Source organism: Undibacterium sp. SXout20W, assembly GCF_049340285.1.
In the GTDB taxonomy this organism is placed as follows: domain Bacteria; phylum Pseudomonadota; class Gammaproteobacteria; order Burkholderiales; family Burkholderiaceae_D; genus Undibacterium.
Genome location: NZ_JBMPPH010000027.1, coordinates 1 through 54,208, shown reverse-complemented (window position 1 = coordinate 54,208; position 54,208 = coordinate 1). Strand labels below are relative to the sequence as shown.

The 54,208-nt window shown below is 46.2% G+C and carries 39 protein-coding genes, 1 tRNA gene and 4 pseudogenes; 26 read left to right on the top strand and 18 right to left on the bottom strand.

The window, feature by feature from the left end; all coding sequences use genetic code 11:
• Positions 1–118, top strand: a pseudogene (locus ACO0K1_RS13860) (IS30 family transposase); the annotation flags it as partial.
• 18 nt (positions 119–136) lie between these two features.
• Positions 137–1,135, top strand: a pseudogene (locus tag ACO0K1_RS13855) (TonB-dependent receptor domain-containing protein); the annotation flags it as partial.
• A 211-nt stretch (positions 1,136–1,346) separates the two neighbouring features.
• Here ACO0K1_RS13855 and ACO0K1_RS13850 read toward each other — a convergent pair.
• From ACO0K1_RS13850 to ACO0K1_RS13835, 4 genes are all read right to left on the bottom strand, one after another.
• Entirely contained in the window at positions 1,347–2,147 is an 801-nt protein-coding gene (locus ACO0K1_RS13850) for a substrate-binding periplasmic protein (RefSeq protein WP_423026682.1), read from the bottom strand.
• 33 nt (positions 2,148–2,180) lie between these two features.
• The gene (locus ACO0K1_RS13845) at positions 2,181–3,068 is read right to left on the bottom strand and encodes a substrate-binding periplasmic protein (protein WP_423026680.1); all 888 of its coding nucleotides are present in this window, start codon (positions 3,066–3,068) and stop codon (positions 2,181–2,183) included.
• Between the two features lie 287 nt (positions 3,069–3,355).
• Positions 3,356–6,130, bottom strand: a complete 2,775-nt coding sequence (locus ACO0K1_RS13840; protein WP_423026678.1) for a M16 family metallopeptidase — start codon at positions 6,128–6,130, stop codon at positions 3,356–3,358.
• A 238-nt stretch (positions 6,131–6,368) separates the two neighbouring features.
• A tRNA-Arg gene (locus ACO0K1_RS13835) sits at positions 6,369–6,443 on the bottom strand.
• 314 nt (positions 6,444–6,757) lie between these two features.
• Here ACO0K1_RS13835 and ACO0K1_RS13830 point away from each other — a divergent pair.
• The 4 genes from ACO0K1_RS13830 to ACO0K1_RS13815 all read left to right on the top strand — a co-directional run bounded on the left by ACO0K1_RS13830 (position 6,758) and on the right by ACO0K1_RS13815 (position 16,083).
• Positions 6,758–7,297, top strand: a complete 540-nt coding sequence (locus ACO0K1_RS13830; protein ID WP_423026676.1) for a c-type cytochrome — start codon at positions 6,758–6,760, stop codon at positions 7,295–7,297.
• Between the two features lie 766 nt (positions 7,298–8,063).
• Positions 8,064–10,916, top strand: coding sequence for a TonB-dependent receptor (locus ACO0K1_RS13825; protein WP_423026674.1), 2,853 nt, complete (start codon positions 8,064–8,066; stop codon positions 10,914–10,916).
• A 710-nt stretch (positions 10,917–11,626) separates the two neighbouring features.
• Positions 11,627–14,527, top strand: a complete 2,901-nt coding sequence (locus tag ACO0K1_RS13820; protein ID WP_423026672.1) for a TonB-dependent receptor domain-containing protein — start codon at positions 11,627–11,629, stop codon at positions 14,525–14,527.
• Positions 14,528–14,802: 275 nt separating this feature from the next.
• Entirely contained in the window at positions 14,803–16,083 is a 1,281-nt protein-coding gene (locus ACO0K1_RS13815; protein WP_423026670.1) for an aspartyl/asparaginyl beta-hydroxylase domain-containing protein, read from the top strand.
• Between the two features lie 168 nt (positions 16,084–16,251).
• Here the strand turns inward: ACO0K1_RS13815 and guaD are convergent, their stop codons facing one another.
• From guaD to xdhA, 3 genes are read right to left on the bottom strand one after another with little or no spacing between them, the layout of a single operon-like run.
• Complete coding sequence (gene guaD / locus ACO0K1_RS13810) at positions 16,252–17,547, bottom strand: guanine deaminase (RefSeq protein ID WP_423026668.1); 1,296 nt, start codon at positions 17,545–17,547, stop codon at positions 16,252–16,254.
• A gap of 4 nt (positions 17,548–17,551) precedes the next feature.
• The gene (gene xdhB, locus ACO0K1_RS13805; RefSeq protein WP_423026666.1) at positions 17,552–19,891 is read right to left on the bottom strand and encodes a xanthine dehydrogenase molybdopterin binding subunit; all 2,340 of its coding nucleotides are present in this window, start codon (positions 19,889–19,891) and stop codon (positions 17,552–17,554) included.
• Positions 19,888–21,378 carry a xanthine dehydrogenase small subunit gene (gene xdhA, locus ACO0K1_RS13800; RefSeq protein WP_423026664.1) on the bottom strand — a complete coding sequence of 497 codons (1,491 nt, stop codon included), beginning with the start codon at positions 21,376–21,378 and terminating at the stop codon, positions 19,888–19,890. The genes xdhB and xdhA overlap by 4 nt, the downstream gene beginning before the upstream one ends.
• Before the next feature lie 622 nt (positions 21,379–22,000).
• Here xdhA and ACO0K1_RS13795 point away from each other — a divergent pair.
• Both ACO0K1_RS13795 and ACO0K1_RS13790 read left to right on the top strand, forming a co-directional pair.
• The gene (locus tag ACO0K1_RS13795; RefSeq protein ID WP_423026662.1) at positions 22,001–23,767 is read left to right on the top strand and encodes a methyl-accepting chemotaxis protein; all 1,767 of its coding nucleotides are present in this window, start codon (positions 22,001–22,003) and stop codon (positions 23,765–23,767) included.
• 56 nt (positions 23,768–23,823) lie between these two features.
• Positions 23,824–24,171, top strand: a complete 348-nt coding sequence (locus tag ACO0K1_RS13790; RefSeq protein ID WP_423026660.1) for an energy transducer TonB — start codon at positions 23,824–23,826, stop codon at positions 24,169–24,171.
• 189 nt (positions 24,172–24,360) lie between these two features.
• On the opposite strand, the gene ACO0K1_RS13785 is transcribed toward ACO0K1_RS13790, so the two are convergent.
• Complete coding sequence (locus ACO0K1_RS13785) at positions 24,361–26,523, bottom strand: M3 family metallopeptidase (RefSeq protein WP_423026658.1); 2,163 nt, start codon at positions 26,521–26,523, stop codon at positions 24,361–24,363.
• Between the two features lie 284 nt (positions 26,524–26,807).
• Here ACO0K1_RS13785 and ACO0K1_RS13780 point away from each other — a divergent pair, with 284 nt between their 5' ends.
• From ACO0K1_RS13780 to ACO0K1_RS13765, 4 genes are all read left to right on the top strand, one after another.
• The gene (locus tag ACO0K1_RS13780; RefSeq protein WP_423026656.1) at positions 26,808–28,262 is read left to right on the top strand and encodes a DNA-3-methyladenine glycosylase 2 family protein; all 1,455 of its coding nucleotides are present in this window, start codon (positions 26,808–26,810) and stop codon (positions 28,260–28,262) included.
• Positions 28,263–28,299: 37 nt separating this feature from the next.
• Positions 28,300–28,806: a methylated-DNA--[protein]-cysteine S-methyltransferase gene (locus tag ACO0K1_RS13775; protein ID WP_423026654.1), complete on the top strand. Its 507-nt coding sequence runs from the start codon at positions 28,300–28,302 to the stop codon at positions 28,804–28,806.
• Positions 28,807–29,017: 211 nt separating this feature from the next.
• Positions 29,018–29,578, top strand: a complete 561-nt coding sequence (locus tag ACO0K1_RS13770) for a phasin family protein (RefSeq protein WP_423026652.1) — start codon at positions 29,018–29,020, stop codon at positions 29,576–29,578.
• Between the two features lie 188 nt (positions 29,579–29,766).
• On the top strand, positions 29,767–30,945 hold the full coding sequence (locus ACO0K1_RS13765) for an acetyl-CoA C-acetyltransferase (protein WP_423026650.1): 1,179 nt from the start codon (positions 29,767–29,769) through the stop codon (positions 30,943–30,945).
• Positions 30,946–31,093: 148 nt separating this feature from the next.
• Here the strand turns inward: ACO0K1_RS13765 and ACO0K1_RS13760 are convergent, their stop codons facing one another.
• Positions 31,094–32,623, bottom strand: a complete 1,530-nt coding sequence (locus ACO0K1_RS13760; protein WP_423026648.1) for a peptide MFS transporter — start codon at positions 32,621–32,623, stop codon at positions 31,094–31,096.
• A 480-nt stretch (positions 32,624–33,103) separates the two neighbouring features.
• Positions 33,104–33,970 carry a helix-turn-helix domain-containing protein gene (locus ACO0K1_RS13755; protein ID WP_423026646.1) on the bottom strand — a complete coding sequence of 289 codons (867 nt, stop codon included), beginning with the start codon at positions 33,968–33,970 and terminating at the stop codon, positions 33,104–33,106.
• A 174-nt stretch (positions 33,971–34,144) separates the two neighbouring features.
• Here ACO0K1_RS13755 and ACO0K1_RS13750 point away from each other — a divergent pair, with 174 nt between their 5' ends.
• The 6 genes from ACO0K1_RS13750 to ACO0K1_RS13725 all read left to right on the top strand — a co-directional run bounded on the left by ACO0K1_RS13750 (position 34,145) and on the right by ACO0K1_RS13725 (position 38,530).
• The gene (locus tag ACO0K1_RS13750) at positions 34,145–35,329 is read left to right on the top strand and encodes an alkane 1-monooxygenase (protein WP_423026644.1); all 1,185 of its coding nucleotides are present in this window, start codon (positions 34,145–34,147) and stop codon (positions 35,327–35,329) included.
• A gap of 31 nt (positions 35,330–35,360) precedes the next feature.
• Positions 35,361–35,552 (top strand): rubredoxin, encoded by a 192-nt coding sequence (locus ACO0K1_RS13745; protein WP_423026642.1) that lies wholly within the window; start codon positions 35,361–35,363, stop codon positions 35,550–35,552.
• A gap of 13 nt (positions 35,553–35,565) precedes the next feature.
• Positions 35,566–35,751: a rubredoxin gene (locus ACO0K1_RS13740; RefSeq protein WP_423026686.1), complete on the top strand. Its 186-nt coding sequence runs from the start codon at positions 35,566–35,568 to the stop codon at positions 35,749–35,751.
• Between the two features lie 233 nt (positions 35,752–35,984).
• Positions 35,985–36,710, top strand: coding sequence for a tRNA-uridine aminocarboxypropyltransferase (locus tag ACO0K1_RS13735; RefSeq protein WP_423026684.1), 726 nt, complete (start codon positions 35,985–35,987; stop codon positions 36,708–36,710).
• Between the two features lie 184 nt (positions 36,711–36,894).
• The gene (locus tag ACO0K1_RS13730; protein WP_423026640.1) at positions 36,895–37,506 is read left to right on the top strand and encodes a hypothetical protein; all 612 of its coding nucleotides are present in this window, start codon (positions 36,895–36,897) and stop codon (positions 37,504–37,506) included.
• Between the two features lies 1 nt (position 37,507).
• Entirely contained in the window at positions 37,508–38,530 is a 1,023-nt protein-coding gene (locus tag ACO0K1_RS13725; protein ID WP_423026638.1) for a M23 family metallopeptidase, read from the top strand.
• Between the two features lie 77 nt (positions 38,531–38,607).
• On the opposite strand, the gene ACO0K1_RS13720 is transcribed toward ACO0K1_RS13725, so the two are convergent.
• The 4 genes from ACO0K1_RS13720 to ACO0K1_RS13705 form a co-directional block, all read right to left on the bottom strand.
• Positions 38,608–39,015 (bottom strand): hypothetical protein, encoded by a 408-nt coding sequence (locus ACO0K1_RS13720; RefSeq protein ID WP_423026636.1) that lies wholly within the window; start codon positions 39,013–39,015, stop codon positions 38,608–38,610.
• Between the two features lie 56 nt (positions 39,016–39,071).
• Positions 39,072–39,383 (bottom strand): hypothetical protein, encoded by a 312-nt coding sequence (locus ACO0K1_RS13715; RefSeq protein WP_423026634.1) that lies wholly within the window; start codon positions 39,381–39,383, stop codon positions 39,072–39,074.
• Between the two features lie 92 nt (positions 39,384–39,475).
• Positions 39,476–39,793, bottom strand: a complete 318-nt coding sequence (locus tag ACO0K1_RS13710; RefSeq protein WP_423026632.1) for a hypothetical protein — start codon at positions 39,791–39,793, stop codon at positions 39,476–39,478.
• Between the two features lie 327 nt (positions 39,794–40,120).
• A complete protein-coding gene (locus ACO0K1_RS13705; protein WP_423026630.1) occupies positions 40,121–40,504 on the bottom strand; it encodes a hypothetical protein in 384 nt (127 codons plus the stop codon).
• Positions 40,505–40,739: 235 nt separating this feature from the next.
• Here ACO0K1_RS13705 and ACO0K1_RS13700 point away from each other — a divergent pair, with 235 nt between their 5' ends.
• Positions 40,740–41,132, top strand: a complete 393-nt coding sequence (locus tag ACO0K1_RS13700) for an MAPEG family protein (RefSeq protein ID WP_423026628.1) — start codon at positions 40,740–40,742, stop codon at positions 41,130–41,132.
• Between the two features lie 37 nt (positions 41,133–41,169).
• Positions 41,170–41,421, top strand: coding sequence for a hypothetical protein (locus ACO0K1_RS13695; protein WP_423026626.1), 252 nt, complete (start codon positions 41,170–41,172; stop codon positions 41,419–41,421).
• Positions 41,422–41,502: 81 nt separating this feature from the next.
• Here ACO0K1_RS13695 and ACO0K1_RS13690 read toward each other — a convergent pair whose 3' ends face one another.
• Entirely contained in the window at positions 41,503–42,096 is a 594-nt protein-coding gene (locus ACO0K1_RS13690; protein ID WP_423026624.1) for a GNAT family N-acetyltransferase, read from the bottom strand.
• Positions 42,097–42,331: 235 nt separating this feature from the next.
• Between ACO0K1_RS13690 and ACO0K1_RS13685 the strand changes: the two genes are divergently transcribed.
• From ACO0K1_RS13685 to ACO0K1_RS13675, 3 genes are all read left to right on the top strand, one after another.
• Entirely contained in the window at positions 42,332–42,808 is a 477-nt protein-coding gene (locus ACO0K1_RS13685; RefSeq protein ID WP_423026622.1) for a low molecular weight protein-tyrosine-phosphatase, read from the top strand.
• A 278-nt stretch (positions 42,809–43,086) separates the two neighbouring features.
• Positions 43,087–44,274 carry an efflux RND transporter periplasmic adaptor subunit gene (locus ACO0K1_RS13680; RefSeq protein WP_423026620.1) on the top strand — a complete coding sequence of 396 codons (1,188 nt, stop codon included), beginning with the start codon at positions 43,087–43,089 and terminating at the stop codon, positions 44,272–44,274.
• A gap of 2 nt (positions 44,275–44,276) precedes the next feature.
• Entirely contained in the window at positions 44,277–47,531 is a 3,255-nt protein-coding gene (locus tag ACO0K1_RS13675; RefSeq protein WP_423026618.1) for an efflux RND transporter permease subunit, read from the top strand.
• 94 nt (positions 47,532–47,625) lie between these two features.
• Here the strand turns inward: ACO0K1_RS13675 and ACO0K1_RS13670 are convergent, their stop codons facing one another.
• A complete protein-coding gene (locus ACO0K1_RS13670) occupies positions 47,626–48,651 on the bottom strand; it encodes an LLM class flavin-dependent oxidoreductase (protein WP_423026616.1) in 1,026 nt (341 codons plus the stop codon).
• Between the two features lie 541 nt (positions 48,652–49,192).
• Between ACO0K1_RS13670 and ACO0K1_RS13665 the strand changes: the two are divergent.
• From ACO0K1_RS13665 to ACO0K1_RS13655, 3 genes and pseudogenes are all read left to right on the top strand, one after another.
• Positions 49,193–50,818: pseudogene (locus ACO0K1_RS13665) on the top strand (methyl-accepting chemotaxis protein).
• Positions 50,819–51,459: 641 nt separating this feature from the next.
• A complete protein-coding gene (locus ACO0K1_RS13660; RefSeq protein WP_423026614.1) occupies positions 51,460–51,867 on the top strand; it encodes a hypothetical protein in 408 nt (135 codons plus the stop codon).
• 45 nt (positions 51,868–51,912) lie between these two features.
• Entirely contained in the window at positions 51,913–52,413 is a 501-nt protein-coding gene (locus ACO0K1_RS13655; RefSeq protein ID WP_423026612.1) for an AidA/PixA family protein, read from the top strand.
• Positions 52,414–53,443: 1,030 nt separating this feature from the next.
• Here ACO0K1_RS13655 and ACO0K1_RS13650 read toward each other — a convergent pair.
• The gene (locus tag ACO0K1_RS13650; protein ID WP_423026610.1) at positions 53,444–53,818 is read right to left on the bottom strand and encodes a hypothetical protein; all 375 of its coding nucleotides are present in this window, start codon (positions 53,816–53,818) and stop codon (positions 53,444–53,446) included.
• Between the two features lie 271 nt (positions 53,819–54,089).
• Positions 54,090–54,208: pseudogene (locus ACO0K1_RS13645) on the bottom strand (IS30 family transposase); the annotation flags it as partial.

The following is a 54,208-nucleotide window of genomic DNA, read 5'->3' as shown; positions in this document are numbered from 1 at the left end:
TACACAACAGGAGATTGATCACGCCATGAATAGACTGAATAATCGACCAAGAAAAAGGTTAGGATACCTTACACCCAATCAGGTATTCTTCAAAAATACGCTTGCACTTCAAAATTGAACTCGCGATTATCAAAATCAAAAAACGTGGATCAATAATATTATTGCCGGCTTTTTTAATGTGACTGACACACTTCCAGCGGATTTATATACTTTTCCTAATATCGTAGAATATGTAGAGTCTGACCCCGTTGAGGTGAGGCTATTGACAAAAAGGCTCGAACTACGAGGTGAGTTTGATACGGGACCAGTCCACCATACGCTATTGGTCGCATACGATCATATTGACCGAATTCAGAACGTTACTATTAACAGTGGTAAATTGTATAGCGCTAATTTGCAAACGAATGCGCATCTGGATATATCAACATATTTAGGTGGGGCTTACACGTTTGTAGCTGCTCCTTACGAAACCATTGAATCTGGTAAGCTGGTGATGGATCGGTTGAAGTGGGGTGCGTGGAATGCTTTCGTTGGAATACGGGAGATCAACTTCAGTGATGGGGGTGTTAGTTTTCGGCATTGGCTACCCGCACTAGGCGTTCTATATCAGGCGACCCCAAATTTATCTCTATATAGTAGTTACTCAGAGGCATTTATTCCAAGTTATCTTCCAGACGACTATGGTATACAAACACAAATTCCATCAGGAAAAATTGTGCAGGGAGAACTCGGATTCAAGGCTTTGTTTTTGAATAAAGCAGTTGCTCTGACGGGATCACTATTCCATATAAATCAAAAGAGTGTTGCTGCGCAGAATTTTATTCATGGAGACAATATTGATCCCATCGTTGGTTCTGGTGGTCAAGTTAGTCAAGGTATGGAACTTGAGCTTTCAGGCAACCTGACGCAGCACTTCAACATTCGGACTTCATATTCCTATACGGACGCTTGGTTGCCGGGTCAACAGACGGTTTCTCAGTTAGTAAATGTGTTGCCGCCAAAGCATAAGCTAAGCTTTTGGGGTACGTATGTACTGAATGGCAATGTAGGTCACGAAACATGGTTTGGTGGTGGAGTGCGAACGCAATCGCGCATTTTTTTAGGTGATTTTGGGCTGGGTTATGGGAACGAGTAACAGCCATCGAATACCAGGATAGATATCGCAGCAGGCTACCGGAATCAAACTTGGTCGGTCGTGGCGGGCATTAAAAATTTGATGAACCGAACCTTAATTCTCAATAATGGGAATGGCGGCGCAACCCTCGATCAAGCACGTACATTACATGTGACGTTCAAGCATCATTTTTAGCAAATTGGACAAACGGGTTTGAGATCCGAGTGAGGAATCAGTGCGCCACATTTCCAGGCACACTTCCAGGCACATTAACTGCTGGTAACTGCGCAAAATACTGGTTTTCAAACTGTTTGATTTTGACTGAATTGAGACCCGCATTGAACGCTTTTTGCAAACGCAAACCACGTGGATTTCGTTGAAAGCAAATATGCATCGTAAAGTTCGTTAATTCTTTTGGGTGAAAGATGATGTTCTGTTTTTCTTTTCCCAGGCTGCTATCGGTAATGAGTAACTGACGCAGTACGTTTTTATCGATGACAATCACGTCTACCCGGCCAGCCAATAATTTTCGCAGATTGCTGATGTCTGACGGCGCAGAATCGGTTCTTAGCACATGCTTTTTTACCAGCGCATCAAATGCCTCGCCATTCGCATAGTCATGTACCAGACCAATTTTATAGGCGTGTAGATCGAGCAGATTTTGCCAATCAAAGTGGGCGTCTTTTAATGACGCAAATCCCACGGTGCTATTACCTAAAGAGTTTGAAAAGTAACATGTTTTCTCGCGCTCTTTGAGGTAAAACGCAGGAAAGTAGCCAGCAAAATCTTCTTCATCTAAGCCAGCCTGCACAGCACGACTCCAGGGGAAATACGAAATAGTGACCGGTAACTGGCTTTCTTTGGCTGCGGCTTTGACGATTGCTGAGACCAATCCTTCATCCGGCATTAATTGACTTACATAAGGCGCCCATTCTAGCGAAGCGAGATGTAATCGATCATGCTCCTCCGACATTGCAGTTGCATGCGTGCCAAAAATCGATACAGCAATCAACAAATAACGAAATAAGCGCATTATTTTTCTGGGGAAATAAAATCACCAACGAGTTTAGCGCATGTATTTGTTCTTGAGTCTTTCAGGCAACCCTGATTGTTGTACTTTCTCAAAAGCATTACGTATTTTTTGTATCAATGCCGGATCACTTTGCTTATTCATTGCAAAATAATAACTATTTTTGGCGTCTAATAATAAAACCGCTTCCAATTCGTTGGGGTGCCGATTGAGAATTTTCATCTCGAAGGCGGCGCCCCAATCTTGCGATACGATGAGATCAGTCCGTCCTAATAGTAATTTCTTCGTATTTGATTCGGCTGTGGGCGCGTAATCAACGTTCTCTTCCCGGATCGCGCTATTTTTAAAAAACTCTTTGGCCGACGCCATCTCACGCACCAGACCAATTTTGTAGCGACTACAGTCTGCAATTGTCTTTACCTGTATATCGGTGCGGCTTTTGAGCTTATATAAGTAAATCTGACGAGAACTGATCGGACCTATCCATTCAAACAAGTCTTCCCGTTCTTGCGTTCTGGTCGTTGAAAACAGAAGCGTGTTGGGCTGGGTCAGCGTCATTTGATAGGCGCGCGCCCAAGGGAGTACGGAAACGTTTGTTTTGATATTTGCCGTTTGAAGGACTGCTTCTAGTAATTCGGTTGCATACCCGGTAGCGGCACCGTTAAGCTCATAATTAAGCGGTGGCAAATTCTCGGTCACGACGGTCAAATCTGCTGCCCAAGCCTGCGCCGTAACGCTACTTAAGCCGACACTCAGACCTATATTCAGGCTGAAATTAAGGCTGAAATTAAGGCTGATATTCAGGCAAAGTAAAGCAACAATTTTCCAATTGAAGAGGGGGCGAGTATAAAAACGCATCATCAGGGGTAGGGGGCGAGTGACGCAGAAAATTCGAGAACAAAGCGTATATACGATGCCACTCATTCTTGTTCAAATTACATGTAAGAAATTTCAGCGCAAAAACAGGTAACAAAAACAGGTGACAAAATCAGTGTCTGATCTTAAAGCATTTTGTTAAACAGAACGTTAGAACTTGCAAAATCTTTTGCTATTTGTCTCCTACAGCATAAAAAAATGCCCCTCAGAGTCATTTCCGAGGGGCATTTTTGTTCGGGCTAAGTTGACCATCCTGAATCGATGGTTAATCTTTTAATTATTAATAATTACTAATAATTGTTAATAAGTAAATAAATTGCTGATTAATCATTAACTTATTTGAAATCTCCAGCAAACACTCGTACCAACTTTTCGTATGCCAGATATTTTTGCAGCGCGGTTCTGAGATCGGCAGCAGACAGCGCTGCGACTTTCTTCTCTATCTCAGTGCTGTGCTGCATATTTAAGCCCAGGAACAGATTTTCAGCTAAATGTTGTGCCAAGAGGTTGTCCTGACTACGTTCAAGCTGACGTTCTTGCAAGTAGCTTTTTTTACCATCTTCTAGTTCTGCTGGCGTGAAACCATCTTTGGCTGCTTTGTTAATTTCTTCACGCATGCCAATTTCCAGTTTTTCACGATTTTGAGGCGCGTAAATGGCATAGGCAGCGAAACTACCGACTTCATCCAGATAGGAAGCAGAATAGGATGAACCACCGCCATAACTAATGCCGTCTTTTTGCCGAATTCGATTAAAGATACGGGAATTCACGTTGCCACCCAGCAGATAATTCGCCATCACCAGCGCAGGATAATCAGGATGTTGTGCTCCAGTTGGCAAATTCACACTGGCAAAGAAGAAAGCATTTGCCTTGTCTGGTGTTGCAATATGTAAGTCTTGAGCCGTGGTTGCTTGATAGACTTTGTTCAAACGTTGGAAATCATGCCCCGCCTTCCACGCACCAAACGCGGACTCCAATTGTGTTTTGAAGGTATTTGCATCGAACTCACCCACCACCGCAACTTGCGCCTGATTCGCTTGATTGATACCGTAAAAATCTTTCCAGAACGTTTGCACATCAGCTAATTTGACGGTTTTTAAGGCCGCAATCTTCTCTGCAAGACTTTGATAGTGACGTGGATCACCCGCTGGCCAGCTATTGTTTGCCTTGCGTACAGCATCAACGGCCAAAGCTTGTGGATCTTTGTTGGATTCTTCCAGTTGCGCTAATTGTGCATTTACTAATTGGGTAAATTCCGCTTCATTAAATGCAGGTTGACGCAAGGCGTCGTGAACCAATTCTAAGACGCGTGGCAGGTTGTCACGCACAGTTTCTACAGCGATATTGACGCCGCCCACCGTACCGGTGATTTGTAGCTTGGTTTTGAGTTTATCGAGTTCTTCGGTGAACGCTTGGTGGCTCAATTTTTCAGTGCCACGGTTAAGCATGGCAGCAGCCAGCTCTGGCGTTACCCCTTTGTCTTTGAGGCTCTGCGCATCACCCAGATAGAGGTTCATCGCCATTACTACCGTGTTGCCGCGAGTTGTCTTAGGCAATAATGCGTATTTCAAGCCATTAGCCAGCGTACCAGTTTGGGTCCGCTTATCAATATTCGCTGCGGAGCTATCGAACGTTTCAGCCTGTGCAATTGCCACGCCTGGTTTAAATGTCTTTAATTGTTCCGCCAAATTGACCTTGACCGGCGCAGGTACACGTTCTGGCTTGGCGTCCGGAATGAAGCTGCCGCTGGAACGGTTGCTAGACTTGAACCACGTGGTCGCAACGCGTTGAACGTCGGCAACGGTGAGAGCATTGACGCGATCACGGAATAGGAAAAATAAACGCCAATCGCCAGAAGCAATATTGTCGGACAGGGCTACCGCAAATTTTTCAGGATCGTTAAAAATTTGCGCCAGATCGGAATTCAATTTTGCTTTTGCACGCGCTAATTCTTCTTCCGTGACAGGACGTTGAGCAAAACCTTCAATCGTATTGACCATAATTTTCTTGGCTTCTACGGTGTCTTGATCTGAGCGCAAATTGGCACCGATCAACAAGAAGCCAGGTTCATCCAGATTCGCTGCATAGGGAAAAACGTCGACCGTTTTCTTTGCTTCGACTAAGGCTTTGTATAAGCGGCCATTTGGACTATCCGCAAGAATCAAAGCAAGTGCTTCTGTCGCTGGATAGTCTGGTTCGGCAGCAGGCATGGTGTGATACATCGCTACTACCGCAGGTGATTCACCGACACGGCGCACAGTTACATCGCGCTCACCATCCTGCGCGGCATCAAGGGTATAGGTCGGTTCCAGCACGCGTTTCGGGCGTGGGATCTTGCCAAAATGTTGAGCAACTAATTTCAACACTTGGTTGGCATCAAAAGCACCTGCCACGGTCAACGTTGCATTGTCAGGCTGATAGTATTTGCGCCAGAAAGCTTGTAAATGCGGAATATTGACGTTTTCAACGTCAGTACGAGCGCCTATCGTGTCTTTGCCATAATTGTGCCATTGATACGAGCTCGCAATGACACGTTGTATCAACATGCCGATGGCGGAGTTCTCGTTTTTCTCCATTTCATTTCTGACGACCGAGAATTCCGTCTTTAAGTCGTCACCGGAAATACGTGAATTGACCATGCGATCCGCTTCCATTGACAACGCCCAGGTCAAGGTTTCTGGTTTGGCGGCAAAGGTTTCGTAGTAGTTAGTCCGGTCATATGACGTTGTGCCATTGAATTGCACACCACGCTGCGACATTTCTTCCCATAAACGTGGATGCTCTTTGCTCCCTTTAAACATTAAGTGTTCCAGCAAATGCGCCATCCCGGTTTCGCCGTAGTTCTCATAGCGAGAGCCGACGCGGTAGGTAATATTGACAGTGGTGCTAGGCTTACTGGCATCAGGCACCAGCAATACCCGCAAACCGTTTGGCAATAGATATTCGTTGATACCTTCGACACTGCGAACAAACTGGATTCCAGCCGGTAATTTTGCGCCAGCGGCCGCTGGCGCAGATTCCGCAGCGATCACAGGGACGTGCAGTAAACCGCCGAAGGCGAAAGCCATCGACAAGCTGATTGCGGATAACGATAAACGGGATGACGTCATACAACACCTTTATAAAATAAAATGATGAAATACTAACAAGCAGATGAAGTGTAGCAGACAGAAAAACAGACAGGGTAGTTCCCTGGAGGATAGCTATGTTGCATTGCACATGACGCCGGTTTTACATCGGCACTAACATGGGAATCAATTTGACTGCTCATCAAAGCGACTACTGAACTGGGGACGGCGAGGTGAGGAGCGTGAGGCAACACGCTTAGACATCAGAAAATAGCTCAATTGGTGCGACCGACAGGAATCGAACCTGTATTGCGAGCTTCGGAAACTCGTATCCTATCCGTTGGAAGACGGTCGCGTTGTACTCAATTCTGAGGTTCGCAATTGTAGCCGTTTAAAAGTGATTTTGCATTGAGTGCGACGCAATATTTTTGTTAAATGACGAATAAATGCCTGTTTTCACTTTGTTCTGAGGGTTGATGGCGATAATTTTTCACATTGCAAGCCTTTTTACCGTATTGCACAACAAAATTTACTGATGCAAATCAGACAAATACCGCTTTTGGTAGCAAACCGAGATCTTTTGGTTCTATAATCAAAAACTTTGGTGTCAGTTGATTTGTATCACTGGCAAGCAACCGGGATGACCATTTCATTTGCAAAGAGGAAACCATGAGCGACGCGCACGACGAACACGAATCAGTGATTAAGACACCTAAACAACTCATCGCGGCGATCCTCGCAGGGTTTTTGGTTCCTATCATTGCCATTGTCTTGCTGGTGCAATACGTGTCTAACGACAAAAAAGTGGGCGCTGGTTCATCGGCGTTGACCCCAGAAGCAGTGGCTGCACGTATCCAGCCAGTGGCGGATCAAGGTTTCACATTTAAAGACGCAAGTGGTCCTAAGCAATTGCAAGCTGGTGAAGCTGTCTACAAAATGGTTTGTTCCGCATGCCACGGCACAGGCGCAGCGGGTGCACCAAAATTTGGTGACAATGGTGCGTGGGGGCCTCGTCTTGCTCAAGGTTACGACACGCTGTTGAAACATGCCGTAGCCGGTATTCGTGCGATGCCAGCAAAAGGCGGCAATCCTGATCTGGATGATGTCGAAGTGGCCCGTGCGGTTGTGCACATGGCAAATGCGAGTGGCGCTCAATTTAAAGAACCAGAAGTCAAAGCGGCTGCCGCTGCAGAAGCGCCAGCTAAATAATAAAAAAATAGAAATCCTTTTGAGGCCGCGTGTAATCATGTAGGTCTTCAACTAAAGAGTAAAAAAAGCCGCTGACTCGTTACAGAGCAGCGGCTTTTTTCATGGTAACCAAGCTTCATTATTGAAAAAAACCAAGGCAACCTGTGCTCTTTTTCGGTTGTCGTGAGCGATTCATCCTTCGATATCGATTGTTTGCACCGTCTCGCTGAGCCAAAAAGCAACAAAGTTGTAAGAAAATTGTAATAAATAGTAGTAGTCGAAATGCGCACTATTTTGGTGCGAAATTATCGCCAAGGCCAATTTGATTGTGGACCAGGCAATAGTCGCCAAGACAATAAAAATAGTGATTTCTTGCAATTTTTATTGTTTAACGCGGTTTGAGCAATGAGAATGCAAATTTTATTAAATTCAGCTTGCTTTATTGTGCTTTGCACCATAATTGCGCAGACAGTTGAGGGTGTTGACAATCAAAATGTATTTAGGTGCAAACATCTAAGAACGGTCTAAAAAGTGTCTCTTTTTTGCATATTCTTCCATGACAGTCAGGTTGACAGGTCACACGCCAAGATGGTTCTATGCATCATAAATATTTTTAAAAAAATGCCTCGTTTGAAATTAATGAAAAAAAATTTCAACTTCGTTTTATTGGGGTAGTTAATTTATTAGAAAGATATTTAAAGAATTGTTTGCCCTGAGCTGACACGTTAAAAAATGCAAAATAAATGCAAAACGACAATCAAAGTTAAAAATCTTTGGAGGAAATGTAATGGTTGAAAAAATATTGTCCCGATCAGTACGGCTGATGTTTATTGGCGGTATGGCTGTTGGTGCGGTAGCGCAGACCGCATCCGCGCAGCAAGCAGCAGCTGAGCCCCAACGCGTAGAAATTACCGGTTCGTCGATCAAACGCGTTGAGACCGAAGGTGTGCTCCCAGTTACTGTCCTCAAACGTGAGGATATCGAACGTACTGGAGCAACAACGGCGCAGGATCTGGTTAACATGATCCCAGGCAACTTTGGTGGTGGCGTGATAGCGAATAACGTTGGTGCAACAGGCGCGCCATCCACAGCGAATTTGCGCGGCATTGGCTCGCAATATACCTTGGTGCTGCTCAATGGACGTCGTTTAGCTAACTACGCGATTGGTAGCAGCCCAGTCGATCTGAACAGTATTCCATTGTCAGCGATTGAACGCATTGAAGTACTGCGTGACGGTGCATCCGCGGTGTATGGCGCTGACGCGATTGCAGGCGTTATCAACTTTATCCTCAAGAAAAACTACCAAGGTTTAGAAGCCTCTTTTTATGGCACTAAATCAGACCAAGGTCACGGCGATACACGTAGCTATAACATCCTTGGCGGTTACGGTGATCTGAATGTTCAGGGCTTCAACGTTCTGATCAGTGCAAACCATGAGGCCGACGCTGCGCTGAAAGCAACTGATCGCGCATTCGCTTCGACAGCAGTTCGCCCAGATCTTGGCATTAATAAAGCATCACCACGTAACGGTGTACCTAACTTTAACTTTACCGATACATTGGGTAACAGCTATACCGGCGTAAATCCTTACCGTTACAACGGCTGTAATAATCCTGCTTTCGGCCTGGTTGTTCGTGATGCAAAATCATGCGGTACAGATTATGTGAAATACATTGATCTGATCCCGAAACAAACGCACGATAACATCGTTGCACGTGGCGTGTTTAAGCTCAACGACGACCATGAATTATATGGCGAAGTGACGCAGACGAAAGACAACATGGTTGCGACGTATTCGCCAGCACCATACACGATCAACATGACGTATCCAGCGAACGGTCGTTTCTATCCGACATCGTTCACTGTTCCTGCTGGCTACACTGTTCCAGCCGGAACCACGTATACATTACCAAATGGTACCGTCTTGCCTGCAGGCTCTGTCTTGAGCAATAACGTCGTTGTGACACCAACTGGCCCAATGTCAGGGACATGGCGTACCGTTGCAGGTGGCGGACGTCAGGATATTACTGATACTAAGAGCGAGCGTGTTCTGTTGGGTTCCCGTGGCGTGATCGCTGGCTGGGATTACGATACAGCATTCTCGTATTCCAAAAACGAAGTGGCTATCAGTTTTGGTAACGGTCAGTTCTCTTATGCAAAATTGACACCGATCGTTAATAAGGGTGACATCAACGTCTTTGGTGCGCAAGACGCAGCCAGTCTGGCGGCCTTAAACAGTGCGCTCCTGACTGGTCAATTGGAAAACAACGGTACGTCGATTGCGAAAGAATTTGACGTCCGTATCTCGAAAGAAATTGCACAAACGAGCTATGGCGCGGTCGGCCTGGCACTCGGCGCAAATTACCGTAAAGAAGATCTGAACCAATTCTCCGCACCAGTACTGGCGAGTGGCGATCAGGTCGGTGGTAATGGCCCTGTACCAAGCGTTACTGGTAACCGTAACGTACTCGGTCTGTTCACTGAAGCGAATATTCCGGTTTATAAAGATGTCGAAGCTTCGCTCGCTGCACGCTATGACTCCTATAAAAATAGCTACGGTACATCGTTTAACAAGTTAAGTCCTAAGATCGGTCTGACATATAAACCATCTTCTACCTTGCTGGCGCGTGCTTCTTATGGCACAGGTTTCCGTGCACCAACTTTGTATCAGGCTTTGCGTCCGTTCACGACTGGCAACAACACCAACGGTAACTTCAGTGATCCAGTCCGTTGTCCAGGCGGGGTTCCTGTTACCAGTGTGAACCCAGTTGGTGCGTTACAAGATGAGTGTAATGTTCAATTGAATGTTGCCCAGTCCGGTAACGCTAACCTGGCACCAGAAAAGTCCAAACAATACTCTCTGGGTCTGGTATTCCAACCAACTGCACAGTTCAGTGGCTCGATCGACTATTGGAGCGTCACGATTAATGATGCCATCGTTCAATTGAACGAAAATTCAGCATTGGGCAATCCATCGTCCTACAAAAATCAATACTATCGTTACGACCCAGCTCAGTTCCCTGACGGATGGGTAGATGATGGTAAGCAAACTGGTGCAATCAAAGGAAGTACCAATCCTAACTTCCCATTGGCTTACATCTATTTGCCTAACGTGAATGCAGGTAGCTTCTTTGCTTCTGGTATCGATTTGAACCTGAACTATAAACAAAAGGTTTCGACGATTGGTCAGTTCAGTGTCAACTTTGACGGTACCTTGTTTACCAAGCATGGCTACCAGTACCAAGGTCAGGACTCTGTGAGCGATTTGGGTGCATACAAAGACTTCGGTCCTGCACCAAGATGGCGCCATATGATCACGGTGGCGTTTAACCGTGGCGTATGGAATGCATCGATCACTGATAACTACACGGCTGGCTATCATGATTTTACTAACCCATCAGCAGTTGGTTCAACGAACTATCCGGATGATAGAAAAGTTGCTGCATACAATACGTTTGACGCAACCTTGGGATGGAGTGGCGTGAAGAATTTAGATGTGGCAGTTGGTATCAAAAATATCTTCAATACAGATCCTCCAATATCTCGTACAGAAGCCAATTTCCAAACTGGTTATGACGCTACCTTTACTAATCCTTTAGGTCGTGTTTTCTACTTACGTGGTCGTTATAAGTTCTTCTGATAGCTTGCAGACACTGATCTGCGATTAAGCAACGATGAAATAAAAAAGCGGTTCAGACGAAAAGTCTGAACCGCTTTTTTTATCGCCGGATGATGAATTCGCTTGACTCAATAATGATCGATTGAAGAAGTCGTGGCGTCGGACGTCTGAGAGCACTTGGAAATGGCAATGACAAGCGTTGTAAACGACGTGTGAGGTTTGAAAACCGGTGACCTCAGATCTATCACTTGAAAATTAAGTTTCACAAAAATGCCTTGAATGTTGATCGCATCGGGAAAAATTTCTGAAATTTTTTTGCTGAAATTATCAGCAAAAAATATCTCACAAAAGATGCCGTTATTCGTGGATGCATCGAGACGTGAGGGACGGTTTATTCGGTGGCCGAGTATTTTAAAGCTGCAAACTGTGGTCAATGACGTTTTAAAAAAACTTTATTAACAACGCGTATTTTCGAAATAATTTAAATTGATTTTCAGATAATAAAATTTTGAAACATCAAAACTTCTTTGCTTATTTTTATCTCAAATTGAGGTGTTGTTTTTTTGTGGAAATAGCGCCGCGTAACATTGACATCAACAATGATGAAATGGTTTCATACATGATCAAAAAGATTTTGATAAATAAATTTACAAATGTAAAAAAGTGTTTTGAATCGATTACAGGTAAGTGTTTGTAGTTGCATTAGAAAACCAATCTCGGGAGCGTGACAAATGGTAAAAGAAAAAATATTGTCCCAGTCAGTGAGAATTATGTTCTCCGGCGGGATGATTGCAGGTCTGAGCTTGTTCGGTGCAGTTGCATCCGCACAAGAAGCAGCACCAGCAATTCAAAAAGTGGAAGTGACAGGTACTCGTATTCCAACGATTAACGTAGATGGTCCAAGTCCTGTGACACAAATGACAGCCAAAGACATCAAGATCGATGGCGCACGTGCGGTAGAAGATCTGCTGAACAACCTGCCGCAAGTATTTGCGGATCAAGGTGGTGCGATCTCTAACGGTGCCAGCGGTACCGCCACTGTTAGTTTGCGCGGCTTAGGCTCTGACCGTACATTGGTACTGGTTAACGGTCGTCGTATGCCATACGGCAGCACAAGCAGCTCTGCAGCTGACTTGAACGAAATACCAGCAGGTCTGATCAAACGCGTTGACGTTCTGACAGGCGGCGCAGGTGCGGTGTATGGCGCGGGCGCGGTAGCGGGTGTGGTCAACTTCATTCTCAAAGACAACTTTGAGGGTGTTGAAATGTCCGTTAACTCCAGTGGCTACAACCACAAACAACATAACGACAGCGTCACGTCTGCATCCGTTGCACACGGCTACCCTGTTCCAGGCAATATTAATTACGACGGTCAGATCAAAGATGCAAGCGTACTGGTTGGCGGCAATTTTGCTGACAACAAAGGTAACGCAACTTTGTATTTCTCTTACAAGAAAACTGAAGCGATCCTGCAATCTGCACGTGATTTCTCCTCTTGTACAGTTGCAGCGGTATCTGACACAGCGTTTGCGTGCTCCGGTTCTTCCACAAGTGCAACTGGTCGTATCACAGGCAAAACTGGTTCCTTTACTTTAGGTGCTGACGGTAACCCACGTAAATACGTTTCTGCACAAGATGCGTACAACTTTGGTCCGATCAACTATCTGCAACGTCCATCTGAAGTTTATGGCTTCAATGCGCAAGGTCACTTTGATATTAATGAGAATGTTCGTATCTACAACGAATTTAACTTCCATAACTATCACACAGCCGCGCAAGTTGCTGCTGGCGGTATCTTCTACGGTCCACAGACACTGACTTCAGACAATCCATTCCTGACACCAGCTTGGCAGACCGCATTGGGCTTCACAGGACCAGGCCAATCGAAGACGTTTAACGTAGGTAAGCGTAACGTTGAAGGTGGTCCACGTATCGATGACATCACTGATCAGTCATTCCGTGATGTATTGGGCGTAAAAGGTACCTTGGGTAACTGGACTTATGACGTATTCGGCCAAGTAGCACGTGTTAATCACTCTGAAACAAAGCTGAACTATTTCTCTGCAGCTAAAATCGGTAACGCACTCGATGCAATCACTGATCCTAAAACTGGTAAGGCAGTATGCCGCTCCACTGATCCTACTTGTGTACCGTATAACATGTTTGCCGTTGGTGGCATCACGCAAGCAGCGTTGAACTACCTGCAAGTTTCAGGCCTGTCACAAGGTCACACAGATCAAACGATCGTTGGTGGTAACATCGGTTCCGATCTCGCCGTGTACGGTATTAAAACACCATGGTCGACCCAAGGTGTTGGCGTTTCCTTCGGTGTTGAGCGTCGTACAGAGCGTTTGGTCTATGCACCAGACTATGAAACATCTTCCGGTGACCTCGCTGGTGCTGGTGCAGCTTCTCCAGCAATCAACGGTAGTTACTCTGTTCAGGAAGTATTTGGTGAAGTCCATGTGCCAATCGCTGAAAACCTGAAATTCATCAAATCTTTGGATCTGAGCGCTTCTTATCGTTATTCTGACTACAGCACAAACGCTACGACAAATACCTACGGTTTAGGCGTTGAATGGTCTCCAGTCAAAGAATTGCGTCTGCGTGGTAGCTATCAACAAGCTGTTCGTGCACCGACAATCTTTGATCTGTACAACCCATCAGTTGTTGGTTTGGGTGGTCCATCTAACGATCCATGCGGCGGCACGAAACCAACAGCAACAGCTGCACAGTGTGCTAACACAGGTGTCACTGCTGCTCAATACGGTAACGTTGAACTCAACAGCGCGAACCAGTATCAGTCTCTGACTGGTGGTAATGCGAATGTGAAGCCTGAAAAGGCGAAAACATACACAATGGGTTTTGTTGTTGAGCCAGTTAAAAACCTGAGTTTCACTGTTGATTGGTTTAGCATCAAGATCGAAGACACGATTTCCTCTGTCGATCCAACAACATCCTTGAGCCAATGTTTGACAACAGGAAACCCAATCTACTGTAACTTGATCCACCGTGACAGCCAAGGTAGCTTGTGGTTGACAACAAAAGGTTATATCGCCGCAAACACAACAAACATCGGTAAATTAGAAACTTCCGGCGTTGACGTGTCTGGAAGCTATTTCTACAAATTGAACGGTTGGGGTAGTTTGGCATTTAACTTGAACGGTACCTACCTGAGCAAGTTGAGTGTTGAAAACACACCAGGTTTGGGTTCTTATGACTGCGTTGGTTACTATGGTCCTTCCTGCGGTACGCCAACACCAAAATGGCGTTCTAAAGCACGTGTAACATGGGATACACCATGGAAACTGGAAGTTGCTGGTACATGGCGTCATATGGATAGTGTGACTTCTGAGTTGAACAGTACTAACCCACTGTTGAATTCAAACGGTCCTGCTGCTGTCATCGAATCACAAATGGGTTCACGTGATTACTTCGATCTGTATGCTGCATATCCATTAACAAAAAATGTAACAATCAGCGGCGGTATCAACAATCTGTTTGACAGAGATCCACCAGTTGTTTCTACTGGCGTAACTACTGCAGCAGGTTCTGCTAACGGTAATACTTACCCACAAGTGTATGACTCTTATGGTCGTAAGATCTTCGTGAACTTGACAGCAAAATTCTAATTTTGTCTGTGTAGTTCATCCTAAAAACGGCATGCGCGAGCATGCCGTTTTTTTTCGAACCGCTCTCATAGACACCTTGAATCAGCATCAAAAAATAACGACAGGATCATTGATCTGAATGAAGATTAATCGCCAGAAAACCGCTGAAATGGCGGTATATTGAAACCAGTTCCGACTTAAAATACAGCATGACATTCCATCGCTGCCAGCAGGAAAGCTCGCAGCGAGAACATCAACTTTCCATTTAAATTCAACATCGGCTGGGTGAGACAAAAATGCAGCAAGCACGAGACGTAGCAAGAGAAATTGAGATTCTGACTGGCGCCGCTAATAAAGCTATGCAAGAAGGAAAAGGCAGTCAGGCGATCACTTATTGGGGGCAAATTCTCTTATTGAACCCGAATCACATCCCAACTCTGGCAGCATTGGGAAAGTATTGCTTAGCCACTAACGATGACAACAGCGCCTGTAAAGCATTTGAACGCGTTTGCCAGATTGACGGCTCAGACCCGCAACAATGGATCAGCCTGGCGATTGCCTATCGAAAATTACAGAATATCGATGGTGAACAGTTAGCAGTCCAGCAGGCTTTAGTGGCCGATCCGATGGACATGCTCGCGCTGATCATGAAAGCCGATCTGCATAGCCGTCTTGGTGAGACGCATCAGGCGGCACTCGCTTACGGCAGTGTCGTAAAAGTAGCGCCGCCGATGGAGAGAATTCATCCAAATTTGCGCCCATCAGTAGAATTCGCCATGCAATACAAAGCGAACTATGATCAGGAACATGGTAAGTTTTTAGACGATTTTTTAGCGCCAGTGTACAAAGAACTGAGCGGTGAAAAGCTTGACCGTTTCCGTGATTCTGTTGACATCATGGTGGGACGCAAAAAGCGTTATGACTCTCAATCCCTGATTTATCACTACCCGAATCTTGCCCCTATCGAATTCTTTGATCGCAAAAGTTTTCCATGGCTGGCCGACATTGAAAACGGCACAGAGCAAATCCTCACAGAATTCATGCACGTCCTCGGCGAAGAAGAGGGTTTTACGCCTTACCTTGAGTATACCGCAGGCGTCCCGATGGGGCAGTTGGCTGAGTTGAATAACTCACCGGATTGGAGTGCCTATCATTTGATTAAAGATGGACTGGTGCAGGAATCGAATGCAGCAAAGTGCCCAAATACTATGCAACTGCTGTCGCTTGCGCCACAGCCTATTCAGTTGGGTAAAACGCCTTCAGCGCTATTTTCATTACTCAAGCCCCATACGCATATCCGTCCGCATACAGGCGCGTCAAACGTGCGCTTACTCACGCATATTCCATTGATTATTCCGAACGACTGTCGGTTCAGGGTAGGTAATCAAACCCGAGAATGGATACCAGGGGAAGGTATTGTGTTCGATGACACCATTGAGCATGAAGCCTGGAATCATAGTGACAAGCTGCGCGTGGTGATGATTTTTGATATCTGGCATCCGGACTTAAGCGAAGCCGAACGTCACATGATTACCGAAGTCTCTAAAGCCTTGTCAGCATTTAAGGATAGCAAATAAAGAGAGCAAACAAAGAAAGCAAACAAAGAAAGCAAACAAAGAAAGCAAACAAAGAAAGCAAACAAAGAAAGCAAATAAGAACTTTCTCCGAAGTTCATCGCGGAGGTGCTCTGATATAAACGCGGCGTCTTTGCTGTTGGGCCAGACGCCGGTTTCATTTTTGGTAACTTATTGTTGATGCACCAACTTGCCCGCCGCATACGTCGCAGCGATACAGCGATCGTCACCCAGCATCGCCAATACAAATAACTGCTCTTCTAAAGAATTGACATGACGGTTGCGACGTGCCAACAGTGGTGTTGCTTGTGGATCAACGAGAATAAAGTCCGCTTCATTTCCTACTTTTAAACTGCCAATCGTGTTCTCTAATTGCATTGCTCGGGCAGCACCGAGTGTCGCTGTATAAAACATGCTTGATGCTGGCATATAACGACCGCCCATTCGCGCAACTTTGTAGGTTTCGTTCATCGTTTGCAACATCGAAAATGACGTGCCGCCGCCGACGTCCGTTGCGATCGATAACGGCACCTTGGCTGCTTCGGCTTTATCAAAATCAAATAGCCCGCTACCTAAAAATAAATTCGAAGTAGGGCAGAGCGCGACGGCAGATTGCGTTTCAGCCATGCGTCGACGATCCATGTCATCAAGCCAGATACAATGCGCGTACATGGCGCGTGGGCGCATCAGACCAACCTGGTCGTAAATGTCCAGATAGCTACGTGCGGTGGGAAAAAGCGCTCTCGCCCACGCGCATTCATCTTTGTTTTCTGCAACATGAGTCTGGATAAAAGTATCCGGATATTGTTTCGCGAGTTCACCCGCTAAATGTAATTGCTGCGGTGTCGACGTCGGGGCAAAGCGCGGTGTAATCGCATACAACTGGCGGCCACGTTGATGCCACTTCTGTATCAGTGCTTCGCTATCACGGGCACTGCTTTCAGCGGTGTCTTGCAAAAATTCCGGGCAATGTCTGTCCATCATGACTTTACCGGCCACCATCCGTAAATTACGGCGTTCACTTTGGGTAAAAAATGCCTCAACGGATTGAGGATGGACAGTGCAGTAAACCATGGCGGTCGTGGTGCCGCAGCGGAGTAATTCATCCAGAAAAAATCCAGCTACTTCATTCGCATGTGCAGGATCTTGAAATTGTCGTTCAGTCGGAAACGTATATTGTTCCAGCCACGGAAGCAAACCCGGGGCAGGTGAGGCAATCATATCTGTTTGTGGATAGTGGATATGCGTGTCTATAAAGCCCGGCATGATGATTTCGCCTGGAAAATGTTGTACAGACAGGTGTTCGGGAACAAGATGCTTTAACGCCTCGTAATCGCCCGCAGCGGCGATTTTATCCTGGTTCAATAGAAGCAAACCATCGCTATGCCAATGGATGGCACTTTCATGTATTGCAGGATCATCCGTAAAATGTAGCAAGCTAGCGCGTAACGCAAGTGTAATAGTCATCTGATTACTGAGAAAAAGTTTGTTGTATCGCTGTGACTGCACGCAAAATTGCTTCGCCAGTGGCAGGGGCAGTCAATGGTGGGTTTTGCCTGCCATCACCAACGCTGGCAATTGCATCGCGAATGGCAAAGAAGACGGAAAATGGTAACAGCAAAGGCGGCTCACCGACCGCCTTTGAGCGGTGGATGCTATCGGCAACATTCGTGTTCTTAAACAAGCGTACTCTGAAATCGTCGGGGCAATCCGAAATGGCTGGAATTTTATAGGTCGATGGTGCATGCGTCGTCAATTTTCCGTTCGCATTCCAGACCAATTCTTCGGTCGTCAGCCAGCCCATGCCTTGAATAAACGCGCCTTCGACTTGACCGATATCCAGTGCCGGATTGAGAGCGTTACCGGCATCATATAAAGCATCAGCGCGGAGCAATTTCCATTCGCCAGTTAAGGTGTCGACGATGACCTCTGAGACGGCGGCACCATAGGCATAATACGAAAATGGGCTACCAGTCATGGTTTTGCTGTCCCATTTCAAATGCGGTGTCGCATAGAAGCCGTCAGACCATAATTGTACGCGGGCAAAATAGGCTTTGTTCACGAGGTCTTCAAATGCCACGCGGGTGTTGTTGCAACAAATATGGCCATCAGAAAAGCTGACTTCAGCGACATCACCGCCATAAATACTCACTGCAAACTCGGACAGTCTTGCACGAATTTGACGGGCGGCGTCTTGCGCTGCTTTGCCATTTAAATCAGCACCAGTTGACGCGGCGGTCGCTGAGGTATTCGCAATTTTGGTGGTGTCGGTGGCGGTGACGCGTACTTGAGAAAGTGATACACCTAATTCATGAGCGACAACTTGCGCGACCTTGGTATTAAGTCCTTGTCCCATTTCAGTACCACCATGGTTGACCAATACCGAGCCATCTAGGTAGACATGAACAAGGGCGCCCGCCTGGTTCAAATGCGTCACGTTAAATGCAATACCGAATTTATGCGGCGTCAACGCCAGCCCTCTTTTTAAGACTGGGCTGCTTGCATTAAATGCGGTGATCGCTTCGCGGCGTTCGCGATAACAACTACTCGTTTCTAATTCAGCGACTAATTCATGAATGACGTTATCCGCCACTTTTTGGCCATAATGCGTGATATTTCGGCCTTCCTCGTCGTTCCGTCCATAGAAATTGGTCTTACGCACATCGAGCGCATCTTTGCCAAGCAATCTCGCAATCTCATCGATCACGTACTCAATCAAAATGGCCCCTTGAGGTCCACCAAAACCACGAAACGCGGTGTTTGACTGCGTATTGGTTTTACCGCACATTGCACGAATATCGACATCCGACAGGAAATAGGTATTGTCGACGTGACAGACCGCACGGGTGGCAACCGGACCGGACAAATCAGCAGAAAATCCTGCGCGTGACACCATCTCAAATTTCGCGCCAAGGATCAAACCATCTGCATCGTAAGCCACTTCGTAATCGTAATGAAATTCATGCCGCTTTCCTGTCACCATCATGTCGTCATCGCGGTCGGCACGCAATTTGACGGGACGCTTTAATAGAAACGCGCACAACGCTGCGGTTGCAGCCCATAAGCCTGATTGTGATTCTTTGCCTCCAAAACCGCCACCCATGCGACGGCACTCAACTTGTACACTGTGCGAGGGAATATGTAATGCGTGTGCGATGATGTGCTGCATCTCGCTTGGATGCTGGGTAGAACACGCGACCAACATTCCTTGCGCTTCTTTTGGCATGGCGTAGGCAATTTGCCCTTCCAGGTAGAACTGTTCCTGACCACCGACTTGCCATTGGCCTTTGATTACATGGGATGCGTGAGCAATCGCCTGCGCGGCGTCACCACGAGATAAAGACATCGGTGGCAAGACGAATGAAGCACCTTCTTTAGCGGCGCGTGGATCTAAAATGGCTGGCAAAACTTCGTAGTCAATTTTTGCTAAACGGGCAGCACGACGTGCCTGATCATGCGTCTGCGCTACGACCACAAAGATAGGCTGACCGACATATTCGACAACGCCATCGGCAAGAATAGGATCATCTTTGATGATGGGGCCACATTGATTGGATCCTGGAAAATCTTTTGCGGTAAAAACAGCAACCACGCCAGCGGCCTGCCTTACTGCCTCCAGATTCAGATTGAGTACTTTCGCATGGGCTTGCGCCGATAAGCCCAGTGCTGCATGCAAGGTACCGTTTAGCTCTGGAATGTCGTCGGTGTAATTGGCGGTACCACTGACGTGTAAAGTCGCGGATTCATGCGGATGCGATTTACCGACTTCTGCCCGGGAAGAGGGCGTTTGCGATTGCTGAGACGCTCTCATTTGGCCTCCAATTGTATCGATGTCGATGCTACAAAGACATTGACGGCGGTTGTTGGCAGAGGTTTGTCTGGACGCGTTTCCAGCCAGAAGCGACGCAATAAGTTTTGTGCAGTCTGCAATCGATATCCTGCAGAGGCGCGCATGTCAGAGAGCGGCGCGTAATCGTCTGCTAATGCAGTCGTTGCTTTCTTTAGGGATTCTTCGTCCCACGCTTGTTGCTCCAGAACGTTCTCAGCGTGCGTCGCTCGTTTTGGCGTTGCTGCCATACCCCCAAAAGCAATGCGTACGTTACTAAGGCGACCAGCAATCAAGTCGGCAGAAAAGGCCGCGCAGACGGCGGATATATCCTGATCAAAACGCTTTGCCAGCTTATATGTTCTGAAAATTAAATGTGGACGAGGCAATGGAATTCGGACGGTAGTGACGATTTCATCGGCGCGTAGATCTTTCTTTTGATAACCCAGATAAAAATCCTCTAATGCCATCTCGCGTTGACCCGCGGCACCTTGCAGCACGATGCGGCTGCCAAGAGCAATCAGCCAAGGCATAGAATCACCAATGGGTGAACCGTTGGCAACGTTGCCACCCAGCGTCCCCGCATGCCGGATCGGCAAGGACGCGAAGCGTTGCCACAAATCGCTCAACTCGTTGGGATAATGTTGACAAATGCGGCGGTACGCTTCGTCCAGACTGACCGCAGCGCCGATTTCAAGCGTGTTATCGGTCTCATCAATGTGGTGTAATTCAGCGATCTTTCCGAGATAAATGATATGACCTAAATCGCGGAATTGTTTCGTAACCCAAATGCCAACATCTGTGCCGCCTGCAAGCAGGCACGCCTGCGGATGTTGTATGCGTAAAGTACTTAACTGCGCGATGGAACGCGGTGCATAGAAATGTTGACCTTCGTGGACGTAGTCCAATGTGTCTTCACGCTGTAAAGTCTTGAGAACCTCCAGCAGCGCCTTCTTATCGAACTCTTGCCGCGGTAGTTGCTCCATTTTGTGAGCGGCATCAATGATTGGTCGATAGCCAGTGCAGCGACACAAATTTCCTGACAAAGCGATGTCGATTTGCTTCCGTTCTAAGGCGGCGCACGGTGGCTGACGATCGAGATATAAATCCCATAGTGACATGACAAAACCCGGTGTGCAAAAGCCGCACTGAGAGCCATGACAATCGACTAAGGCCTGTTGTACGGGGTGTAATTGCTGATCGTTGCTTAAATCTTCGACAGTAAAAATTGCTTTGCCATCCAGGGTCGGCATCAACTGCAGACAAGCGTTGACGGACTTCATTTCTACTTGACCATCTTTGACTTCACCCACTACCACCGTGCAGGCACCACAGTCGCCTTCAGCACAGCCTTCTTTGGTTCCTGTGCAATGGAGATCTTCTCGCAAATGCTGAAGCAGGGTTCTGGTCGCTGGTATATCGTTGACTTGATGAATTTGCTTTTGAAAAAAATAACGAATCGTGCCGGACATGGAGACTCCGAGAGGAAGTGTTGTGAAATTGCACCTTAACTAAAGTTATATGCTGATTAATCTTAAGGTTAGCATTCCGGCAAAGGCCGACTATATATAAATAGTGATGCTGTATATCAATCACAGAATCTTTCATCAAATCCATGGCGATTTTTCAAAAATTAACAAAGAAAATTCAGAGCATGTTTCATATGGCAATCCATAATTAGTTTGCTTAAAATTTATGCAACACTCAAAATTGAGTTAAATCAAACATAAAATTTACGGATTCTCTCTAATTCAAAATATTGCCCCATGGAAACTGCGTAAAAAAGACATTTCCAATGGGCAAATATCTAGTATATTTCTGGTATCCGTCACGAAAAATAATTTACATCTTACTTCCCGTCTTGATTTAAGCGCAGTAAGATACCAGTAAGCCAAAGGCTTGCTTAGCGTGATTTGTGATGAATAGAAATCAATAGTATTAAACAAGAAATAAACAAGAAATAAACAAGAAATAACACAAGGGTTACCAATCGGTACATATTTACCGGCTGCTGTCGAAGCAATGAAAGCATGTCCGGGATTTTGTTTGTTTTAACCATTTTTTCAGATTAGTTACGCAATGAATTTCTCAAATATGACCGTTAGTAAGCGCCTTGGTGTCGGCTTTGCCGTCGTCTTGGCATTTCTTGTCGCTGTTACCATTGTCGGCGTTTCCAGAATGGCGCAAATTCAAGGCCGCTTGGAAAATATCGTTAATGTTAGCAACGTCGAAACCCGTCTTGCATTGGATATGCGGGCGATAGTCTATGACCGCATGGTTTCATTGCGGAATCTGACATTGCTCAACGATGCCGCCGATATGGAAAAGGATTTGGCAAAAATTGCCGATCAATCCAAAAAATACGCCGAAGCGAATGAAAAGCTCTTAAAACTGTCAGAAACAGAAGGTGGGCCTTCTGCAGAAAAGAAAGAACTATTAAACAAACTCAAGGAACGTGAAGCAGCTGCGGCAGCATTGCCAGCGAAAGCGCAAGAACTTGGCTTGTCTAATAACCCAGAAATGGCAACGATCGCTCTGATCAAAAAAGTGCGTCCAGTTCAGCAAAGCTGGTTGGATTCCCTCGACGAACTGGTTAGCCTGGAAGACAAAATCAATTCACAAGTTGCAGCTGACGCCAATTCGGCATTTAAAGCGGCGACAAGTCTTATGCTGATTCTCGGCGTATTGGCGTTGGCCGGTGGTATCGTGGCTGCTGTGATTATCAGCCGTAGCTTATTAAAACAATTAGGTGGTGAACCAAATTACGCAGCGCAAATTGCGGGTCAGATTGCAGCCGGTGAATTGACATCGCCTATTGACGTTGCGATTGGTGACGAAAGCAGCCTGATTTTCGAAATGAAAAACATGCGCGACAGTCTGGTCAACATCGTTGCCCAAGTTCGCTCAGGTACCGATACGATTGCTACAGCATCCAGTGAAATTGCAATGGGTAACCTGGATTTGTCATCCCGTACTGAGCAACAAGCCAGCTCGTTAGAAAAGACGACGTCCTCAATGCGTGAACTGACGACAACGGTTAAACAAAATGCTGACAATGCCCGCGAAGCAAATCAGTTGGCGGCATCCGCGTCTGAAGTTGCTCGTCAAGGTGGCGTCGTGGTTGCGCAAGTGGTTGATACCATGGGTTCTATCAACGAATCTTCCAAAAAGATTGTTGATATTATCAGCGTCATTGATGGCATCGCATTCCAAACCAATATTTTGGCTCTGAATGCCGCCGTTGAAGCTGCGCGTGCCGGTGAACAAGGGCGTGGTTTTGCGGTTGTTGCTGCCGAGGTGCGTAATTTGGCGCAACGAAGCGCGGCTGCAGCAAAGGAAATCAAAACATTGATTGATACCTCCGTTGAAAAAGTTGAAGTCGGTACTAAACTCGTGGGTCAAGCCGGTGTGACGATCGACCAAGTTGTCAGTAGCGTGAAACATGTGACTGATATCATTGCCGAAATTACAGCAGCAAGCCAGGAACAAAGCGTTGGTATCGAGGAAGTTAATCATGCCATTATCGAGATGGATGGCGTGACGCAACAGAATGCTGCCTTAGTTGAAGAAGCAGCAGCAGCGGCACAAAGTTTGCAGGATCAAGCGGCTGAATTAGCGAAAGTGGTCAGCGTGTTTAAATTGGGCGGCAATGACAACTTGCTGACACATCGTTCTACACCAAGCGCCGCACCAAAACGGGTAGAACCCGTCGTGCGAGCAAATAAACCTAAGGCTGCCGCACCAAAATCTCTGCCGTCCGCACGTCCTGCGCCGCGGTCAGCCCCTAAATCAGCCTCTAAGCCAGCAAGTGCATCAAACTCTAAAGCACAAGCAGCAGACGATGGCTGGGAAGAATTTTAATTGAATTAAGTATCGCTCTACTATTTGTATATTGACTAGAAACGAAAAGAAACATTATGATGAAATTATCCCTTTCTCCTCTACTATGTTCGCTGCTACTTGCCGCTGCATCTTCCGCAATGGCCGCCGATACTGCGCCAGTGATGGATAACAAATCTTGCGATCCTCCTAAGTATCCAAAAGCAGCGTTGATGAATGAAGAAACTGGTACTGTCGGTATGGGTTTCCTGGTTGGTGCAGATGGTAAAGTTGTCGAGTCCAAAGTTGAGAAATCCAGCGGCTCCAAGAGTCTCGACAAAGCAGCACTGACCGCATTGAGCCAATGTAAATTTAAGCCTGGTACAAAAGATGGTAAGCCAGATCAAAGTTGGGCGAAGGTCGATTTCGTCTGGAAGCTTGAGTAAATAAAAGTCAGGCTTTTCATTTGACGCTAGCCTGACTAAGACAAATAAAACAAGAATGCCCGATGAATCTCATCGGGCATTTTGTCTTTTGAGGCGCAATTTACGTGTTATTTGGCGGGTTGCATCCGCCCTATAAAAATTGATCTGCCAAATCTACAGTAGATAAGGTTACCCAAGTCAAACTTACTTTTATTTTAATCCACGGCGCACTAACAGAGGGTTAATTTGTGGATCGCGTCCTCGGAAGTTCCGGAATGATTGCATAGGGTCGATACTTCCACCGCGTGATAACAATTGCTGGCGGAACCAATCGCCATTTTTACGACTCAAGCCACCATGTTCTTTAAACCATTCGACTGTGTCCGCATCGAGTACTTCACTCCACAAATACGCATAGTAGCCAGCAGAATAATCACCACCGAAACTATGCGAGAAATAAGGCGAACGATAACGTGGCGGAGCTGGAGCAAAATCTACGCCGGATTCTTTTAAAGCTGTTGCTTCAAATTTCATCGTGTCAATAGGAATTTCATGCGCCGACAATTGATGCCAGCGTTGATCCAACAAGGTCGCCGCAATATATTCAGTGGTGGTGTAGCCTTGATTGTACTTGCCACTGGCGACAATTTTATCGACCAGGTCTTGTGGTATTGCCTCGCCGGTTTGATAATGTTTTGCATAATTTTTCAACACCTCTGGCCAGACCGCCCACATTTCATTGACCTGCGATGGATACTCCACAAAATCACGCGGTACATTGGTGCCCGAAAAACGTGGATAGCGAACCTGCGAGAACATCCCATGTAAAGCGTGACCGAATTCATGGAACGCGGTTTTAACTTCGTCAGGCGTCAACAAGGTTGGCTCGCCAGCGGGCGGTTGTGGGATATTGAGGTGATTGGCAATCACCGGTTTAGAACCAAACAAACCAGACTGGTCAACATAATTGTTCATCCAGGCACCACCCCGTTTATTGTCGCGTGCGTACATGTCGTAGATAAATAAGGCGAGCGACTTACCATCGGCATCAAAGACTTCAAAGACACGCACGGTTGGCTGATACACCGGTAAATCTTTACGCTCCTTAAAGGTAATACCGTAAAGTTGATTAGCGGCGAAAAAGACGCCATTCTGCAAGACTTTATCGAACTCAAAATAGGGGCGAAGCTGGTTATCATCAAATGCAAATTTTTGTTGATGCAAACGTTCACTATAGAACGCCCAATCCCACGCGGCTAACTCAAAACCACCATGTTCACTATCAATGATTTTTTGTAATTCTTGCGCTTCTTTTTTTGCATTCGCGACAGCGGCTGGTGCCAATTCGCTCAACATTTTATTCACTGCCGCCGGTGATTTTGCCGTCTCGTCTTCCAGGCTGTAGGCCGCAAAATTTGGATAGCCCAATAGCCCAGCGCGTTCGGCGCGCAGGCGTGCAAGGGTCAGTGTCACCGCGCGGTTGTCTGCGTCGCCACCGTGGCTGCCACGATTGACAGAGGCTTCATGCAGAGCCTGACGTGTCGCACGATTTTCTAGGTTTGCAAGCAGCGGTTGCCCCGTCGTATTCATTAGTGGGATGACATACTTGCCCTCCAAACCTTTGGCCTTCGCTGCGGCGGCGGCGGTGTCGATTTCCGTTGCCGATAAACCCGCCAGCTCTTCTTTGGTATTGACGATTAAGGCAGAAGCGTTCGTTTCTTTCAAGACGTTTTGGTTGAACTTATTTTCCATCGTTGCAAGTTGTGCATTCAAGGATGTCAGTTTTTCTTTATCAGATCTCGATAGCCTGGCACCAGCCCGTACAAAATCGGTGTAATAGCGGTCCAGCAAACGTTCTGATTCAGCGTCCAAATGCAAACTAACTTTTTGATTCACCAAACTGCTAATGCGTTGAAATAATTTTGCATTCAGAAAGACCGCGTCTTGATGGGCGGATAATTTCGGTGCCAGATCGCCCGACAACGATTCGAGTGACGGATTTGTATTCGCACCCAACTGATTAAAGAAAATTGTATCGACACGCTTTAAAGTTTGCCCTGCACGCTCCAAGGCAATGATGGTGTTATCAAAATTGGGTTTGGCTGGATTATTCGCGATGGCCTTGATCTCGGCATCATGTAACTGCATTGCCGTCGCAAATGCCGGCGCGTAATCTTCGTTGTGAATTTTATCAAAAACAGGATATTCGAAAGGCAGCGTACTTTTGGCCAATAATGGATTGGCCGCTAAAGCTTTCGGATGTGGTGCTATTCCCACCGGGATGATTTGTGCGGACAGTGCAGTCGTATTTGCTGCCATACTGGATTGAATTGCCAGCGTGGAACATAGCAGCATGAGCAGAGATTTGTTCATGGTAATTGATATATTAAGGAGGTGATGAAGGATAGCATCAGACGTCTTTTAGAAGAATAAATTTCATAATTAATTCTCTGAAAATGCTCATTGGTGACACTTGATGGTGTAAATTTCCTGTCCGAAAACGGCTAGATTAAACCTTTGAAGCAGCGTATAACGTGATTTGTCGTCCTTGTCCCGGTCACAAAATTGATGCACCCGAGATTGATTAATTCCACACTAATTCCCCACAAATGGCACACGAGCTCCCAACGACATCAAACCATGCAAGCATGCCAGAGATGTCTTCCCCACTGCACTTTTATCGCGCTCTGGCGGCGAGAGATAGTCGTTTTGATGGTGTTTTTTTTACTGGTGTGAAGACCACAGGAATTTATTGCCGGCCTATATGCGCAGTGAAAACGCCACGTGAGAGTTCTTGTGCATTTTTTAGTTCGGCGGCGGCGGCCGAAGCGGCTGGATTTCGACCATGCCTGCGTTGCCGCCCAGAACTCGCACCTTATGCGATTCAGCAAAATTTGGCGCATGCAATCTGGAAAAAAATTGCCGACGGTGCATTGAATGAATTTAGCATAGAGCAACTGGCGCAACAGGTTGGCCTCTCCTCCAGACAGATGCGTCGGGTTCTGTTACAGGAATTCGGCGTGAGTCCGGTAGAAATGGCGCAAACACAGCGTTTGCTCTTTGCCAAAAAGCTTTTGCAAGAAACGGCTTTAAGTATGGTTGATATTTCTTTCGCCGCAGGTTTTGGTAGTGTGCGTCGCTTTAATGCACTGTTCTCTGAACGTTATCAGATGACGCCGGGTGAAGTCAGGCGCGCTGCGCCTTCTGCGGATGAAAGCCTGGTCTTACGTCTGGCGTATCGACCACCGTATGAATGGGACGCATTGATCCACTACCTGCGTGGACGCGCAATGCCAGGCTTAGAAGCCGTGATCTTAGAAAAATCAGGCATGGCCTACGTGCGCAGTGTCTTGATCGACGGAAAATCAGGTTGGATTAAGGTGGCTCATTTTGCGGATAAGAATCAGCTGGGATTGCAAATTGCCCCTCAACTCACACCGGTTCTGATGCCTTTATTGGCAAAAATCCGCCAGCAATTTGATTTGGAGGCGCATCCACAAATGATTCATCGTCATTTGCAAGAGGATGTCTTGTTGGCACAGCAAGTAAAAACAACGCCAGGTCTACGCGTGCCGGGCACTTTTGACACTTTTGAGCTGGCGATCCGTGCTGTCTTAGGTCAACAAGTCAGCGTGGCGGGGGCGACGACGGTTGCGGGGCGCTTGGTGCAGCGTTTCGGCACGCCCGTTGAAACGCCATTTTCTCAAGTCACGCATCATTTCCCAAGCCCACAGGTCATTTGCCAATTGTCGATCGATCAATTAGCTGGGATAGGTATTCCTGGCGCGCGTGCGGCGACCTTACAAAATGTTGCACAGTTCGCGCTCAAAGGCGGCTTTCAGCAGGCCGCAGATAGCAGTTTGGACGAGGCAATTATGCAAATGAAGACCGTACGTGGCGTGGGAGAATGGACGGCGCAGTATATCGCGATGCGCGCGTTACGTTTTCCGGATGCCTTTCCGGCGGGCGATTTAGGCTTACAAAAGGCCGCGGCTCTCGCCAGTGATCCTGAAGAAACGCGCTGGAGCGAAAAGCAATTGCTTGCCCGATCTCAACAATGGTCGCCATGGCGTGCGTATGCGGCACTCTTGTTGTGGCAATCCCTAAAATAAGAATTCAATATTTTTCAATTTTCGTTCAGGTGAAGTGATGCAATTTACTAACATTAACAGCCCAGTCGGCAGTCTTACTCTGGTGGCCAGTGAAATTGGATTGGCTGGCGTGTATTTTGAAGAACATCGCCATTTCAAAGGCATCGAGGGTTGGCTGCGCGCCCCTGATCTGCCTATTTTTGAGCAAGTTTCGCAACAGCTGATAGAATTTTTTGCTGGTGAGCGCATCACATTTGATGTGCCATTGGATTTGTCAGGAGGCACTGCATTTCAGCAGCAAGTGTGGCGTGCCTTGCAAGAGATCCCATTTGGCACCACTTTGAGCTATGGTGAATTGGCGCAGCACCTGTCTAACCCACAAGCAGTACGAGCAGTGGGTGCTGCCAATGGGCGTAATCCAATTTCTATCATTATCCCTTGCCATCGAGTAATTGCTGCCAATGGCGCTTTAACTGGTTATGCTGGCGGCTTAAAAAATAAGCAGCATCTGCTTAAGTTTGAGGCAGAAAAACATCAAAATTTTGGCTTGCAATTTACCCAATAAAAGTAAAAATTCCCTTTGAAACCCGCATGGATAAAGGATGTTGCATTTTTATACAATAATATCATTTAGCTCATTTTGTTGCGATGCACAAAAAAAGCTTGACGTTTAAATTCGGGCGTGTAAAATCTGGGTTGTTGCGGTGCACCATATAAAGATTTCGTGGTAGGCGCTGCCGATTATTGAATCAATCCTCACCACCTCGGAGAATATTATGACTACATCACCAGAACAATTGATCGCTGCTACTAAAACTAACTTAGAAGCACAATTTGCCTCTTTGACAGCATTGAACAAAAAAGCATTTGAAGGTCTGGAGCAATTGTTTGCTCTGAACGTTAATGCTGCTAAAGCTTCTTTCGAAGAAGGTACAGCAACTGCAAAACAATTGTTAGCAGCTAAAGATCCACAAGAATTCTTCACATTGACAGCAGCTCAAGCCCAACCAAGTGCAGAAAAAGCATTGGCATATGGCCGTCACCTGGCAAGCATCACAACGGCAACTCAGCAAGAATTCACTAAAGCAGTTGAAGCACACATTGCTGAAACAAACACGAAAGTAATCGGTTTGATCGACGAAGTGACAAAAAATGCGCCAGCTGGTTCCGAACAAGCTGTTGTTGCTTTGAAATCTGTTGTTGGTAACATCAACGCCGGTTACGAACAACTGTCCAAAACAACAAAGCAAGCTGTACAAACTTTAGAAGAAAACTTGACTAAAGCAACTCAGCAATTCACACAAGCTGCTGAAAAAGCAACTTCTAAAAAGAAATAATTTTCTTTGATGAACTCAGTTTCTTTATAGAAAAAGCTCCCGTCTCCCACGGGAGCTTTTTTTTGTCTCAAATTTTGTTCCGATAGCCTATATCCTTCCTAGTGGTGTAATCTGTAAGCCTGTCGTAACCCCTGAATGTAACTATCGTTGCAGAGCATTTCATTTTTTTGGAAAACTGGAGAATTCATATGCAAGACGTTGTAATCGTAGCCGCTGGTCGTACTGCTGTTGGTAAATTTGGTGGTTCACTGGCAAAAATCCCGGCTTCAGAATTAGGCGCTATTGTTATTAAAGGTTTGTTGGCCAAGATCGGCCTGAGTGGCGATCAAGTCAATGAAGTGGTGCTCGGACAAGTATTAACAGCAGGCGTAGGCCAAAATGCTGCACGCCAGGCGGTGATTAAATCTGGTTTGCCAGAGACCGTACCGGCATTCACGATCAATAAAGTATGCGGTAGTGGATTGAAAGCAACGCATTTAGCAGCGCAAGCCATCAAAGCAGGTGATGCCGACGTGATTATTGCTGGTGGCCAGGAAAATATGAGTGCCTCGCCGCACGTTTTAAATAATTCCCGTGACGGCTTCCGCATGGGCGACACGAAACTGGTCGACACGATGATTGTCGATGGTTTGTGGGATGTCTACAACCAATACCACATGGGTATCACTGCTGAAAACGTTGCAAAAAAACACAATGTTTCACGCGAAGAACAAGACTTGTTTGCCGTCGCTTCCCAAAATAAAGCGGAAGCTGCGCAAAAAGCCGGTAAATTTAAAGATGAAATTATCCCTGTCGAAATCGTCAGTAAAAAAGGCACTGTCGTTTTTGATACCGATGAATTTATCAAACATGGAACAACTCTCGAATCCCTGTCTTCCTTACGTCTCGCGTTTGACAAAAATGGCACGGTCACTGCAGGCAACGCATCTGGTCTGAACGACGGTGCAGCGGCAGTGATTATGATGTCCGCCAAAAAAGCCGAGGAACTCGGTTTGCCTGTATTGGCACGCATCAAGGCATACTCGTCAGCAGGGATTGACCCGACCATCATGGGTATGGGGCCAGTACCCGCTGCGCAATTGTGCTTGAAAAAAGCCGGTTGGACGCATGAAGATCTGGATCTGATGGAAATCAACGAAGCCTTTGCTGCACAAGCCATTGGTGTCAACAAAGAGATGGGCTGGGATACCAGCAAGATCAACGTCAATGGCGGCGCAATTGCAATTGGTCACCCTATCGGTGCATCAGGTTGCCGTATTTTGGTGAGCTTGATTCATGAAATGATACGTCGTGACGCTAAAAAAGGTCTCGCAAGTTTGTGTATCGGTGGTGGTATGGGTGTTGCATTGGCAATCGAACGTCCATAATTACCCGACAGATTTGTAGCGTTAAAATAAAAAATCCCCGGCTGCTTTTTTGGGCAGCCGGGGATTTTCTATGGGGGAGGCCAAATGCGACCAAATGCGAGTCCAACTACGGGCTCAACTACGGGCCCAATTTCGAGCCCGCTTGGTGTTAATGAATGCCGTGCATTTTCTTTGCCATCCACTTATTCAACAACATCAACACGATGCCAGCAGCAATCGGAATGATGGTAAAGATCAGGAAGAAAGTCGACAACGAATAGGCTTCTGAAATCTTATCGATATACCCACCACTCAAACCGGCAAGCTTATTAGCAATCGACGTATTGAGGAACCACACGCCAAACATCAGACCCAGCAAACGTTGTGGTGCCAGCTTACTGATGTAAGACAGACCAACTGGTGACAGGCACAGCTCACCCATGGTGTGGAAGAAGTACGCCACGATCAGATAAATCATACTGACAGACGCTGTTTTTGCCCCAGCCGGAATACTTGCGGCGCCATACGACAATGCCGCAAAGCCTAAACCAAGTAATACCAGACCAGTACCAAACTTCACTGGACCACTCGGCGACCAGTATTTGTCCCACATTTTGGAGAACATTGGTGCCAGGATGACCAGGAAGAAAGAGTTCAATACACCAAACCAGGTTGCCGGAACGTCAGATTGCGATAAACCAAATTCGCGTCCTAACATCCATATCACCAAGGCCCAGATGATCCCGATACAAGCGATCAGCAAGAGATTTGATACCAAGTATCGCTTTGCTGTACTCAAAAAAAGTTTGAGCAATAACCAGCTCAGAATTGCCGTTGGTATAACGGTCATCAGACTGTTGACGATTTTAAACACCATCCCGCTGGTACCAACCAACGCACGATCGGTGTAATCGGCAGCGAAAATCGTCATGGAGCCACCAGCTTGCTCGAACGCAAACCAAAAGAAAATCGTGAAGAAGGAAAACACACAAATCGCTTTAAGGCGGTCTCTCACGATATGTGGTTCAGGCTCTACTTCCGCGACTACGGCGGTGGTTTGCTGTGATTTTGATAAGCCGATTTCGCCAAATATACCTTGACCGAGGTAAAACTGGATCGCGCCTAACAGCATAAAGCCGCCGGCTAAGGCGAAGCCATACGACCAGGAGATTTTCTCGCCGATATAGCCGCAAAGCAAAATGCCAAAGAAAGCACCGGAATTAACACCCATATAGAACAAGGTATAGCCACTATCACGTGCATGTTCGTTATCTTTGTTGTACAACTGACCAACGATAGCGGAAATATTTGGCTTAAACAGCCCCGTGCCTGCTACCACCAGCGACAAACCGACATAGAACATGGTTGGTGTATCGAATAACAATGAGGCATGTCCAGCCGCGATAATGAAGCCACCAAGGACAACCGTGCGACGACTACCAAGGAAACGGTCAGCAATATAGCCGCCGATAATCGGTGTCAGGTAGACTAGACCAGTGTACCAACCGTACAGTGAAGCTGCTTCCTCACGCGTCCAGCCCCAACCGCCTTTGGCAGTGCTGGTAACCAGGAATAGCACCAGCAAAGCGCGCATGCCGTAGTAAGAAAACCGTTCCCACATTTCTGTGAAAAACAGGACAAATAAGCTGTCAGGGTGCCCAAGGATGGTAGGTGCCCCGGATGGTTGAATTTTGTTCAAACTGCTCTCCGTTTTTTAGTTTTTGGTGAATCAATGTTGTTATGGCAAATTAATTTTCAGTATTGACGTCAAAAATGCTGCAAATTACGTCAATTCGGCGGCTAGCTTACCACGATGAAAAACTCATATAGAAAGACATATTGTGCAATGCAGCAAAAAATGTGCCATACGTGTGGCAAAAATAAATATCTCGGTCGTCTCAGCCCAAATATTGCTGCTTTGTACCAGAGCTGATCAAGTGCTTATGACGAAATTCTGCGTAAAAGCGCGGACCAGATAATAACGCAAACAACAATGTAGACGTTTTACAACGAAAAAGATGTTTGCCCCATTGTTACCGAAAGTGGACGCCAATTTTTGCTGTGGATATCTGCAACATGCTGACACTAAGCAAAATACGTCTGTAAACCACCACCGCAGTGAGATATTTCAAGAATTCCTGAGGCACCATTGAGCGATCACCTTTGTAGAGAAACGTAATTACTTTATCTTGTCTTTGAATTTTGCCGGCGTAACCCCATAGGCAGCTTTAAAGGCGGCGGTCAGATGGCTCTGGCTGCTAAAGCCGCAGTCCTGCGCAATTCGTTCAATTGAAAAATCGGTCCGGGTCAATAATTCGCTGGCGCGTTGCAGGCGCAATCCTAAAATATGCTGGTGCGGTGTGACCCCCATGGATTGCAGAAACAAACGCCGAAAGTGCGGCGCACTTACCCCTGCTCGTTGTGCTAATTCGTCAATTGAAAGCGCTGCCGCCAAATTATTTTGTATCCACGCCAGTACGACCTCAAGTCGTCCGATTTGTAAGTTATCGGGACGCATTCCCTTGCCAGTAATTCCCTCAATCGTGCGGCAACTTTGTTCTACCATTAAGCTAGCTAAGCGTGCCAAATAGATGTCATCGGCACCATGAGCTTTGCCCAATTCATCGACAATTTGACGTGCTAAGGCATTCACTAATGGGTCATTAAACAAATGAAGCGTCGGTGTATTTCTGATCAGATTCTGTAAACGAAGGGCAGGCTCACCGAGTGGTTCAAGAAAATAAAATACGGCGACATCCATCGCCCCGGCAAACTGCCATTCCGTCGGGCAATTTGCTTGCATTGCCCCAGAAAAACTGGGAATAGATTCAATACTGCCGTGCGGCGAAAGTTCTTCAGACGCGCGCCCACCGCCTAAATGGGACAGTAGCACCATCGCAGGCACCGCCGGCAGCTGGCGTTCGGTCATACGAAACAAATAGCGTTCTGCACGCAGGACTACGCCATCGCCGGAGGCATTGCCGATCGTCGCACTAACCACAGGCAAACTACCAAGGAGCCTGCTGACATCTTCCCAGACTTTCATCGCAATTCCGATACGAAGAAGCTATTAAACACGAAACATCATGAATGCACATTCATGATCATTTTTTGATAAAAACAAGCACACTTTATCTTACTTTAAATACCTTAAAAGGCACAGAATGAAGTCTCTCGAATCACGCTGTATGCAACACCCAAAATAAAAATGGAGACCTACATGACAAGCTTCGCCAATCACCGTTGGACCAATGCGATCGAACGCCAATGGCTAAGCCATAAGCGTTATTGGTATTTGATTTCATTGTTATTGCCGACCTTACCGCTATTTTTTGCCTTTCTGGCAGTCCATTTTCAGCAAGGCGTGTGGCTATGGATGATCATCCCGGTTGGTTATATTGTGGTGCCTGTGTTTGATCTTATTTTTGGTAAAGATAACGTTAATCCAACGGACGAGGAGGTCGAAAAGTTAAAAAACGACCGCTATTTTGCGCGAGTACTGTATTGTGCGACGGCGATGCATTGGGTGGCCTTGGTCGGAATGGCTTATACCGTATCGCATTGGCACTGGTCATGGGTGGCAATGCTGGGTGCGGGCTTGAGTGCAGGTCTGGTAAATGGCGTTGGTCTGGCAATCGGCCATGAGCTGGGACACAAAGTGAACGACAAAGAGCAGACATTGGCAGGCAAACTGGTGTTAGCCTGCTGCGGTTATGGACATTTCATCGTCGAACATAACAAAGGCCACCATAAAGATGTGGCGACACCAGAAGATCCGGCGTCGGCCCGTTTTGGCGAATCAGTGTATCGCTTTGCCTGCCGTGAACTACCGGGCGCATTAGTCCGAGGCTTACGGACGGAGGCTGGTCGTCTGCAGCGTCAACATAAATCGTGGTGGTCACCACAAAACGAGATTCTGCAGCAATGGGCACTGACACTCGTTGCCTACGGCTTGATGGTGTACTTCTGGGGGACAATTTTGCTGCCATTTTTTCTACTAGCCGCCGGTTTTGGTTGGTGGCAACTGACTCTGGCAAATTATGTTGAACATTATGGATTGTTGCGCCAGAAAGAAGCGAGCGGCCGCTATCAGCGTTGCGAGCCCAAACACTCATGGAATAGCAATTTCAAATTTTCAAATTTATTACTTGTGCATTTGCAACGCCATTCGGATCACCATGCCCATCCGACGCGACCTTATCAGGTCTTACGTGATTACGATGAGGTGCCACAATTACCGCAAGGGTATTTCGGGATGTTTTTGCTAGCGATGATACCGCCGCTCTGGTTTGCCGTCATGAATCATCGTGTGGTCGAATGGGCGAATGGCGATATGAATCTGGTGAATCTGGATCCGGCAAAACGCACAGAACTCTTCAATCGTTATCATCAACCTCAGCGCTGATTCGTCACAGAAAGACACCTTGGAAACGCCTATGAAACGCTATCAATGTCCTGATTGTGGCTACATTTACGACGAAAAGACCGGTTGTGAGCACGAAGGGTATCCAGCGGGTACGGCATGGCAAGCGATTGCAGAAGATTTTCCGTGTCCCCAATGTTTTGTTCGTGAAAAGCCCGATTTTATTGCGCTTCCTAATGATAATGTGATTGGACTTTCAACGTAAGTCAGAAAAAATGATGCATGACACTATCACTTACCGTCAATACTGCTGCGTCACTTGCGGCATGGTCTACGACGAAGAATATGGGCTTCCCGAGGACGGCTTCCCGCCCGGTACGCGATGGGAAGCGATTCCTGACGACTGGACATGCCCCGATTGTTCGGCATCTAAAGGTGACTTTATTCTCATGAGCGACCTGTAAAAACCTGAAAAATTGAAGAAAGAAGATCGTTTTTCAATCCGTCTTTCGGCTGTATTCAAAATGCGTTGATGAATACCTTTTCCGCGAGCAAAACCGGCTTAACCTGACATGTGGCATCGGTATTGCACTAAAATGCAGGGCTTTCCAGTATCGCTGCCACTATGAATGCCCATCCTCCTCATGCTGTATCACGGTTACGCGCAAGTCGTCTCTTGCGTAGTACGCGGCCATTTATGGCGCGTGGCGGGCCGCACGGTGAGCGCTGTCAGGGTTGTCGGTTGATTCCCAGCCATTGTTTGTGTCACTTGCGCCCGATTATGTCGACCCGCGCCGGGATTTGCCTGTTAATGGCAGAACATGAATCCCTGAAACCCAGCAACACGGGCTGGCTCATTGCCGATGTGGTACCTGATACCTTCGCCTTTGGGTGGGCACGTACCGAAGTAGACCCTGCATTATTGACCCTCCTGACCGATCCCCAGTGGCAGCCCTATGTGGTTTTTCCGGGTGAGTTTGTAGCGCCAGAGCGGGTCATCAGTCAAGTGCCTGAAGAAACAGACCCCCAAGCAGACGCGGTGGAATTACCGACCCAAATTAAGCAGCGTCCACTCTTTATATTGCTGGACGCCACTTGGTCAGAGGCGCGCAAAATTTTTAAAAAGAGCCCTTATTTGTTGGCTTTTCCGGTACTCAGCCTGGAACCTGCGCAATTATCACGTTATCGCTTACGTCGCTCAAAACGCGATGATCATTTGTGTACTTCTGAGGTCGCAGCTTTATGTTTGAGCATGGCTGGCGACCAGCTGGCGGGAGAAATTCTGGATGCCTATCTCGACGTCTTTAGTGATCATTATCTGCGGGCCAAACAGCAAGTTAAAGTAAGTTGGGACGATGAATTGCATCAACGCCTACACGCGCTGACAGATCAAAACGACAATACAAAAATGTTTGAAAAATAAAACCCAATATCGACGCGCTTTTCAAGAGCATTTCACGCCATGACCCGCGCCAAATATAGGACACTGACATTTTCTAAGCCCTGGAAAAATGAATGACAAATTTCAGAAACGTGCGACTGCTTCATGATAAATTCTAGTGCATTTGTATCGCTATCAGCATGAACTCTCAGTGATAATCAAGGATATGACATTCCCTTCCAAACCGCAGTCGTTATGGCGCCTGGCTCTTGTGTGTGGTTGTTTGTTCATTTTTTCAACGACGCAGGCAGCCGATGACAGTTTCGTGGCCAATGTGTCACGCGCCGAACGGCTACAATTAGAAAAAATCGTTTGTGGTGACCCATTTGGTTTGGCCGTCGCGCAGATTGATGCACGCGCGATGGAAGCGAACGGACGCGCCTATTTTGCCGATGTCAAATGTCGGCCACACCTCCAAATGCTGGGGCAAGCTGTCTATCATGTCGCCCAGTGCGGACGCGATGGCAATCAATGGAGTTGTGGCGAGCCTGAGCTAGAAACGATCGTTCCATTAGCGCAGCGACGGCTTTTGGTGCGGCCAGGTAGTGTTGATCTGCAACGCGGAGTTGCGACTATCAAAAAAATTAGTGGCTATGGTTATTTTCAAGGGCTTAGCATCGATCGCGCGTTGCAATCGACTTGCAATTTAGGATTGGGAAATCGCTCAGACCTGATCGAAATTTCTTGCCAACGATGGTCAATCACCGTGTCTTTCTGGTGTCCACAATCAAAACAAGATCCAACTTGCCCACGCATCATTTATATGGCGGAACATTGATATGAAATCGAGTGAAAAAAATCTATTATCAATGCCATATCATCAGCACATTCAGCCGCTAAGGCAGATGTCGATCCAGATGTTGATTCAGTCGTTGGTTCAATCGTTGATTCAGGTATTAGCATTGACACTGTTGGTTTCAAAATTTGCCTATGCAGAATCGTCACTTGTGAATGTGGAAACCATCAAAGACGCCACTTCCAATATCGTGATCGCTAAAAATCTAAGTCAGATACCGCTGACCTTGACACTCAACTTAAGTAGCTCAACCAATATTACTTCCAGCACTAGTTGGCCAATTATTCGTTTATTGCAAGCGGGTGAAACCGCAGAGTTGGTACGGGTCTCGGCTGCAGACAATTCGCAAGCTTACGCCTTTCAGTATCTATATCGCTATCAAATTGGTCAGCCAAATGTGCAAGCGGCACCGGGGGCAAAATATCTCGTACCATTTATATCCACCAAGGCATTTCAAGTAATGCAGGCAGCAGATGGACCGATTTTTTCTCATCATGATATCGCCGCTAAGAATGCGATCGATATACCTATGCCTATCGGTACCACAGTCATTGCATCACGCGGTGGCTATGTGATTGAGAACGTCAACCAATTCAGTGACAATGGCCAGGCGACATCGGATTTTTTAAGTAAAGCAAACTACATTTGTATTTTACATGATGATGGAACCTGGGCTATATATGTGCACTTAAAGCAGTTTTCTTCACGCGTTGCTATTGGTCAAAAAATTGCAGCTGGTATGCCAATTGCCTTATCAGGAAATAGTGGATTTTCGACCGAACCTCATTTGCATTTTGCGTTACAAAAAAATGAAAACGGTAATACCGTTTCGTTTCCAATTCAATTTTGGGGCGAAAGCACAGGCGTAGTGATTCCACGCTACCATTCCTGGTTGACATCAGCCGGTGTGCTGCCGTCGCGCCCAAAGACAAAACATAGTGCTAAAGAATGTACCGAAAATGCGATAATAGACGAGACCACGCTTCGATGTATGCGGGGTCAATAAAAAACACCAGCCAAAAAAAATGGCTGGTGGTTTTATTTTGAAAAAAAGGAGCTTGGTAATCCTTTTTTTTGCCCACATTATTTCGATGCAGCGACTTTATCAATCTGTGGTTTCGGTGCAATCTTTGTCGCTACTTTAGCTTCAACTTTGGCTTCTGGTTTCGCATCTGCCTTCATGTCAGTCGCAGCGGCTGTTTTAGTTTCAACTTTTGTGTCAACCTTCGTTTCAACCTTTGCATTCACAGCATCTGTCGACTCTTTTTTGGCGTCCATGTGATGTTTTAATTTGCTTTTCTCACCAGTCACCACAGTCTTTGTTTGAGATGCTGCTGTAGCGGTGGCTGTCGCGGCTGGTGCGGTCAGTGTTGCTGCGTTTGCTGCAACTGGTGCAACTGTTTTGACCGGAGCACTAACTGCTGGTGTTTGTGCAAAAGCAGTACCCATTGCAAAGGTAGTAGCGATGATAGCGGCGATAATGGTTTTCATGATGTGTCCTGTTCTTTATTCGTAGTTTGAGCGAAAAGTGAATTTGTTTGCTAACTTTATTTCTTCATTGCCGGTGTTGATGTAGTAGCCGATGCGGATGAAGCTGCACTAGTTTTTGCTGGCGCTTCAGGTACTTTTGCATCTGCCTTTTTGTCTGCTTTCACTTCTCCAGCAGCCTCTTTTTTAACATGTTTTTTATGCGTTACTTTTCCTGCTGGTGCTTTTACGTCGCCAGTCGTATTTGCTGCTGGAGCAGTTGTAGCGGTCGGCGCCGCACTTACTTTTGTAGGCGCACTGGCTGGTGTTTGAGCGAATGCTGTACCCATTGCGAAAGTGGTAGCGATGATGGCGGCGATAATCGTTTTCATGATGTGTCCTGTTCTTTAGTAATTTAAATTAAATAGACTGGTTACTTTTGATACTACTTATATTCGTGTTTTTTGCTATTAAGTCGACGACTTTATTTTTTTGGTGCTGTTGAAGTTGCCGATGCAGATGCTGTTGTTGCGGCTACTTTTGCATCAGGTTTTTTATCAACTTTTACTTCGCTTTTTACGTCTGTTTTTTCATCAGCTTTTGCTTTGATAGTAGCTTCTTTTTTTACATGTTTTTTATGCGCTGTTTTTGCGACTGGCTCAGCGGTTTTGGTACTTGTTGTGGCGCTTGCTGCTGTTGGTGCTGCACTGGTTTTTGCTGGCGCACTCGCTGCTGGTGTCTGGGCGAACGCTGTACCCATTGCGAACGTTGTAGCGATAATGGCGGCGATAATCGTTTTCATGATGAGTCCTGTTCTATATAAAGTGAAACTATGAATGTTTAATTACTTTTTCTTTACTGCTGCTTTTGTACTTCTTTACCTGGCGTAGTGTGTCTACGTAAGCCAAGAACGCGGTCGAATAACAAGCTGTTGACAGCTATTTTGGAATTAGTGCTGAATTGGTAGAGTCGTTCTAAACTGATTTTATTTAACAATTTTGTGTCAACCAAAAAGAAAATTGCCTGGACATTCTTCCGCATTAAATTTGGCACACAATAAAAAAACCAGCGCAGATCTCAATGATCTGCGCTGGCTTTCTTCCTCCGATGACGGAGGCGATACAATGATTTATTTGGCTGATGCGGCTGTTGATACTGCTGACGTTTTTGCTACCGTTGTTACTACCGTTGTTACTGAATTATTTGCGGTAGTCGATGTATCAACAACGTGTTTTTTTAGACGCTTCTTGTGTGTTTTTGTTGCCTCACTCGTTGCTACTTTTGTTGTGGTGGATCCATTCGCAGCAGGCGTAGAAACTGCGGTTTTTGCAGTCGTTACTACATCTGCTTTGCCGGGTGTCGTTACTGTTGGAGTCGCTGATTTGGTAGTGCTGACAACCGCGGCTTTTGCATCACTTGCAGCGGTTGTTGCTTGTGTAGCTGCAGGTGTTTGAGCAAATGCAGTGCCGATAGCAAAAGTTGTTGTGACGATAGCGGCGATAATCGATTTCATGATAAGTCCTTTTCTTTGGCCTAATTAGCTGTGCGTAACTTCTGTTGCTTTAGCGTAGTCAATCTACGTAAGCCAAGAACGCCAGCCAAAGAATTTGTGTTGACATCAGTTGAAAGATAATTTGTGGTTAATTGTTAATCCAGCAAAATGAGCTAAACGAGCTAATTTGCCTTAGTATGACTGTGTGCAGAAAATTATTAGAAATTATCAACAAAAAAGTACGATGGAGACATAAATGACGATAGCCAATTGGTGTGTGTTAACAGCATGTTTATTACCGATATTCACAGTCGGCCTGGCAAAGGCAAATTCTGCCAAATCTCCTGCAAACGACGGGCGTTACGACAACAGTAATCCGCGTGGATGGGCAGATCAGCTAACAGGTTGGCAGCAGCGTGCGATCTCGGCACAAAATAATGGATGGGAGGCGTTGCCATTATTCATCGCGGCAGTGGTGTTGGCTCAGCAATCACATGCGGAGCAAGGGAGAATTGACCATTTGGCGCTATTATTTATTGGCCTGCGGGTGCTGTACATTGGTGCTTATCTGATGAACGTCGGAACATTACGCACTTTAATTTGGACCGCCGCCACCGTAACGAGTATTAGTATACTTTTGCTTTCATGAGCAAATATCTCCTATAAAATATCAGAAAGCTCGCGCCATGAATGATCAAGAATTACAAAACCTGCTCTATAGTTTGTTGCCGACGCCGGCCTATATTTTTGGCGCTATCCTATTTGGTGTTATTGGTTTTGTAGCGTATCGCTTTGGCAAAAAGACACAACGCGTCAAAACCAAATGGCTGGGTGTTGTGATGATGTTTTATCCCTATGTGACTGGGAGCGACACGCGCTTGTTATACGCGGTAGGGTTTCTTTTGTGTGGCGCTATTTATTATTACCGACATGAGTAGTCTGAGTGTGATTCACCCTATCACCGCAGTTAAAAAACAGGTTGAATAAAGCGAAACAGAGTGAAGCAGCAATACTTCTTATCACAAAATAGGTAGTGTTTTTTCCAGTTCCTCAAACTGTAGATCCTCGACCAGTAGTTTTTCTTTTCCATTGTCTTTTGGAAATGGCTTAAAGCGGCCTGTACGGACATAGCCACGTCGTTGATAATAGGCAATTAGTTCTTTGCGTACACTAATGACGGTCATCCAGATTTTCTGCACTCCCCACAATGCCTGCGCGTGTAGTTCCGCGTTTTGCATAAAATATTGACCAATACCATTTCCTTGCAATGTAGGACTAACGACAAACATCCCCAGGTATGCGGCGTCATTCTGCTTCTGAAGGTGAACGCATCCGATGACTTGTTCCTGTTGAAGGCACAGTAGAACAACGGACTCTTTTGCCACAATTAAATCAAGTACTTCATTTGTATAGATACGGGGTCCTTGCAAGAGGTCTGCTTCGGTGGTCCATCCTTGACGGCTGCTATCGCCTCTGTAGGCGCTGTTGACTAAGTCCGTAATGGTCTCTGCATCCATCGCAAGCGCTTCGCGAAAACTCAACTGTGAATGAACGTTGTGAGCGACACTAGCAGTGGTCTGGTCGGTAGGTGGTATTGAAGATTGTTGTTTCATGGCAAGAAAAAGTTATAGTTCTAAGCAGTCACACAAAGTGGTATTGTCCATCGTTCAGGTTCAGTCTGGCAGAACACGAATGACGAGATAATAGCATGCGACAGATTTATAAATTGTTCACATTTAGGATGTAAAAATAATCATTTTTATAAGTCAAATCCGCGTACCATAATCATTCTTTTATTGGTTCGAGCCCCGAAATATTCCCTCAACTTCGCAGATGAAATCTCCTAAAGTGACTTCTATTCTCTTTGTATGTATGGGTAATATTTGCCGCTCACCAACGGCTGAAGGCGTGTTTCTCGCTAAAGCCCAAGCTGCTGGTTTATTGGACCAGTTTGTCATTGATTCTGCGGGTATGTATTTGAATCATGTTGGTGAAGCGCCTGATCCGCGTGCGCAATCGCACGCACTAAAACGGGGTTATGATCTGAGTAGGCAACGTGCACGTCAGGTTAAAGCGGACGATTTCTCAAAATTTGACCTCATTTTGGCGATGGATAAGCATAATCTTGCCTTGCTCGAGGCTGCATGTCCGCTAGCGCATCGTCACAAGTTATCTTTAATTATGCAGTACGCGCAGCAAAGGGATGTTAAAGAAGTACCAGATCCATATTATGAGGATGGCGAAAGCTTTGATTTGGTGTTGGATTACATTGACGATGCCACCAACGGTTTATTGCGCGACTTGCAAGCGAAACAGCAGCCTTAAGCATCGCTCCCCACGTTTTGTTCACATACTGGCTTTGGCTTCTAGAGCGCTTGCCTTGTAGCATCTCTGATTCTACGGTCAATTAATTGCATAAATTGCAATTAATTGTTTATTCGCGAGGCAATGGATGCTTAATTTTCCCATTCATTCCCAAAAAAATGCATTTCATCCATCAATAAACGCAACTTAAGTCTCTGGTGCTTGTCATAGATGCCACGATGCTGAATACTGCACCATCCCTGAAGTCCCGATTATTTCTATAGCGCAAGAGACCCGCCATGTTACGTAAAACCTTGATCGCCATTGCCATCGCAACCGCCTTGGCTGCTTGTAACAATAATAAAGAAACAGAAAAAACGGCTGCATCCAATTCTGCCAGCGCTTCAGCAGACGCTGATAAGAATACGGTTGGTAAAAAAGCGCAAGCACCTGTCAAATTGCTGATTGCGCCAGAAGACACCATTAAGATCGCGACCAATGCGATGGTTTCTGGTCCCGTCGTTACGGGTTCTATCCAGCCGGAGCGAAAAGCGGATCTACGAGCTGAAGTTCAGGCAATTGTCCTGCAGGTATTAAAAGAAAATGGCGATGTAGTAAAGCGTGGAGATGTTTTAGTCAAACTTGATGAAACGTCGATTCGTGACAACCTCAATTCCGCCGAAGACAATGTCCGCAGTGCCAGCTTATCGTTGGAACAAGCGGAGCGCGCCCAACAACGCCTGAAAACGCTGCGCGCTTCTGGAATGGCATCTTTACAAGCACTGGATGATGCTGAAGTTAAAGTTGATGCCGCCCGCAGTGAGGTCTCGGCCTCAAAAGCGCGCGCTACCACAGCACGTCAACAATTACAGCGCACTATCGTCCGCGCTCCCTTCGACGGGGTGGTCAGTGAACGTAAGGTCTCTGCCGGTGATACTGCCTCTTTGGGAAAAGAATTGGTCAAGGTCATCGATCCTACCAGCATGCGCTTTGTAGGCAATGTTTCTGCTGACAAAATTTCCCAGGTCAAAATGGGACAAGCTGTTAGCTTTCGTGTGAATGGTTATGCAAGCCAGGAATTTCACGGCAAAGTTACCCGCGTTGATCCAGCAGCCAATGATGTCACTCGGCAGGTCGAAGTCTTGGTTGGTTTTATCGATAGCAACCAACCTAAAGTGTCCGGTTTGTATGCGGAAGGCAATATTGAATCCACGACGGTTGACGCTTTAAGTTTGCCAGAAAGTGCGGTCGTCAAATCCGGCGACAAATCTTATGCGTGGCGCGTCGTTGGTAACAAATTGAAAAAAGTCGATCTGGTGCTCGGCAAGCGCGATCAACGTTCCGGCAATTATGAAGTTCGCCAAGGTCTGTCGACCGGTGACTTGGTAATGCGTAGTCCTGGATCTAACTTCAAAGATGATCAGGATGTTGAAATGGCAGTTGCTAAAGTTGCTGCTTCAGCCGCGATTCATACTGAAGGAAATTAATTATGTTTTTATCCGACTTCAGTATTAAACGGCCGATCGCCACCATTGTCATGATCATCGCCTTGATGGCGATGGGATTATTGGCGTTGAGCAAGCTTCGCGTCAATCAAAACCCCGACGTTTCTGTACCCGGGTTGTCCGTCATTATTACCTACCCTGGCGCTTCACCCGATACGGTAGAGCGCGATATCATAAATCGCCTCGAAAAGTCTTTAATGAGCGTTCAAGGCGTGACTGAACTCAATGCGTCCGCAAATGAAGGCGTGGCAACGTTCGACATCATGTTCAATTTTAAAAAGAACATGATCGAAGCTTCAGATGAGGTTCGCAACGTCATTTCCAGTGTTCGCTATAAAATGCCAACGGAAATGCGAGAGCCCGTAATTCGGCGCTGGGACCCTGCCGCTCAACCGGTGATGAATTTGGCTTTGTCATCCAGCAAACTCACACATGCCGAAATCTCACGCCTGGCTGAAGATACGCTTGCAGACAAATTACGCGGTGTTCCTGGCGTCTCCACCGTTATTGTTAATGGGTCATTAAAACGTGAATTGTCAGTCTTGGTTCGCGCTGAAAAATTACGTGAATATCATGTCTCAATCAGCGATGTCGTTAATGCGCTGCGCAACCAAAATAGCAATGCACCTGTTGGAAAATTGCGCGGTGATTTGGAAGAAGAAAGTATTCGCCTCGTTGGTCGCATCGAATCACCAGAAGAATTCCAAGGCATCGTCGTTAAACGAAATGCCGACCAAATTGTCAGACTCGCTCAAGTCGCCACGATTGACGATAATTTTGCCGATATCAATGGCTTGTCGATACGTAGCGGCAAACCGAACGTTGGTATCCAAATTACACAGTCGCGCGATGCGAGTACCGTTTCTGTAGCGAAAGAAGTGCATAAACTGGTCGATGAAATCAATAAAGATTTCGAGAAAAATCATCCGGGTACGAAGTTAGAAGTGACCCGCGACGGCGGTAAGGAAGCGCAAAATAGCCTCAATAACGTTGTTGATTCCTTGGTGTTAGGTGCCTGCTTAACTATCTTTGTAGTGTATGCCTTCCTCAACTCCTGGCGCTCGACCTTAATCACCGCATTGAGTTTGCCGACCTCGGTGGTTGCTGCCTTCATCGCAGTCTGGCTGTGCGGTTTTACACTGAACTTTATGACCCTGCTCGGCTTGTCATTAGCCATTGGCGTGCTGATCGATGATGCGATTGTGGTACGGGAAAATATTGTGCGCCACATGCAAATGGGCTCAGATCGCAGAACAGCGGCATTGGAAGGAACAGCAGAAATCGGTATGGCCGTTGCCGCAACCACCTTTTCGATTATCGCAGTATTTATTCCAGTTGCATTTATGCCTGGCATGCCGGGAGAATGGTTCCGTCCGTTTGCATTGACTGTGACGTGTTCTGTCTTGGTTAGTCTGGGAATTTCATTTACGCTTGATCCCATGTTATCTGCGTATTGGGGTGATCCGGCAGATCATCACCATGCGCCAAAAACAGGTATCAGCAAGGTCTTAGCCCGTTTTAATGACTGGTTTGATCGCCAAGCAGATCGCTATGGGCGGATCATTGCGTGGGCTCTGCATCATCGACGCTGGATGGCTGCAATTGCCTTTATCAGCCTCGTCACTGCGTTGGGATTGCAAATCAAATGGGGTGGTACTAGCTTCTTGCCACCGACGGATTCGGGTAATCTGATGATTGAAGTTCGCACGCCGGCATCGTCGTCGTTGGAATATGCCAAATTGAAAATGGAACGCGCCGCAGCAATCGCTCGTACCATCAAAGAGGTAAAAGAAACCAATAGCAATATCAATCCTGCTGGCGGTCGCATTTATATTGATATTGGCAAACGCACTGAACGCAAACGTGGTGCGAAAGAAATCGCTGTCGAATTGCGTGACAAAATTAAATCCCTTGTCGGGGCCGAATACGTGGTGTTAGATGATCTGAATAACGGTGCGCAAAAGCCAGTGCAGATCGAATTTACGGGGCCTGACTCACGCAAACTGTTAGAAATTACCAGTGCCTTTATGGAAAAACTGCGTGACGTTCCGGGGGCCGTCGATATCGGTTTGTCACAGCAAGATCCGAAAAAGGAATTGAAGATTGAACTCAATCGTGGCTTAGCCAATTCGATGGGAATCTCGGCAAATGATGCGGCGCAGGCTCTGCGTGTTGCTTTTGCCGGTATCGAAGTTGGAGATTGGGTCGATCCTACTGGTGAAACGCGTGACGTTGCGGTGCGTTTGCACCCTGACGATCGAATCAGCAAAGAAAATATTGAACGTCTCCCGATCGCTATCAGTGGCACCAATCAAATGGTACCACTCGATCAAATTGCTACCATCAGTATGGGTAAAGGCCCATCCGGTATTGAACATAACAAAGGCAAACGCACGATTACCGTGTCGGCAAATGTGCAGGGTAGATCCAATGGTGAAGTCATTGCGGAAGCAAAGAAACTTGCTGAGTCGTTTGATTATCCGCCAGGGTACGGCCTGGCAATTGCTGGTTCCGGACAAGATCAGGAAGAGGTATTTGGTGCGATGGCGATCGCCTTGTTGTCTGGTATCGGCTTGATGTACTTGATTTTGGTCATGCAATTTGGTTCCTTCACAGCACCAATGGGCGTGATGTTGTCCCTGCCTTTATCGCTGATTGGTGTTGTATTGGCGTTGTTAGTCACGGGAAGTACGATCAATCTCATGAGTTTGATTGGCGTGATTATGTTGATGGGGTTGGTGGCGAAAAACGCGATTCTGTTACTCGATGCGGCACGTAAAAATGAAGCGGATGGAATGGATAGAGAAGAGGCGTTGATGCAGGCTGGTCGCGTACGTTTGCGTCCGATTCTGATGACCACTTTCGCATTAATTGCAGGCATGATGCCAGTCGCTTTAGGCTTAGGCGAAGGCGGTGAATTTTATCGTCCGCTGGCAATTGCCATTATCGGTGGAACGATTACATCGACATTGTTGACCTTGTTGGTGGTACCAACGTTCTATGACAGCATAGAGATCGCACGTGAAAGTATGATGCAGAAAATGCGTGTGAGAATGTCACGTTATCCAGCGATCGTAGGTTTCGCAATGACGATGCTGGAAGCTCTGTGCACCTTACTGCTGCTACGTTTCGCGTATCGCATGCTGGGCAAATTGCTGGCGCTGATCACAGGTCGTGGTCGACGCACAGTACAAGGTGACACGCTCAGCATCAAAGCGGCGAGTTCAGAAATTATCTAATTCGGACAACTTAGTTTACCCGCTAGAGAGATCTCCCAAACTTGCTCTCTGGTATTTGATGCCCGCAAATGAAGATTTGCGGGTTTTTTTTCAATCACACAACGAACGAGCTGAGGTTTTCACATTTAACTTTTATCGAAGTAGTATGCACTTCCATTGCAATATCATATGAGTGCAAACGTGCTTGATGATCGAAAATATTAGACGCGATCATTAATTCATCGGCCCCAGTTTTTGCGATAAATGCCTGCATTTGTTGCGCAATGGTATCTGTAGAACCAATTGCAGAACAGGCCAGAATCTGATTGAGCAAGTAGCGTTCCGATTCACCAATTTGCTGCATAAAATTTTCTACAGGCGGTGGGATTTTTGCTGGTCGACCACTCCTTAGGTTGATGAAAGCCTGCTGCGCCGAACTCGCCAGATAATGCGCTTGCTTATCACTGTCTGCTGCAAACACATTGAATCCAAGCATGACGTAAGGTTTGTCTAAATAAACAGATGGACGGAACGTCGCACGGTAAATATCGATCGCGTGCATCATTTCTTGCGGTGCAAAGTGTGATGCAAATGCGTAAGGTAAGCCCATCGCAGCGGCTAACTGCGCGCCATATAAACTAGAACCCAAAATCCAGACTGGCACATGTAATCCGGTGCCAGGAACGGCGCGTAGCGCAGATTGTGGCTCGTCAGTAAAGTAGTCGAGAAGCTCTGCTACGTCCCTTGGAAATTCGTCGGTATCTGAATGTAAATTTCGTCGTAACGCACGTGCCGTTCTTTGGTCAGAACCGGGTGCCCGTCCTAAACCTAAATCAATACGGCCAGGAAACAAGGATTCCAAGGTACCAAATTGTTCCGCAATGACCAGTGGTGAATGATTCGGCAACATGATGCCGCCCGATCCGACCCGGATCGTTTTTGTGCCGCCGGCGACGTGGGCAATCAAAACCGCCGTGGCGGCACTGGCGATCCCTGGCATGCCATGATGTTCGGCCAGCCAAAAGCGGTGATAGCCCCATTTTTCGGCATGCTGAGCGAGATCTAAGGAATTCTTAAACGATTGCGCAGGTAAACTACCTTGGGCAATCGGTGCAAGATCGAGAATAGAAAGTTTTGTCATAGTGCAGTACCCTCCGGGCAATAGTTACCGACTTGAAAAAGTCGGTTGAGACAACGGATATTATGGGCTATCTTCCCCGACTTTGCTTTTTGTGACTAATGTTAAGCATTCACGGGCACATGCACAGAAACAATAACAGGAAGACTAGTAAAACCATTATCACGTCTTAATGTTGCGTCGGCTTTTGTTCAAGCGCTGTTCGTTGTCCAACCTAGATCGCATTATTCGCTACTGAATTCATCGATGGATGATGGCTTACATTCAAACATTTGCCGCCCAATCTGGCTTAATGCCTTGCGGTACAGTAATTATTTGGAATTTTTCTGGCAGAGTCCCTAAAATGCTACTAATTTCACCACTTCCTTACCCCACCTGGATGAGTCCAAAATTTGGACGAAAATACCTGTCTGGCAGAACTGTTTCATAGAGAATAGGCCACTTTTTTGCTGAGCATAAGAGTTCCGGTTTTGTGCTCTATCAATATTGGCGTGCTTTGTCGCTGTAACATCACACTCTAAGAAATTTTTAAAATGGAGCAGATATGTCGATCTCGGGAAAATTACAACAGTTAAGCATCTCTCGGCGTCTGCAATTATTGATTGTCAGTGCGGTCGTTGGTATTTTGGCGTTAACAGGTTTATTTCTGGCATCTGAAAAAAGCATGATTCTGGAAGAACGGCAGAACAATGTCAGACAAACTGTTGAAACCGCTGAGACCATCGTTCGCCATTTCTACGAACTGGCAAATCAACACAAACTGACAGAATCAGATGCAAAAATAGCGGCGATGGATGCGGTTAAGGCGATGCGTTATGGTGACAACGGCTATTTCTGGATCAATGATATGCAACCAGTGATGTTGATGCATCCTATCAAGCAGGAGTTGGTCGGTAAAAATTTGGCAGACTTTAAAGACCCTGAAGGGAAGTTGTTATACATGGACATGCTCAATGTCGTCAAAGCGCACGGTTCGGGCTACGTTTTCCACGTTTGGACTAAGCCAGGCAGTTCAACCCCGGTACCAAAGGTTTCTTACGTCAAAGCATTTGCACCTTGGGGTTGGATTATTGCATCGGGCGTTTACATTGATAGCGTTGATGCCAGTTTTCATGCACGTTTGCTGAGCGCCTCAGGTTTTACGCTGTTGCTGACGTTGATTCTTGTGCTGGTATCGATTTTTATCGCCAGAAGTTTGATTAACCAATTGGGTGGCGAACCCGATTATGCATCCGCTGTGACGAAAGATATTGCTGCTGGAAAATTAGCGGCGCCTATCTATCTAAAACAGAACGATGAGTCGAGCTTACTGGTCTCGATTAAAAATATGCGAGATGACATCGCTAATTTGATCAGGCAAATAAAAACTGGTGCAGAAACGATCAGTCATGCATCCAAAGAAATTGCTTCAGGAAATATGGATTTGTCTGCGCGTACTGAAGCCTAGGCTGGCTCATTAGAAGAAACCGCATCAACTATGGAAGAGTTGACCAGCACGGTGCGTCAGAATGCCGACCATGCACGTCAGGCGAGACAACTCGCGAATTCTGCATCTGAAGTCGCGGTGAAAGGCAGTAGCGTCGTGGCAGAAGTGGTCTCGACCATGGAAGTCATCAATGCTTCATCGCAAAAAATTGTCGATATTATTTCTGTCATAGATGGTATTGCCTTTCAGACCAATATTCTGGCTTTAAATGCCGCAGTAGAAGCTGCAAGAGCCGGCGAACAAGGCCGCGGGTTTGCCGTCGTTGCCAGTGAAGTCAGAAACCTGGCACAACGCTCCGCAATGGCAGCGAAAGAAATCAAAACGTTGATCAATGACTCGGTAGAGAACGTCGGTCATGGTACGCGCTTAGTTGATGCTGCTGGAAAAACCATGGAAGATATTTTAGATAGCGTACAGAAAGTCAATCATGTCATTACCGAAATTACTGCCGCGACGACCGAACAACGTACCGGTATTGAGCAAGTTAATCTGGCGATTATAGAAATGGACAACGCCACCCAGCAAAATGCCGCACTCGTAGAACAAGCAGCGGCGGCCGCTGCCGCAATGGAAGAACAAGCGAGTCAATTAATGACTGCCATCAGCATCTTTGACCTTGGCGAAGGCGTCGAAGCAAAAATTGCACATTCATCCTTGCAGTCGGTCTACCAAAACCGGGCTTAAAAAAAATGCCTGGTGCACGACCAGCAAAGTAAATCACACAGCAAACGATCAAAAAGCAAAAGGCTGGCGCAATTCAGTGGGCAGAGTCTTAATTTCGGGTGCGAGTAAATGGTACGCGATTGTCTCGGCAAGGCGAAAATCCCCATCGTAATTTGGAAAGCATCGAGAGGTTTTCAACTCGTAATGTTTGGTTCAATCGCATGTGCCATGTAATCCCAGCTCTGGCTAGATTTCGACGAAAAAGTAGTCAACTACCGACCTTCAACTGAGAGCCGATATATTGATTAGACTGTTCTGTTTGAGCCTCAATTAATCTGGAATGACTAAAGCGCATCAGCTATCTGGGGCATTTCTTTGATCTGTCACAACCAGCCGGCGTAGTAAATGTTAATAAGCTCGGCTTTCCTAAATATCTCAACAAAAGAACCCCACTTCATTTCCTCATTCGACTGCATTTTTTGTAGGAAGTCATGCGACTGATGTTATCAAGTGTGATCGTAATGTCGATAAGAAATTTATATAGTCATCATGCGAACACAATGCGTGTTTGTTAGGACGGTAAAGAACGTTCTGAATTCTCTTTCCAGAGATTTCACTGCATCATACTTTTCTACAAATGTCTGATTAAATTGGAGAAGATAATGGCCATACAACCATCGCAGTGCAGTGTTTTTATTCAAGTATGGGTTGATTCAAAAACCCTTCAGAACAATTCGAATAACGGAATTTATCTTGTCGATAACCGCTTAAACAATGGTAGTTCTAATGAAGGAGGCGCGTCACTAAAAACAGCTGCAAATACTAACGATTACGTTTGTTGGTCAATCGCAGATGTGAATGTGAATTCAGGAACTATACTCAGCTTGCAAAACTTCGGGAATTCCAATGCATTCGGAACATCCGGGACACCACAGCAAATAAATCCGACTACCTGGACAGGTCAGGTACAGAATAATGGTACTGCCTCATATTCGATCAATTTTTCAGCGCAGTCTTCTAGTGGTTCTGCAATAACGTGTAATACGACAGCCAGTTTTAACGTCTCATAAGTAGCGAAAAAATCTTTAATAAAACTAATCAATAATGAGGAACTTATGTTGAATTTTAATCCATCGTGCCAAGTCGTTCGCGCGGAAGCGACTGTTGGTCAATACAATCCTTTAACCGCAATCACTATTGCCGTCGATACTAGCTACGTCGCGTCTCAGCAAGGTAGAAATATTAGTAGCGGTATTTATATGATGGACAATATGGCGTCCAACGGCAGTACGGGAGAAGGGACACTAGAACTATCAACGAAATGCCCTGTCGGATCGTTGATTGGGTTTAACGTCGTACCAATTAATGTAAATGGCGTGTCAGGTGATACTGTTGTCATCACAGGCTTCAATGTATCAAGCGGGAGTGTATTTACGGCTGCTGGTCAGCCACGGCAACAAACTTCCCCAAACAACGAACCTGCAGGCAGTTATTGGGTAGGCCAGGCGATTGCAACTGGAAAGCAGACTTACCAAATTCAAATCAAGGTAACTGTTGGAATCTTGAACCCAGTTTCCTACTTTATTAACTGGGATCCCTTCATCACTGCTCAGTGATATTTTGAAGCGGTGCTGACAAACTGATTTTATTGAGACGCTTTGTATTCGAATCACTCCGATCTAAGAGAACCAGATCGGAGTGGAGTCAAGCCAATGACATTTCTGCATTCGCATTTTTTGTCATTTCCCTCAAAGAAAGCGATAAAAGCCGGCTAGGCTATACCAGTCTCCCAGAGTAAACAGTCGATGATTAATTTGACCATTTGTCCTAGTTTCTAGATGGCTACGGAAGATCTTTCCTTGGCTAGTCTACATTTTCAAATTCGCAACGTTCCACCGAAAACATCGCACGATGAGCTCATGACTCAGTACACCAAAGTAAGCACGGAAGTGAACAGCCACACATATTCACATAGAAAAATTGGTATTTACCAACCTACACTTTGATCTGTATCGTCATGGACACTGAAGCCGTAACAGCGAAGGCATTTCGTAAATATTCGTGATCAGTTTTTCTTACAGCAAAGTATAGGCCAACGTTTGCTATTGATTAACGCTTATTCGTCAGGCGATACGTGTAGTGCAAGGGTAGCGATATCGATATTAACACCATCGCAGAGTTCCCATTAATCCCAAAAATGGAACTGGCGCTAGTATGTCGAAGCCGCCTTGAAAGTGCCTGGGTTTTGGTGGAGCAATTGTGTCGATCGAGAACATGAAAGTCGCGCGGTGATTATTACCTTGTACGCCATGAAAGAAAAATCTTGATGAGGTCAGAGGAAATGATCATGTCCTTAGTGGTTCTGCTTTCTATGTACAAGACGGGCTCCCTCAATAGCACTACAACTATTTCCTGCCTCGCACTGTCATCGATAGCGAGGTGAAATTTGAATACCTGAAAAATGGTCGATGGTGTTACCAATATTAATCGCTATCGATTCTATCGAGAAACGCACGCTTCATTAATGCGCGTAAAAAGTGTTGTTTCGTCTAATCCAACAAAAATATAAATTTAAGGCGGTTGGAGTATCACTACGAATCTGAAAAATAAGCCGAGTGCTATTTTTCAGATTCGAAAATACAATTCTTAGCAACTACCGAAAGGAACTGTCGTAAAAATCACGGTGTCATTCAAATATACAGTGGCTTTCAGCCCAGTCGGAATAAAACTTCCGCAGGTCTGCGCACAGGCTTTTATTGCAGCGCCGATTGGAATTTGTACTGGAGACGTCACGCAGTAATTTCCATAAATTGGAATCGTAAAACAAATTTGATTTGTTGTTGAATCATAGCTTGCAACGACGCAAACAGATAAGCCTAGTGCTTGAACGCCTGCTAATTCAGGGATATACGGAACTGCACGGGAGTTTGCGCCAACACCTGTTACGGTAAAATTAGCGACGGGTTCTGTTGAGTTGACGTTGGCGTTCGCTGCTTGGCAAGTAGGACAATTTGTTGACATGCTAATTCCTTTGTGTGTGTATGTGAGTGAAAATAAATGCAAAATTTTTTTCAGATATCTAAGAAAATTCACCTCGATCACTTTCTTTACAGTCACGAAATTTAATTATCTTGAGACTTTTTGGTGGAACGGTTTGCCGTCCACGTAAGAAATATATAGACGATGAAATCAAAGTTCGATCACACTCAATAACACCCAAAAAAACTGCTTAAGAACTTTTTAAACGTACTTAAATTAATCGACGAGTGAAACTTTTTAATGAGTGGCGGATTCAATTTCGAAGTGCAACCACATGTTGATGCGATTGTAACTGCTTCATAAATACTTGGTGCGGCGTTTTGAAGCCGAGACATTTTCTGGGACGATGATTTAAGCTGTTCATCGCCCATA

Excerpts from the sequence above, each read along its gene's own strand:
- ACO0K1_RS13850 (WP_423026682.1), bottom strand. The coding sequence starts at position 2,147 with ATGCGCTTATTTCGTTATTTGTTGATTGCTGTATCGATTTTTGGCACG.
- ACO0K1_RS13845 (WP_423026680.1), bottom strand. The coding sequence starts at position 3,068 with ATGAGTGGCATCGTATATACGCTTTGTTCTCGAATTTTCTGCGTCACT.
- ACO0K1_RS13840 (WP_423026678.1), bottom strand. The coding sequence starts at position 6,130 with ATGACGTCATCCCGTTTATCGTTATCCGCAATCAGCTTGTCGATGGCT.
- ACO0K1_RS13830 (WP_423026676.1), top strand. The coding sequence starts at position 6,758 with ATGAGCGACGCGCACGACGAACACGAATCAGTGATTAAGACACCTAAA.
- ACO0K1_RS13825 (WP_423026674.1), top strand. The coding sequence starts at position 8,064 with ATGGTTGAAAAAATATTGTCCCGATCAGTACGGCTGATGTTTATTGGC.
- ACO0K1_RS13820 (WP_423026672.1), top strand. The coding sequence starts at position 11,627 with ATGGTAAAAGAAAAAATATTGTCCCAGTCAGTGAGAATTATGTTCTCC.
- ACO0K1_RS13815 (WP_423026670.1), top strand. The coding sequence starts at position 14,803 with ATGCAGCAAGCACGAGACGTAGCAAGAGAAATTGAGATTCTGACTGGC.
- guaD (WP_423026668.1), bottom strand. The coding sequence starts at position 17,547 with ATGACTATTACACTTGCGTTACGCGCTAGCTTGCTACATTTTACGGAT.
- xdhB (WP_423026666.1), bottom strand. The coding sequence starts at position 19,891 with ATGAGAGCGTCTCAGCAATCGCAAACGCCCTCTTCCCGGGCAGAAGTC.
- xdhA (WP_423026664.1), bottom strand. The coding sequence starts at position 21,378 with ATGTCCGGCACGATTCGTTATTTTTTTCAAAAGCAAATTCATCAAGTC.
- ACO0K1_RS13795 (WP_423026662.1), top strand. The coding sequence starts at position 22,001 with ATGACCGTTAGTAAGCGCCTTGGTGTCGGCTTTGCCGTCGTCTTGGCA.
- ACO0K1_RS13790 (WP_423026660.1), top strand. The coding sequence starts at position 23,824 with ATGATGAAATTATCCCTTTCTCCTCTACTATGTTCGCTGCTACTTGCC.
- ACO0K1_RS13785 (WP_423026658.1), bottom strand. The coding sequence starts at position 26,523 with ATGAACAAATCTCTGCTCATGCTGCTATGTTCCACGCTGGCAATTCAA.
- ACO0K1_RS13780 (WP_423026656.1), top strand. The coding sequence starts at position 26,808 with ATGTCTTCCCCACTGCACTTTTATCGCGCTCTGGCGGCGAGAGATAGT.
- ACO0K1_RS13775 (WP_423026654.1), top strand. The coding sequence starts at position 28,300 with ATGCAATTTACTAACATTAACAGCCCAGTCGGCAGTCTTACTCTGGTG.
- ACO0K1_RS13770 (WP_423026652.1), top strand. The coding sequence starts at position 29,018 with ATGACTACATCACCAGAACAATTGATCGCTGCTACTAAAACTAACTTA.
- ACO0K1_RS13765 (WP_423026650.1), top strand. The coding sequence starts at position 29,767 with ATGCAAGACGTTGTAATCGTAGCCGCTGGTCGTACTGCTGTTGGTAAA.
- ACO0K1_RS13755 (WP_423026646.1), bottom strand. The coding sequence starts at position 33,970 with ATGAAAGTCTGGGAAGATGTCAGCAGGCTCCTTGGTAGTTTGCCTGTG.
- ACO0K1_RS13750 (WP_423026644.1), top strand. The coding sequence starts at position 34,145 with ATGACAAGCTTCGCCAATCACCGTTGGACCAATGCGATCGAACGCCAA.
- ACO0K1_RS13745 (WP_423026642.1), top strand. The coding sequence starts at position 35,361 with ATGAAACGCTATCAATGTCCTGATTGTGGCTACATTTACGACGAAAAG.
- ACO0K1_RS13740 (WP_423026686.1), top strand. The coding sequence starts at position 35,566 with ATGCATGACACTATCACTTACCGTCAATACTGCTGCGTCACTTGCGGC.
- ACO0K1_RS13735 (WP_423026684.1), top strand. The coding sequence starts at position 35,985 with ATGGCGCGTGGCGGGCCGCACGGTGAGCGCTGTCAGGGTTGTCGGTTG.
- ACO0K1_RS13730 (WP_423026640.1), top strand. The coding sequence starts at position 36,895 with ATGACATTCCCTTCCAAACCGCAGTCGTTATGGCGCCTGGCTCTTGTG.
- ACO0K1_RS13725 (WP_423026638.1), top strand. The coding sequence starts at position 37,508 with ATGAAATCGAGTGAAAAAAATCTATTATCAATGCCATATCATCAGCAC.
- ACO0K1_RS13720 (WP_423026636.1), bottom strand. The coding sequence starts at position 39,015 with ATGAAAACCATTATCGCCGCTATCATCGCTACTACCTTTGCAATGGGT.
- ACO0K1_RS13715 (WP_423026634.1), bottom strand. The coding sequence starts at position 39,383 with ATGAAAACGATTATCGCCGCCATCATCGCTACCACTTTCGCAATGGGT.
- ACO0K1_RS13710 (WP_423026632.1), bottom strand. The coding sequence starts at position 39,793 with ATGAAAACGATTATCGCCGCCATTATCGCTACAACGTTCGCAATGGGT.
- ACO0K1_RS13705 (WP_423026630.1), bottom strand. The coding sequence starts at position 40,504 with ATGAAATCGATTATCGCCGCTATCGTCACAACAACTTTTGCTATCGGC.
- ACO0K1_RS13700 (WP_423026628.1), top strand. The coding sequence starts at position 40,740 with ATGACGATAGCCAATTGGTGTGTGTTAACAGCATGTTTATTACCGATA.
- ACO0K1_RS13695 (WP_423026626.1), top strand. The coding sequence starts at position 41,170 with ATGAATGATCAAGAATTACAAAACCTGCTCTATAGTTTGTTGCCGACG.
- ACO0K1_RS13690 (WP_423026624.1), bottom strand. The coding sequence starts at position 42,096 with ATGAAACAACAATCTTCAATACCACCTACCGACCAGACCACTGCTAGT.
- ACO0K1_RS13680 (WP_423026620.1), top strand. The coding sequence starts at position 43,087 with ATGTTACGTAAAACCTTGATCGCCATTGCCATCGCAACCGCCTTGGCT.
- ACO0K1_RS13675 (WP_423026618.1), top strand. The coding sequence starts at position 44,277 with ATGTTTTTATCCGACTTCAGTATTAAACGGCCGATCGCCACCATTGTC.
- ACO0K1_RS13670 (WP_423026616.1), bottom strand. The coding sequence starts at position 48,651 with ATGACAAAACTTTCTATTCTCGATCTTGCACCGATTGCCCAAGGTAGT.
- ACO0K1_RS13660 (WP_423026614.1), top strand. The coding sequence starts at position 51,460 with ATGGCCATACAACCATCGCAGTGCAGTGTTTTTATTCAAGTATGGGTT.
- ACO0K1_RS13655 (WP_423026612.1), top strand. The coding sequence starts at position 51,913 with ATGTTGAATTTTAATCCATCGTGCCAAGTCGTTCGCGCGGAAGCGACT.
- ACO0K1_RS13650 (WP_423026610.1), bottom strand. The coding sequence starts at position 53,818 with ATGTCAACAAATTGTCCTACTTGCCAAGCAGCGAACGCCAACGTCAAC.